The sequence below is a fragment of the Pseudomonas frederiksbergensis genome (assembly GCF_003732705.1).
Taxonomy (GTDB): Bacteria; Pseudomonadota; Gammaproteobacteria; order Pseudomonadales; family Pseudomonadaceae; genus Aquipseudomonas; species Aquipseudomonas frederiksbergensis_F.
On record NZ_MOBR01000006.1, the window covers coordinates 521,053 to 578,164 of the forward strand.

At 59.7% G+C, this 57,112-nt stretch carries 52 protein-coding genes and 1 tRNA gene (2 of these 53 running past the window's edge); 35 read left to right on the top strand and 18 right to left on the bottom strand.

Translation table 11 applies throughout. From position 1 onward, the window contains the following. Positions 1–370: the 3' portion of a protein YgfX gene (locus BK667_RS07390; protein ID WP_123597201.1), read on the top strand. It extends 83 nt beyond the left edge of the window; 370 of the gene's 453 nt are visible here — the last part of the coding sequence; its start codon lies off the left edge, out of view; it ends in the stop codon at positions 368–370. On the opposite strand, the gene nadB is transcribed toward BK667_RS07390, so the two are convergent. Continuing rightward, the gene (gene nadB / locus BK667_RS07395) at positions 339–1,955 is read right to left on the bottom strand and encodes an L-aspartate oxidase (protein ID WP_123507594.1); all 1,617 of its coding nucleotides are present in this window, start codon (positions 1,953–1,955) and stop codon (positions 339–341) included. The genes BK667_RS07390 and nadB overlap by 32 nt on opposite strands. 558 nt (positions 1,956–2,513) lie before the next feature. Between nadB and rpoE the strand changes: the two genes are divergently transcribed. The 4 genes from rpoE to BK667_RS07415 all read left to right on the top strand — a co-directional run bounded on the left by rpoE (position 2,514) and on the right by BK667_RS07415 (position 6,352). Continuing rightward, positions 2,514–3,095: an RNA polymerase sigma factor RpoE/AlgU gene (gene rpoE / locus BK667_RS07400; protein WP_007944079.1), complete on the top strand. Its 582-nt coding sequence runs from the start codon at positions 2,514–2,516 to the stop codon at positions 3,093–3,095. A gap of 30 nt (positions 3,096–3,125) precedes the next feature. Beyond that, positions 3,126–3,713, top strand: a complete 588-nt coding sequence (locus BK667_RS07405; protein ID WP_123507596.1) for a sigma-E factor negative regulatory protein — start codon at positions 3,126–3,128, stop codon at positions 3,711–3,713. A gap of 8 nt (positions 3,714–3,721) precedes the next feature. Then, the gene (locus BK667_RS07410; protein ID WP_123507598.1) at positions 3,722–4,681 is read left to right on the top strand and encodes a MucB/RseB family sigma factor regulatory protein; all 960 of its coding nucleotides are present in this window, start codon (positions 3,722–3,724) and stop codon (positions 4,679–4,681) included. A 246-nt stretch (positions 4,682–4,927) separates the two neighbouring features. Next, positions 4,928–6,352, top strand: a complete 1,425-nt coding sequence (locus tag BK667_RS07415; protein ID WP_123507600.1) for a DegQ family serine endoprotease — start codon at positions 4,928–4,930, stop codon at positions 6,350–6,352. A gap of 71 nt (positions 6,353–6,423) precedes the next feature. On the opposite strand, the gene BK667_RS07420 is transcribed toward BK667_RS07415, so the two are convergent. Next, positions 6,424–7,857, bottom strand: coding sequence for a M48 family metalloprotease (locus BK667_RS07420; protein ID WP_123507602.1), 1,434 nt, complete (start codon positions 7,855–7,857; stop codon positions 6,424–6,426). 98 nt (positions 7,858–7,955) lie between these two features. Here BK667_RS07420 and BK667_RS07425 point away from each other — a divergent pair, with 98 nt between their 5' ends. Beyond that, on the top strand, positions 7,956–8,195 hold the full coding sequence (locus tag BK667_RS07425; RefSeq protein WP_123507604.1) for a sulfurtransferase TusA family protein: 240 nt from the start codon (positions 7,956–7,958) through the stop codon (positions 8,193–8,195). 31 nt (positions 8,196–8,226) lie between these two features. Continuing rightward, positions 8,227–9,297 carry an AI-2E family transporter gene (locus tag BK667_RS07430; RefSeq protein ID WP_123507606.1) on the top strand — a complete coding sequence of 357 codons (1,071 nt, stop codon included), beginning with the start codon at positions 8,227–8,229 and terminating at the stop codon, positions 9,295–9,297. 115 nt (positions 9,298–9,412) lie between these two features. Here the strand turns inward: BK667_RS07430 and BK667_RS07435 are convergent, their stop codons facing one another. Together BK667_RS07435 and BK667_RS07440 are read right to left on the bottom strand one after the other, a co-directional pair. Beyond that, positions 9,413–9,886, bottom strand: coding sequence for a peroxiredoxin (locus tag BK667_RS07435; RefSeq protein ID WP_123597202.1), 474 nt, complete (start codon positions 9,884–9,886; stop codon positions 9,413–9,415). Between the two features lie 10 nt (positions 9,887–9,896). Further along, positions 9,897–10,457 (bottom strand): glycine cleavage system transcriptional repressor, encoded by a 561-nt coding sequence (locus BK667_RS07440; RefSeq protein ID WP_054046705.1) that lies wholly within the window; start codon positions 10,455–10,457, stop codon positions 9,897–9,899. Between the two features lie 328 nt (positions 10,458–10,785). On the opposite strand from BK667_RS07440, the gene dapA reads away from it, so the two are divergent. From dapA to BK667_RS07470, 5 genes are all read left to right on the top strand, one after another. Next, positions 10,786–11,664 carry a 4-hydroxy-tetrahydrodipicolinate synthase gene (dapA, locus tag BK667_RS07450; RefSeq protein WP_123507610.1) on the top strand — a complete coding sequence of 293 codons (879 nt, stop codon included), beginning with the start codon at positions 10,786–10,788 and terminating at the stop codon, positions 11,662–11,664. A 17-nt stretch (positions 11,665–11,681) separates the two neighbouring features. Further along, positions 11,682–12,797 (top strand): NlpB/DapX family lipoprotein, encoded by a 1,116-nt coding sequence (bamC, locus tag BK667_RS07455; RefSeq protein ID WP_123507612.1) that lies wholly within the window; start codon positions 11,682–11,684, stop codon positions 12,795–12,797. Positions 12,798–12,801: 4 nt separating this feature from the next. Then, a complete protein-coding gene (locus BK667_RS07460; protein ID WP_123597203.1) occupies positions 12,802–13,560 on the top strand; it encodes an MBL fold metallo-hydrolase in 759 nt (252 codons plus the stop codon). Positions 13,561–13,588: 28 nt separating this feature from the next. Next, positions 13,589–14,302, top strand: coding sequence for a phosphoribosylaminoimidazolesuccinocarboxamide synthase (purC, locus tag BK667_RS07465; RefSeq protein WP_123507616.1), 714 nt, complete (start codon positions 13,589–13,591; stop codon positions 14,300–14,302). Positions 14,303–14,385: 83 nt separating this feature from the next. Continuing rightward, positions 14,386–14,475, top strand: a tRNA-Ser gene (locus tag BK667_RS07470). Between the two features lie 80 nt (positions 14,476–14,555). On the opposite strand, the gene BK667_RS07475 is transcribed toward BK667_RS07470, so the two are convergent. The 3 genes from BK667_RS07475 to BK667_RS07485 all read right to left on the bottom strand — a co-directional run bounded on the left by BK667_RS07475 (position 14,556) and on the right by BK667_RS07485 (position 18,386). Continuing rightward, the gene (locus BK667_RS07475; RefSeq protein WP_123507618.1) at positions 14,556–15,116 is read right to left on the bottom strand and encodes a lipid-binding SYLF domain-containing protein; all 561 of its coding nucleotides are present in this window, start codon (positions 15,114–15,116) and stop codon (positions 14,556–14,558) included. Between the two features lie 278 nt (positions 15,117–15,394). Further along, the gene (gene mtlD / locus BK667_RS07480) at positions 15,395–17,533 is read right to left on the bottom strand and encodes a bifunctional mannitol-1-phosphate dehydrogenase/phosphatase (protein WP_123597204.1); all 2,139 of its coding nucleotides are present in this window, start codon (positions 17,531–17,533) and stop codon (positions 15,395–15,397) included. 661 nt (positions 17,534–18,194) lie between these two features. After that, positions 18,195–18,386 carry a YegP family protein gene (locus BK667_RS07485; protein ID WP_123507621.1) on the bottom strand — a complete coding sequence of 64 codons (192 nt, stop codon included), beginning with the start codon at positions 18,384–18,386 and terminating at the stop codon, positions 18,195–18,197. A gap of 278 nt (positions 18,387–18,664) precedes the next feature. On the opposite strand from BK667_RS07485, the gene BK667_RS07490 reads away from it, so the two are divergent. The 7 genes from BK667_RS07490 to BK667_RS07520 all read left to right on the top strand — a co-directional run bounded on the left by BK667_RS07490 (position 18,665) and on the right by BK667_RS07520 (position 25,487). Further along, positions 18,665–19,633, top strand: coding sequence for a glycosyltransferase family 2 protein (locus BK667_RS07490; protein ID WP_123597205.1), 969 nt, complete (start codon positions 18,665–18,667; stop codon positions 19,631–19,633). Positions 19,634–19,636: 3 nt separating this feature from the next. Further along, the gene (locus tag BK667_RS07495; RefSeq protein ID WP_123597206.1) at positions 19,637–20,347 is read left to right on the top strand and encodes a class I SAM-dependent methyltransferase; all 711 of its coding nucleotides are present in this window, start codon (positions 19,637–19,639) and stop codon (positions 20,345–20,347) included. Then, the gene (locus BK667_RS07500) at positions 20,344–20,730 is read left to right on the top strand and encodes a GtrA family protein (RefSeq protein ID WP_123507627.1); all 387 of its coding nucleotides are present in this window, start codon (positions 20,344–20,346) and stop codon (positions 20,728–20,730) included. The genes BK667_RS07495 and BK667_RS07500 overlap by 4 nt, the downstream gene beginning before the upstream one ends. Next, positions 20,727–22,823 (top strand): DUF6311 domain-containing protein, encoded by a 2,097-nt coding sequence (locus BK667_RS07505; RefSeq protein WP_123507629.1) that lies wholly within the window; start codon positions 20,727–20,729, stop codon positions 22,821–22,823. Before BK667_RS07500 ends, BK667_RS07505 begins: the two co-directional genes overlap by 4 nt. Before the next feature lie 85 nt (positions 22,824–22,908). Next, complete coding sequence (locus BK667_RS07510; RefSeq protein ID WP_123597207.1) at positions 22,909–23,847, top strand: LysR substrate-binding domain-containing protein; 939 nt, start codon at positions 22,909–22,911, stop codon at positions 23,845–23,847. A 15-nt stretch (positions 23,848–23,862) separates the two neighbouring features. Further along, on the top strand, positions 23,863–25,053 hold the full coding sequence (locus BK667_RS07515) for a low temperature requirement protein A (RefSeq protein WP_123507633.1): 1,191 nt from the start codon (positions 23,863–23,865) through the stop codon (positions 25,051–25,053). 68 nt (positions 25,054–25,121) lie between these two features. After that, positions 25,122–25,487, top strand: a complete 366-nt coding sequence (locus BK667_RS07520) for a 5-carboxymethyl-2-hydroxymuconate Delta-isomerase (protein ID WP_123507635.1) — start codon at positions 25,122–25,124, stop codon at positions 25,485–25,487. Positions 25,488–25,491: 4 nt separating this feature from the next. Here the strand turns inward: BK667_RS07520 and BK667_RS07525 are convergent, their stop codons facing one another. Further along, a complete protein-coding gene (locus BK667_RS07525) occupies positions 25,492–26,427 on the bottom strand; it encodes a LysR family transcriptional regulator (RefSeq protein WP_123507637.1) in 936 nt (311 codons plus the stop codon). A gap of 266 nt (positions 26,428–26,693) precedes the next feature. After that, on the bottom strand, positions 26,694–27,629 hold the full coding sequence (locus BK667_RS07530; RefSeq protein WP_123597208.1) for a LysR family transcriptional regulator: 936 nt from the start codon (positions 27,627–27,629) through the stop codon (positions 26,694–26,696). Positions 27,630–27,802: 173 nt separating this feature from the next. On the opposite strand from BK667_RS07530, the gene BK667_RS07535 reads away from it, so the two are divergent. The 6 genes from BK667_RS07535 to BK667_RS07560 are packed head-to-tail and all read left to right on the top strand — an operon-like array spanning position 27,803 to position 34,708. Then, on the top strand, positions 27,803–28,420 hold the full coding sequence (locus BK667_RS07535) for a thermostable hemolysin (protein WP_123507641.1): 618 nt from the start codon (positions 27,803–27,805) through the stop codon (positions 28,418–28,420). After that, positions 28,417–29,985 carry an AMP-binding protein gene (locus BK667_RS07540; protein ID WP_123597209.1) on the top strand — a complete coding sequence of 523 codons (1,569 nt, stop codon included), beginning with the start codon at positions 28,417–28,419 and terminating at the stop codon, positions 29,983–29,985. The genes BK667_RS07535 and BK667_RS07540 overlap by 4 nt, the downstream gene beginning before the upstream one ends. Continuing rightward, positions 29,960–30,841, top strand: coding sequence for a TauD/TfdA family dioxygenase (locus tag BK667_RS07545; protein ID WP_123597210.1), 882 nt, complete (start codon positions 29,960–29,962; stop codon positions 30,839–30,841). Before BK667_RS07540 ends, BK667_RS07545 begins: the two co-directional genes overlap by 26 nt. Before the next feature lie 9 nt (positions 30,842–30,850). Continuing rightward, positions 30,851–31,978: an aminotransferase class III-fold pyridoxal phosphate-dependent enzyme gene (locus BK667_RS07550; RefSeq protein WP_123597235.1), complete on the top strand. Its 1,128-nt coding sequence runs from the start codon at positions 30,851–30,853 to the stop codon at positions 31,976–31,978. Continuing rightward, positions 31,956–33,296, top strand: coding sequence for an aspartate aminotransferase family protein (locus tag BK667_RS07555; protein WP_123597211.1), 1,341 nt, complete (start codon positions 31,956–31,958; stop codon positions 33,294–33,296). The genes BK667_RS07550 and BK667_RS07555 overlap by 23 nt, the downstream gene beginning before the upstream one ends. Before the next feature lie 5 nt (positions 33,297–33,301). Then, positions 33,302–34,708: an amidase gene (locus BK667_RS07560; protein ID WP_123597236.1), complete on the top strand. Its 1,407-nt coding sequence runs from the start codon at positions 33,302–33,304 to the stop codon at positions 34,706–34,708. 914 nt (positions 34,709–35,622) lie between these two features. Here the strand turns inward: BK667_RS07560 and BK667_RS07580 are convergent. Next, complete coding sequence (locus tag BK667_RS07580) at positions 35,623–36,534, bottom strand: DMT family transporter (RefSeq protein ID WP_123507655.1); 912 nt, start codon at positions 36,532–36,534, stop codon at positions 35,623–35,625. Positions 36,535–36,678: 144 nt separating this feature from the next. Then, the gene (locus BK667_RS07585; protein ID WP_123597212.1) at positions 36,679–37,866 is read right to left on the bottom strand and encodes a cyanate transporter; all 1,188 of its coding nucleotides are present in this window, start codon (positions 37,864–37,866) and stop codon (positions 36,679–36,681) included. Positions 37,867–38,432: 566 nt separating this feature from the next. Between BK667_RS07585 and BK667_RS07590 the strand changes: the two genes are divergently transcribed. The 6 genes from BK667_RS07590 to BK667_RS07615 all read left to right on the top strand — a co-directional run bounded on the left by BK667_RS07590 (position 38,433) and on the right by BK667_RS07615 (position 44,968). After that, the gene (locus BK667_RS07590; RefSeq protein ID WP_123597213.1) at positions 38,433–39,815 is read left to right on the top strand and encodes a glutamine synthetase family protein; all 1,383 of its coding nucleotides are present in this window, start codon (positions 38,433–38,435) and stop codon (positions 39,813–39,815) included. Positions 39,816–39,983: 168 nt separating this feature from the next. After that, positions 39,984–41,633 (top strand): phosphoethanolamine transferase, encoded by a 1,650-nt coding sequence (locus tag BK667_RS07595; RefSeq protein ID WP_123597214.1) that lies wholly within the window; start codon positions 39,984–39,986, stop codon positions 41,631–41,633. A 73-nt stretch (positions 41,634–41,706) separates the two neighbouring features. After that, a complete protein-coding gene (locus BK667_RS07600; protein WP_123507665.1) occupies positions 41,707–42,369 on the top strand; it encodes a class I SAM-dependent methyltransferase in 663 nt (220 codons plus the stop codon). Between the two features lie 123 nt (positions 42,370–42,492). After that, on the top strand, positions 42,493–43,626 hold the full coding sequence (gene rnd, locus BK667_RS07605) for a ribonuclease D (protein ID WP_123597215.1): 1,134 nt from the start codon (positions 42,493–42,495) through the stop codon (positions 43,624–43,626). Continuing rightward, complete coding sequence (locus BK667_RS07610; protein ID WP_007898694.1) at positions 43,623–43,916, top strand: YcgL domain-containing protein; 294 nt, start codon at positions 43,623–43,625, stop codon at positions 43,914–43,916. Before rnd ends, BK667_RS07610 begins: the two co-directional genes overlap by 4 nt. Before the next feature lie 119 nt (positions 43,917–44,035). Further along, positions 44,036–44,968 (top strand): D-2-hydroxyacid dehydrogenase, encoded by a 933-nt coding sequence (locus BK667_RS07615; protein ID WP_123507669.1) that lies wholly within the window; start codon positions 44,036–44,038, stop codon positions 44,966–44,968. 132 nt (positions 44,969–45,100) lie between these two features. On the opposite strand, the gene BK667_RS07620 is transcribed toward BK667_RS07615, so the two are convergent. Then, the gene (locus tag BK667_RS07620) at positions 45,101–45,694 is read right to left on the bottom strand and encodes a nitroreductase family protein (protein WP_123597216.1); all 594 of its coding nucleotides are present in this window, start codon (positions 45,692–45,694) and stop codon (positions 45,101–45,103) included. Between the two features lie 281 nt (positions 45,695–45,975). Here BK667_RS07620 and BK667_RS07625 point away from each other — a divergent pair, with 281 nt between their 5' ends. Both BK667_RS07625 and BK667_RS07630 read left to right on the top strand, forming a co-directional pair. Then, positions 45,976–46,425: a YcgN family cysteine cluster protein gene (locus BK667_RS07625; RefSeq protein ID WP_123597217.1), complete on the top strand. Its 450-nt coding sequence runs from the start codon at positions 45,976–45,978 to the stop codon at positions 46,423–46,425. Between the two features lie 36 nt (positions 46,426–46,461). Continuing rightward, complete coding sequence (locus BK667_RS07630; protein WP_123597218.1) at positions 46,462–47,691, top strand: hypothetical protein; 1,230 nt, start codon at positions 46,462–46,464, stop codon at positions 47,689–47,691. A 121-nt stretch (positions 47,692–47,812) separates the two neighbouring features. On the opposite strand, the gene BK667_RS07635 is transcribed toward BK667_RS07630, so the two are convergent. From BK667_RS07635 to BK667_RS07660, 5 genes are all read right to left on the bottom strand, one after another. Next, positions 47,813–48,190, bottom strand: coding sequence for a YgaP family membrane protein (locus tag BK667_RS07635; protein ID WP_123597219.1), 378 nt, complete (start codon positions 48,188–48,190; stop codon positions 47,813–47,815). 79 nt (positions 48,191–48,269) lie between these two features. Continuing rightward, on the bottom strand, positions 48,270–48,740 hold the full coding sequence (locus BK667_RS07640) for an RNA methyltransferase (protein WP_123597237.1): 471 nt from the start codon (positions 48,738–48,740) through the stop codon (positions 48,270–48,272). Positions 48,741–49,348: 608 nt separating this feature from the next. Further along, positions 49,349–50,764, bottom strand: coding sequence for an efflux transporter outer membrane subunit (locus BK667_RS07650; RefSeq protein WP_123597221.1), 1,416 nt, complete (start codon positions 50,762–50,764; stop codon positions 49,349–49,351). Then, complete coding sequence (locus tag BK667_RS07655; RefSeq protein ID WP_123597222.1) at positions 50,748–51,911, bottom strand: efflux RND transporter periplasmic adaptor subunit; 1,164 nt, start codon at positions 51,909–51,911, stop codon at positions 50,748–50,750. Before BK667_RS07655 ends, BK667_RS07650 begins: the two co-directional genes overlap by 17 nt. Continuing rightward, entirely contained in the window at positions 51,904–55,122 is a 3,219-nt protein-coding gene (locus tag BK667_RS07660; RefSeq protein WP_123597223.1) for an efflux RND transporter permease subunit, read from the bottom strand. Before BK667_RS07660 ends, BK667_RS07655 begins: the two co-directional genes overlap by 8 nt. A gap of 227 nt (positions 55,123–55,349) precedes the next feature. Between BK667_RS07660 and BK667_RS07665 the strand changes: the two genes are divergently transcribed. After that, positions 55,350–55,754 carry a PA0061/PA0062 family lipoprotein gene (locus BK667_RS07665; protein ID WP_123597224.1) on the top strand — a complete coding sequence of 135 codons (405 nt, stop codon included), beginning with the start codon at positions 55,350–55,352 and terminating at the stop codon, positions 55,752–55,754. A gap of 136 nt (positions 55,755–55,890) precedes the next feature. After that, positions 55,891–56,301, top strand: coding sequence for a PA0061/PA0062 family lipoprotein (locus tag BK667_RS07675; RefSeq protein ID WP_123507689.1), 411 nt, complete (start codon positions 55,891–55,893; stop codon positions 56,299–56,301). A 196-nt stretch (positions 56,302–56,497) separates the two neighbouring features. Here BK667_RS07675 and BK667_RS07680 read toward each other — a convergent pair whose 3' ends face one another. Continuing rightward, positions 56,498–57,112 carry the 3' portion of a response regulator transcription factor gene (locus tag BK667_RS07680; RefSeq protein ID WP_123507691.1) on the bottom strand. The gene runs 69 nt beyond the window's last position, so 615 of the gene's 684 nt are visible here — the last part of the coding sequence; the start codon falls outside the window, past its right edge; the stop codon is at positions 56,498–56,500.

Sequence of the window (57,112 nt, forward strand, 5' to 3'; positions counted from 1 at the left end):
CGCGCTGGGTTCGTTGTTTCTTCTTTCTATACCGGTCTGGGCCAGTCTGCTCGGCGTTTTTCTGTGCGCAGCTCACGGATTTTGGACGCTGCCGCGACAGATTCTGCTGACACATCCCCAAGCGTTTTGCGGTTTTCGCCGCGACGCCGATGGCTGGCAGGTGTGGAATCAGGCGAGCGGCTGGCAGCCGGCACAACTGCGACCGGACAGCTTGGCGCTACCGTCGGTCGTGGTGCTGCGGTTTAGACTGAGGGGCGAGCGGCGAGTCAGGACGATCTGCGTGCCCCGGGATGCGCAGGCGGCGGATCTGCACCGACGCCTGCGGGTCCGGTTGAAGTTCAGTCGGCGTAGGTGGGCGGCACCAGAATAGTGTCCAGCGCCTCCGGCAGCAGGTTCGGGTAGTCGAGGGTGTAATGCAGGCCGCGACTTTCCTTGCGTTCCATCGCTGACCGGATCATCAGCTCCGCCACCTGAGCCAGGTTGCGCAACTCGATCAAATCCCGGCTGACTTTATAGTTGCTGTAGAACTCATCGATTTCGTCCAGCAACAGGCGCACCCGATGCTGCGCCCGTTGCAAACGCTTGTTGGTGCGCACGATGCCCACGTAGTCCCACATGAATCGCCGCAGTTCATCCCAGTTGTGCGCAATGATCACGTCTTCGTCGGAGTCGGTCACCTGGCTCGCATCCCAGACGGGCAGGGCGATGGGGATCGAAATCTGCGGCAACTGCTGGAGAATGTCCGCCGCTGCCGAACGTGCGTAGACGAAGCATTCCAGCAGCGAGTTGCTGGCCATGCGGTTGGCGCCGTGGAGGCCGGTGAAGCTGGTTTCGCCAATGGCGTACAGGCCCGGCACATCGGTGCGGCCCTGCTGATCGACCATCACGCCGCCGCAGGTGTAATGCGCCGCCGGCACCACCGGGATCGGTTGCTTGGTGATGTCGATGGAAAATTCGAGGCAGCGCTCATAAACAGTCGGGAAGTGGGTCTTGATGAACGCTTCCGGCTTGTGGCTGATGTCCAGGTAGACGCAATCGATCCCTAGACGCTTCATTTCATGGTCGATGGCCCGGGCGACGATGTCCCGTGGCGCCAGTTCGGCACGCGGGTCGAAACGCTGCATGAAGCGTTCGCCATTGGGCAGCTTCAGGTGTGCACCTTCGCCGCGCAGGGCTTCGGTGATCAGGAAACTCTTGGCCTGAGGGTGATACAGGCAGGTGGGGTGAAACTGGTTGAATTCCAGGTTCGCCACTCGGCAGCCAGAGCGCCAGGCCATGGCGATGCCATCACCGCAGGCGCCGTCGGGGTTGCTGGTATAGAGGTAGACCTTGGCGGCGCCGCCGGATGCGAGGATCACGAAGCGTGCGCCGTAGGTGTCGACTTCCCCGCTGGCGCGATTGAGCACATAGGCGCCGAGGCAGCGATCGCCTTCCAGGCCCAGGCGTTTTTCGGTGATCAGGTCAACGGCGACCCGTTGTTCCAGCAGTTCGATGTTCGGGCGTTTTTTCGCCTGATCGAGCAAGGTTCTGAAAATCGCTGCGCCCGTGGCATCGGCGGCATGGATGATGCGCCGATGGCTGTGGCCGCCTTCTCGGGTCAGGTGGAACTCGAAACCACCGTCTTCGGTGCCGGATTGCTCGTCCCGCGTGAAGGGGACGCCTTGGTCGATCAACCACTGGATGGCTTCTTTACTGTGCTCGACGGTAAAGCGCACGGCGTCTTCATGGCACAGGCCACCGCCGGCATTGAGGGTGTCATCGACGTGGGATTCAACGGTATCGGTGTCATCCAGCACGGCGGCGACACCGCCCTGGGCCCAGAACGTCGAGCCATTGGCGAGGTCGCCTTTGCTCAGTACGGCGATGCGCAGGTGACCGGGCAAGGTCAGCGCAAGGCTCAAACCGGCAGCGCCGCTGCCAATCACCAGGACATCATGTTGAAACTGTTGGCTCATTTCAGGATTCCGCTCAAAGCGACCCGGGTCGGGGTTGGCGCAAGACACCTGGATCGGCGAGTCAGGCAGCCACACAGCCCACTAGTATATAGAGGGGGGGAGCGGCACAATAGCCGGGCCTACATGGCATTGTGAAACTACTGTGACGGAAAAGACTGGACGCTTCGTCGGATGTTTTTTTCGCCGGTTCGGCGACAAGACGACTGTATCAACGATTTAACAGTCTTTTTCGCCCCACGGTTGCACAATGTCGGTTGCACCCGGCTATAAATATTTGGAACTTTTGCCAAAGGCCCAAGATCAATAGCTGGTTGCCTGAATCAAGGGACAGTGTCGGCTTCAGTGCGGGACCTGCGGTTTGGTCCTTGCCGGCGAATCCGATGACAAGATTATTCGCGCAGCCGGGTTATCCCGAGCTGCGCTTTTCGTGCGTGCCAAATCAGAGCCCGCAGGAAACTTGCTTGGAGGGGGAGAACTTTTGCGAAAAGCCCGAGTCTATGTTTGCAAGTCTGGTCGTTTAGTTATGCAAGCCTCCTTCGAGCTTATCGAGGAGTGTTCATGCTAACCCAGGAAGAGGATCAGCAGCTGGTCGAGCGCGTTCAACGCGGCGACAAGCGAGCTTTCGATCTGCTAGTGCTGAAATATCAGCACAAAATTCTCGGGTTGATCGTGCGTTTCGTGCACGACACCCATGAAGCCCAGGATGTCGCACAGGAAGCCTTTATCAAGGCGTACCGTGCACTTGGTAATTTCCGCGGAGACAGCGCGTTTTACACGTGGCTTTACCGCATCGCCATTAACACGGCGAAAAACTATCTGGTTTCACGCGGCCGTCGGCCGCCGGATAGTGATGTCAGTTCCGAAGACGCAGAGTTCTACGACGGCGATCATGGCCTCAAGGATCTCGAGTCGCCAGAACGCGCATTGCTGCGGGATGAGATCGAAGGCACCGTCCATCGAACCATCCAGCAACTTCCAGAAGATTTACGTACGGCCTTAACTTTACGTGAATTCGATGGTCTGAGTTACGAGGACATTGCAGCCGTCATGCAATGCCCGGTGGGTACCGTGCGCTCCCGGATTTTCCGGGCTCGGGAAGCCATCGATAAAGCCCTGCAGCCGTTGTTGCAGGAAAACTGAGACAGCGGCGACAGCCAAGAGAGGAACGCCATGAGTCGTGAAGCCCTGCAGGAATCGCTGTCCGCAGTGATGGATAACGAAGCGGATGAGCTGGAATTGCGTCGGGTACTGAATGCCTTTGACGATGTTGAAACCCGCGAAACCTGGGCTCGTTACCAGATCGCTCGGGCAGTCATGCATAAGGATCTGCTGCTTCCACGTCTGGACATCGCTGCGGCAGTCTCTGCTGCGCTGGAAGACGAAGCCGTCCCGGCCAAGGCATCTCGCGGTCCATGGCGCAGCCTGGGTCGTCTGGCTGTCGCTGCTTCGGTAACCGTTGCTGTATTGGCAGGTGTTCGTCTGTACAACCAGGACGAAATTGCTGGTGTCGAATTGGCTCAGCAATCCACGCAGTCCACCCTGGCGGTTCCACAAGTCAAGGGTCCGGCTGTATTGGCAGGCTATAGTGAGAGTTCGGAAGCCACTGGCCCTATGGCCAACGGCGTATTGCAAGGTCAGCCGGGCTGGCACGATCAGCGTCTGCCAAGCTACTTGCGCCAACATGCTCAACAGGCTGCACTGAAAGGCACTGAAAGCGCTCTGCCTTACGCTCGTGCAGCAAGCCTGGAAAACCGCTAAGGAGGATCATGCGCGCCATACCTTTACTTACGCTTCTGCTCGGTGGCTGGTTTGTTGTTCCAGCCCACGCCGATGAAGCCCAAGACTGGTTGACACGTCTGGGTCAGGCCGAGCAACAGCAAAGCTTTAACGGTACTTTTGTTTACGAGCGTAACGGTAGTTTTTCTACCCATAACATCTGGCACCGCGTCCAGGATGGCAAGGTCCGCGAGCGTTTACTCCAGCTCGACGGCTCGGCACAGGAAGTCGTGCGCATTGATGGACATACTCAATGCGTCAGCGGCACCCTGATCGCAGGGCTGGGGGACTCTCCCAACTCTGCTGCTCGTGCACTCGATCCACAAAAGCTCAAGAATTGGTACGACCTTGCCGTCATCGGCAAGTCGCGTGTGGCTGGGCGTGCGGCGGTGATTGTTTCACTGACGCCGCGCGATCAGCATCGTTACGGTTTCGAGTTACACCTGGACAAGGAAACTGGCTTGCCCCTCAAGTCATTGCTGTTGAATGACAAGGGTCAGTTACTGGAACGCTTCCAGTTCACGCAACTGGACACCGCCGAGGTTCCGTCGGACAGTGATTTGCAGGCCGGCCCGGATTGCAAGGCGCTCACGCCCAACGCGGATAAAGCCACTGCCCTCAAGACCGCAGATGAGTGGCATTCGGACTGGCTGCCGCCAGGTTTCGAACTCAGCAGCAGTTCTTCGCGCAAAGACCCTGAAACCAAAACTCAAGTCAGCAGCCTGATGTACGACGATGGCTTGGCCCGTTTCTCGGTGTTCCTTGAGCCATTGAACGGCGCAACAGTCACCGATACGCGTACTCAACTGGGTCCAACCGTCGCCGTTTCCCGGCGCTTGACCACCCCCCAGGGCGAGATGATGGTGACCGTGGTCGGTGAAATTCCGATTGGCACCGCCGAACGAATTGCGCTGTCCATGCGCAATAGTGCTGCTACGGCCAAACAGTGAGCTGAATGGTGATGCTCATGGATCGGCGATTTGATTGTGCGAGAGGTCAGCAATGCCTATCCCGCCATTGAGATGTCGAAATGTTTGGTGAGCATTTTCATTTGCAAATACCCCCGGATTTTTCTATAGGTCAGAGCCTCTCGGCTCTGGCCTTGTTTGTTGTTCCCGGAACAAAAATACCGGCGTATCGTTCCCGGTGTTCCTTGCTCCATATCGCTTAACCATGCTCGTCGTAACGGGAGCCGTATGTCGATACCACGCTTGAAGTCTTATCTTTCCATTTTTGCCACCGTGCTAGTGCTCGGTCAGGCGGTCCCTGCTCAAGCGGCCGAATTGCCTGACTTTACGCAACTGGTCGAACAGGCCTCGCCCGCAGTGGTGAACATCAGCACCACGCAAAAACTGCCGGATCGCAAAGTGTCGGGCCAGATGCCTGATCTTGAAGGCTTGCCGCCAGCGCTTCGCGAGTTCTTCGAGCGCGGCATGCCGCAGCCGCGTTCGCCCCGTGGCGATCGTCAGCGTGAAGCCCAGTCCCTGGGCTCGGGTTTCATCATCTCGCCTGACGGTTACATCCTGACCAACAATCACGTCATTGCCGATGCCGACGAAATTCTCGTCCGTCTGGCCGACCGCAGTGAGTTGAAAGCCAAGCTGATCGGCACTGACCCACGTTCCGACGTGGCGCTGTTGAAAATCGAAGGCAAGGACCTGCCCGTTCTGAAACTCGGCAAATCCCAGGACCTGAAGGCCGGCCAGTGGGTTGTCGCCATCGGTTCGCCGTTCGGTTTCGACCACACCGTGACCCAAGGTATCGTCAGCGCCATCGGTCGTAGCCTGCCGAATGAAAACTATGTTCCGTTCATTCAGACCGACGTGCCGATCAACCCGGGTAACTCCGGCGGCCCGCTGTTCAACCTGAACGGTGAAGTGGTCGGGATCAACTCGCAGATCTACACCCGTTCCGGTGGCTTCATGGGCGTGTCGTTCGCGATCCCTATCGATGTAGCGATGGACGTCTCCAATCAGCTGAAAAGCGGCGGCAAAGTCAGCCGTGGCTGGTTGGGTGTAGTGATCCAGGAAGTGAACAAGGATCTGGCCGAATCGTTCGGTCTGGAGAAGCCGGCCGGTGCGCTGGTGGCTCAGATCCAGGATGACGGCCCGGCGGCGAAGGGTGGCCTGCAGGTCGGTGACGTGATCCTGAGCATGAACGGTCAACCGATCGTCATGTCCGCTGATCTGCCGCATCTGGTCGGCGCGCTCAAGGCAGGCTCCAAGGCCAATCTTGAGGTGATCCGCGAGGGCAAGCGCAAGAATGTCGAGCTGACCGTCGGCGCTATCCCGGAAGAAGGCAAGGAACTGGACGCCGTGCCGAAAACCGGTGTCGAAGGCAGCAGCAACCGCTTAGGTGTTTCTGTCACCGAGCTGACCGATGAACAGAAGAAAACCTACGACCTCAAGGGTGGTGTGGTGATCAAGGAGGTTCAGGACGGTCCTGCTTCGTTGATTGGCCTGCAGCCAGGCGATGTGATTACGCACCTGAACAATCAGGCGATCGGCTCCACCAAGGAGTTCACCGAGATTGCCAAGGCGCTGCCGAAGAACCGCTCGGTGTCGATGCGGGTTCTGCGTCAGAATCGCGCCAGCTTCATCACCTTCAAACTGGCTGAATAAACCGGTTGTCGGCTGAATAAAAAACCGCCTCGAAAGAGGCGGTTTTTTTGTGCCCGGATTTTGTAAAAAAATCAGCCCATCATGTCCTTGATCATCCGCTCCTGCTCCATCAGCTCGCGTTGCCGTGCATCGATCCGCGACGACAATGGGAAGTTGCCGCCGGCCTTGCGCTTGGCGAAGTCCAGTTGCTGGATGGCCTGGCGGTAGTCGCCGACCAATGCGAAATATTCGGCGCGCGCCTGATGCAAGCCGATGATGTTGCCCGACAGGCCGCGAGTTTCCGCCACCATGTACCACACGTCCGGATCGTCCGGACGGGACTTGAGCAGGTTTTCCAGGGCTTTTTCCGCATCGGCGGTGCGGTTCTGTTTGAGCAGCAAATCGACACGAACCTGGTTCAGCGGGTAGTTGCCCGGAAACTGGGTGAGCAGCCGGTCGACCCGGGTCTGGGCGTCCGGCAGGCGATTGTTGGTGATGTCCAGATCAACCTGGGCCAGGTTGTAGATGATCTCGTTCGGCGCTGTAGCCAACAGTTGCTTGAGATTCTCTCGGGCTTCATTCAGCTGGCCACCTTTGATCTGGGCAATGGCCAGGCCATAACGGGCGACATCGCTTTTCGGGTTTTCATCGAGTTGCGCGCGAAAGCGTTTGGCGCCCAGGCCAGGGGTTTCTTCATAAATCAGCTGCACCCGTGCTCGAATCAGCTGATAACGCATGCTGTCTTCGATGCCGCCCTGTTTGGATTGTTCGGCACGGTTGCGGGTGTCGGCGATCCGCGATTCGGTCACCGGGTGAGTCAACAGGAATTCCGGTGGCTTTGCGTCGAAGCGGTACTGGCGCATCAAGCGTTCGAACATATTTGGCATTGAGCGCGGGTCGTAACCGGCCTTTTCCAGATTGATGATGCCGATCCGGTCAGCCTCCTGCTCGTTCTGACGCGAGAAGCGCCGTTGTTCCTGAATCGCGGCGGCCTGGGTGCCGGCAATGGTGGCGATCCCGGCATCGCCGGCACCGGCGGCGGCAATCACGATCCCGGCCAGCAGGGCGGCCATCATCGGCACTTGCATGCGTTGCGAAGCTTCAACACCACGAGCGAAGTGGCGTTGCGACAAGTGAGCCAATTCGTGAGCCAGTACCGACGCGTATTCGCCCTCGGTCTGGGCATTGAGGAACAAGCCGCCATTGACCCCGACGATCCCGCCTGGCGCGGCAAAGGCGTTCAGCTCCGGGCTGTTGATCAGGATGAACTCCAGGCGCCGGTCAGTCACTTGACTGGTTTCGACCAGTTTGTAAACGCTGGATTCGACGTAGTCCTTGAGCTGCGGATCATTGAGCTGCTGGACCTGACTGCGCAGCATCGCCAGCCACGCGCGGCCCAACTGGTGTTCCTGTTGCGGCGAGACGATGGCAGAACTGGCATCACCGAGTGACGGCAGGTCGTCGGCGAAGCCTGGTGAGGCGAGCAGGCAAGCGAGCGTCAGCAGGGTAGGGCGCAAAAAAGTCATGCACAAAGCCTTAGTCGACAAAGACCTTACTGTAGCCGGACAGTGGGCTTCGGACCAGATATTCTAGGCCGCTCAACCACCTGACCCGGAGTGATGCAATGACCGATGCTGTAGCCCATGACGTTGAACTGGACGCCAGTGGCCTGAATTGTCCGTTGCCATTGCTCAAGGCCAAGTTGGAGCTCAATCGGATGACCAGCGGCGCGGTGCTCAAGGTGATCGCCACGGACGCGGGCTCCCAGCGCGACTTCCGCACCTTTGCACGATTGGCCGGTCATACGCTGCTGCGTGAAGAAGACGAGGCGGGTGTTTACCGCTATTGGTTGAAAAAAGCCTGAAACCGGCTGCGTTCGTTACTAAGGATTATTGATGTTCAAAGTGTTACGCGACTGGATTCAGCGCTACTTCTCCGATGAAGAAGCCGTGGTGTTGGCGGTGCTGCTGTTCCTGGGGTTTACCGCGGTGCTCACCTTGGGCGGCATGCTCGCGCCCGTGCTGGCCGGGATGGTGTTGGCGTATCTGATGCAGGGACTGGTCGTCACCCTCGAGCGTCTACGCATGCCCGGTGGCGTGGCCGTGGGGCTGGTTTTTGCGTTGTTCATGGGGGTGTTGCTGGTGTTCATCGTGGTCGTGGTGCCGTTGCTCTGGCATCAGTTGATCACGTTGTTCAACGAGTTGCCCGGGATGCTCGCCAAGTGGCAGTCGCTGCTGTTGCTGCTGCCTGAGCGCTACCCGCATCTGGTGTCCGACGAGCAAGTGCTGCAAGCCATCGAGGTGGCCCGGGGCGAGATCGGCAAGTTTGGTCAGTGGGCACTGACGTTCTCGTTGTCGAGCCTGCCGCTGCTGGTCAACATCATGATCTACCTGGTGTTGGTGCCGATCCTGGTGTTCTTCTTCCTGAAAGACCGGGAAATGATCGGGCACTGGGTTCGCGGCTACCTGCCGCGGGAGCGGGCGCTGATCACCCGCGTCGCCCATGAAATGAACCGGCAGATCGCCAACTACATTCGGGGCAAGGTCATCGAGATTTTCATCTGCGGTGGCGTGACGTACATCGGTTTCGTCGTGCTGGGACTCAACTACGCGGCGCTGCTGGCGTTGCTGGTGGGCGTATCGGTGGTGGTGCCTTACGTCGGCGCCGTGGTGGTGACCGTGCCGGTGATGCTGATCGCTTTGTTCCAGTGGGGCTGGAGTGATCAGTTCATCTACCTGATGGCGGTCTACGGGATCATTCAGACCCTGGATGGCAACGTGCTGGTGCCGCTGCTGTTCTCGGAGGCGGTCAATCTGCACCCCGTGGCGATCATCTGCGCAGTGTTGTTGTTTGGCGGGTTGTGGGGCTTCTGGGGGGTGTTCTTTGCGATTCCCCTGGCGACGCTGTTCAAGGCTGTGCTGGATGCATGGCCGCGCAAGGAGCCGGTGGTGGCGCCGCTGCTTTAATTGTCAGCTTTGAGGGCCTCTTCGCGGGCAAGCCTCGCTCCTACAAGGACAGCGCAATAAATAACTGTAGGAGCGAGGCTTGCCCGCGAAGGCGCCGGAACAGGCGCCCACAATATCAGGCTTTATTGAGGGCCTGAGCCGCAGCCAAAACCGCATCCACATGCCCCGGCACCTTCACGCCGCGCCATTCCTGACGCAACACACCGTTTTTGTCGATCAGGAAAGTGCTGCGATCAACGCCCATGTATTCCTTGCCGTAGAGCTTTTTCAGTTTGATCACGTCGAACAGTTGGCAGAGCGCTTCTTCCTTGTCGCTGATCAGCTCGAAGGTGAATGCTTGCTTGGCCTTGAAGTTCTCGTGGGATTTCAGGCTGTCGCGGGACACGCCGAAGACTTCGGTGTTGGCGGCTTTAAAAGCCTCCAGCTGGTCGCGAAAGCCCTGGCCCTGGGTCGTGCAGCCGGGAGTGCTGTCCTTCGGATAGAAGTAAATCACCACCTGCTTGCCTTTGAGGCTGGCAAGGCTGACGGTTTGCCCGCTGGTGGCGGGTGCTTCGAAGTCGGTAACCGGTTGGTCGATAGCAACGGCCATGAAAGCTTCCTTACATTGGGTTTTGTGGGCGCCACGGTTCGATCAGGGCGTCCAGGTTCAGCGCGTCGGCGAAATCCAGGAACTGATCGCGCAGCCAACTGATTTGCACGCCGGCCGGCAATGTCACGGTAAACGTGGCATTGAGCATGGTGCCGCCGGTCTGTGGCGCCTGATAGGTGTCGCAGGTCAGGTTTTCCAGCTCGACGTTGTGGTCCATGAAGAACTGGCACAACTCGTTGATGATGTCCGAGCGATAGGCCGAGCTGACATAGGCGACGTACGGCAGGGCCTGTGGACGGTTCTCCAGGGCCGCGCTGCGCACCACGTTGACCGTGAAGGCGTGCTTCTTGGCGAGGATCGGCAGGCTGCCTTCCAGGCGGGCCAGGGCGTCCCAGCTGCCGGAGATCTCGAGGATCAGGGCACTGCACTCGCCATGACGGGTCAGGCGAGAAGTGACAACGGCGCAGCGGTTTTCATGGCTGGCGCGGCACAGGACGTTAGTCAGCTCCATGGGGTTGGCGCCGAGGGCACTGATGACAAGGAATTGTTCGCGAACTGTGGGGGTGGACATGCAGCATTCCTAAAGCGATGAGCGGTCGATACTTCTACGGGCTTTTTTTACCGGGGGCGACCCTGCGCAGACGAATTCAGAAAACCCGAGCCGAAGGTTGCAACGTGCTCCAGAGTGGCGGGAGCGAGGGGTGGCAACGCTGGATCGGGGCTTGTGATGCCGAAAATGGAGGCTGGAACCCGGCGTACGAGCTTATCAGTACCGATCAAAGTCTGAAGGGTAGCGAAAAGCAGCGCCAAGGGGAATGGCAGCAGCGCAGTACTTCGCTTGTACAAGCATCTTGGCGCCAGTACCATTACGGCTCTCTTTTTCCGGCAGGAGCGGTTGCATGATTGCGGGCAGTATGGTGGCACTGGTCACACCCATGGATGCACAAGGTCGTCTCGATTGGGACAGCCTGAGCAAACTGGTGGACTTTCACCTGCAAAACGGCACCCACGCCATCGTGGCGGTCGGTACTACAGGTGAATCGGCCACGCTAGACGTGAACGAGCACATCGAAGTGATTCGTTACGTGGTCAAGCAGGTTGCAGGGCGCATCCCGGTCATCGCCGGCACCGGTGCGAACTCGACGCGCGAGGCCATCGAGCTGACCACCAATGCCAAGAGCGCCGGCGCCGACGCCTGCCTGCTGGTCACGCCGTACTACAACAAACCGACTCAGGAAGGCTTGTACCAGCACTTCAAGGCCATCGCCGAAGCCGTCGATATCCCGCAGATCCTCTATAACGTGCCTGGCCGCACCGCGTGCGACATGCTGGCCGACACCGTGATCCGCCTCTCGACCGTGAAAAACATCATCGGCATCAAGGAAGCCACCGGCGACCTGGGCCGTGCCAAGGCGATCATCGAAGGTGTCAGCAAAGACTTCCTGGTGATCTCCGGTGATGACGCGACGGCTGTCGAGCTGATTCTGCTGGGTGGTAAAGGCAACATCTCGGTGACCGCCAACGTCGCCCCGCGTGATATGGCCGACCTGTGCAACGCCGCGCTGAAAGGCGATGCCGTGACCGCTCGTGCCATCCACGAAAAACTGATGCCGCTCAACAAGACCCTGTTTATCGAATCCAACCCTATCCCCGTGAAATGGGCACTGCATGAAATGGGCTTGATGCCGGACGGTATCCGTCTGCCGCTCACCTGGCTCAGCGCTGCCTGTCACGAACCGCTGCGGCAGGCCATGCGCCAGTCCGGCGTCCTGGTTTAATTGAGGAAGTACAACGCATGAAGCGAATGGCCGGACTTTCCGCACTTGCCTTGATTATCTCCAGCACCAGTGGCTGCGGATGGATCTGGGGCCCGGAAGGTTACTTCCGTGACCGTGGTAGCGATTACCTGGAAGCGCAACAGACTGCACCGATGCAATTGCCACCGAATGTCAACACCGCCAAACGTCTGGATCCGCTGTTGCCGATCCCGCGTAACGTGGCCGATGACACCGCCAAGGGCGAATACATCGTGCCTCGTCCGCAACCGCTGTCGGCGATTGCTGACGCCAGCGACTACACCCTGCAAAAAAGCGGTGACTCGAGCTGGGTCATGGGCCAGCACCCACCGGCCGAAGTCTGGCCAGTGGCGGTGCAGTTCTTCCAGGACAACGGCTTCCGCCTGGATGAACAACGTCCGCAAACCGGCGAATTCACCACCACGTGGCAGCATTCCGATGAACTGTCCGCAGCCATGGCCAAGCGCCTGAGCGCTGCCGGCATCAGCGCCGACAACGAAACCCGCGTGCGGGTCCGCATCGAGCCAGGCGTGCAGCGCAACACCAGTGAAATCTACGTGGTCAGCGCCCAGCGTCCTTCGGGCAGCACCGCCGACGTCGATTTCACCAACCGTTCGGTCAACACTGGCCTGGACGCGGCATTGGTGGACGATTTGCTCGCAAGCATGAGCCGCACGGCCGAGAAGGGTGGTTCGGTGTCGATGCTGGCTTCCCAGGACTCCGATAAGCCAAGTCGTGTCAGCCTGAGCGAAGACGGCAGCGGCAACCCGATCCTGAACGTCGGTCCGGACCTGGATCGTGCCTGGTCGAGCGTCGGTCGTGCGCTGGAACAGGGCGAATGGCGCGTTGAAGACATCAACCGCAGCCTGGGCCTGTACTACATCAACCTGTCGGAAAAAGCCGAGAAGAAAGACGAAAAGCCTGGCTTCTTCAGCAGCCTGTTCGGCAGTGCGCCGACCAAGGAAGAAGTTGAAGCCCGTGCCGAGCGTTATCAGGTTCGCCTGAGCAAGGTTGGCGAGAACGTCCAGGTCACCGTCGAGAAAAACATCAACACCGTCGCGCCTGCTGATGTGGCGCGTAAAGTGTTGAGCGTGATTCAGGACAACCTGGGCTGATCACATGCGTTTTGCCGTTCTCGGCAGCGGTAGCCAAGGGAACGGCACGCTGATAGCCAGCGCTGATACGTACGTGCTGGTGGATTGTGGTTTCTCCCTGCGGGAAACCGAAAAACGCCTGTTGCGCCTCGGGGTAAACCCGGCGCAACTGAGCGCGATACTCGTGACCCACGAACATGCCGACCACGTGCATGGCGTGGGTTTGCTGTCTCGGCGCTACAATCTGCCTGTCTACCTCAGTCGCGGCACCCTGCGCGGGATGCGCAAACCGATCGAACCCGCGGGCTTCCTGGCCGGCGGCGAGCAATTGCAAATCGGCGTCCTGAACATCGAAGTCATTGCCGTGGCCCACGATGCGCAGGAACCGACCCAGTACGTGTTCAACGACGGTGAGCGGCGCTTCGGCCTGTTGACCGACCTGGGCTCGTATTGCAGCAAGGTGCTGGACGGCTATCGGGACCTCGATGCATTGATGATCGAGTCCAACCATTGCCGTGACATGCTGGCTCGCGGTCACTACCCGTACTTCCTGAAGCAGCGGGTGGGCGGTGAACTGGGACATTTGAACAACCATCAGGCGGCATTCCTGGTGGCCGAGTTGGGCTGGCAAGGCCTGCAACACCTGGTCCTGGCCCATCTGAGCAGCAAGAACAACCTGCCGCAGCTGGCCCGGCAATGTTTTGTCGACACCCTCGGGTGCGACCCGGACTGGCTGCAACTGGCCGATCAAGATTCAGGGCTCGACTGGCGACACATCGCCTAGCCCACCTACTTAGCAAGCGGAGCCCATCATGGAAAAACGTGAAGAACTCTACCGCGGCAAAGCCAAATCGGTTTTCAAGACCGACGACGCTGACCGCTTGATCCTGCTGTTTCGCAACGACACCTCGGCGTTCGACGGCAAGCGTATCGAGCAGCTCGACCGCAAAGGCATGGTGAACAACAAGTTCAACGCCTTCATCATGCAGAAACTCGAAGCCGCCGGCGTGCCGACTCAATTCGACAAACTGCTGGGCGACAACGAATGCCTGGTGAAAAAACTCGACATGATCCCGGTCGAGTGCGTCGTGCGTAACTACGCCGCGGGCAGCCTGGTCAAGCGTCTGGGCGTTGAAGAGGGCTTGAAGCTCAACCCTTACACCTTCGAACTGTTCCTCAAGGACGACGCCAAGGGCGACCCGTTCATCAACGAATCCCACGTCGTGGCATTCGGTTGGGGCACCGCCGAGCAACTGGTTCGCATGAAAGAACTGTCGCTCAAGGTCAATGAAGTCCTGAGCAAACTGTTCGACGACGCCGGCCTGCTGCTGGTCGACTTCAAACTTGAATTCGGCGTGTTCTCCGACGGCTCCATCGTCTTGGGCGACGAATTCAGCCCGGACGGCTGCCGTCTGTGGGACAAGGCCACCGGCAAGAAAATGGACAAGGACCGCTTCCGCCAAGGTCTCGGTGACGTCATTGAAGCCTACGAAGAAGTCGCCAATCGTCTGGGTGTACCGCTTTAATCGACGCAAGCATCTGATAGCACGGAAAAATTTCGCTTAGGGGGTTCGCTTCCGGCGAAAGTGTTGTTATGATGCGCGCCGTTGGAGAGATGCCAGAGTGGCCGAATGGGACGGATTCGAAATCCGTTGTACCTTCACCGGTACCTAGGGTTCGAATCCCTATCTCTCCGCCATTATTGAACAAGACGAAGCCCCCGTAATCATTGCTGATTACGGGGGCTTTTTCGTTTCTGGGTTTTTGTTCAGGGCAAATTTAGCGCTTGATCAGCGAAATCTTCGTCCCCTCAATGCTGACCCCGGCCATTAACCCCTGTTGGTCGAAGATGTAGGCGTACGCATCGTCTTTCAGCGTCGAGCTGGACAGGTTTTTCGCAACGCCTTCATCAACTACCACAACAGTTGGCCCTACGCCGATTTCCCAGCCCTTGGTTTCGCGGACGTATTTCACCGCTTTATCGGTCATCAAAAAGACCACATAGCCATAAGACTGGGCGCCTGCTTGCAGCCCCCACGAGCCGGTGACGGAGTTGTAGTAACCCTCTACTTGCTTGCCCTTTAACAATTCGCCTTCGCCATAGCTACCACCGAACACAAGGCCTGCCTTGATGATTTTCGGGAAGACCAGAATAGCTTTGGCGTTGTGCGCGATGGTTTCGGCAAAGGGTGTGCCCTTGTAGAGCCTTTGTAATGCCTGCCGAGAGTCGGTATTCAGATCCTCGGCGGTGGCCGCGCCTGCAGTGTTGAGGAGGCTTGTCGATGCCAATGATGCTGTGGCGAGAAAGACTGAAAGGAAGAACCGCATTGACTGAGTCATATCCGTACTCCGATAAGGGAGCATTGGATGGGAGCAGCAGTCCGCGCCTGCATTAAACAGGAACCGAACCCACTGAACGTTATCCGGCGCACCCTGAAATGTGTGAATCCCAAGCTTCGCTCTTGAATGAAACAGGGCCTGAGGCCTTTGATCAGTCGCGATGCCGTCACTTGTTATGACCCCTGTGGAAGGGCCGGGTTCGTTACATAAAAAATGCCCCGTCGCTAAATGAGCGGCGGGGCATGCGAAATTGATTGCTAACGCGAGTCCTCTTCCAGCTACGCCTGGGCTGGCCAGCCCCAATGCCCTGAATCCGGCTTCACCAGCCGTTCAAAATGCCCACCAATCCCCTCAACCAATTCCGCATCCCTGACCGGATCCAACCCCGGATATGGTTTGCCGTTATAACTCCCGGTGTACGTCAGCATCGCCTCGACACTCCCGTTCTCTTCATAAAGCGTGCGCATCAACTGACTCTCCTGATCCTTGGCGTCCGTCGAGCGCAGGGCATAGTGCAGGGCCAGCGCGGTGCCGAATTCAAGGCCGGTTGAATCGATGCCGTGTTTGCGGGCCAGGTCGATGCTGCGCAGGATGCGTTCGTTGCGTTGCAGTTTGCGCAAAGGGTCGCGGCCGACTCGGGCGCAGGGGTCTTTGAAGGAGGTGTTGCAGCGTTCGAGGAAGGTTTTGGCGAAACCGGTGACGGCATCGCTCATTTGCGGGTTCTCGGCGACCAGGGCCGGGCCGACTTCTTGTCGGATCAAGCGTTCGGCCAGGGCACTGACGCGCGGATCACCCATGCCCTGGCCCAGCCACGAATAGCCCAACAGACTGGCGTACCAGGCAATGATCGCGTGGGGACCGTTCCACAGCAGGTTCTTGATGACCTGGGTCTGGGTGATGTCTTCCACGGTTTTCACCTGGCGCAGTCGCTCAAGCAGGTTGCTACCGCGCTCAACGTAGAGGGGCATGTCCGGTTCGCTGTTGAACAGGATCAGGTGCATCTGGCTCAGGGCGTTGCTGGACTGGGCGAAGGGGCGGAAGCGGCCGATCAGCCGTTCGTATTCCGGCGCTTTAACGCTGGTCGATGCGGAGTGAGCGGACGGTTCATCACTCAGGCTGTTCTGGAAGATCTTCGATTTGATCCGCAGCTGCCGGAGCAAGGCCTCGTTGGAGATTTTCGAGACGATGCGGCTGACGACTGTTTCGGCAAAGTGAGTCTTGTCGAGGATCTGCTGGCAAGTCTCAGGCGACACCAGCAGCAACAGCTGCGTTTCGACATGGCGGCGCACGAAGGCGGCGCCGCCGACCTTGTTCAGCACGATCAGGATGGTCAGCTCGCGTCTGCGGCGTTCGAAGCGACGGATCAAACCCTTGGCGATCACATCGGCCTGTTTGCGGATGGCCGGTTCGGGCAGGCTCAGGCCGACGATTTCCGCGACGTCGTACATATCGATCACCGCTTCGGCATCGTCCATGTCGATCATCCGCAGGTTTTCGATGGTCTGGTCGAAGGACGTCGCGCTGTAGCGCACGCTGAATCGGCCGAAGGCGTCGACCGTTTCACGCAGCATGCGCGAACGGGTGGCGCCGATGATTTCACAGGGCCGGGTGTAGCCGTCCCAGTGGGAGAAAATCTGCGTCAGGTAGCCGCCACCCATGGCGCCGAAGCCGTGGATGCCGACGCGAAACTGGTTAAGCGCCTGGGGGAAGGTTTCGGTCAGCTCAGGCGTACCGAGGTCGGGCATGCACTCGGTCAGATCCCCAAGAAACTCCTGCATGTTGGCGTAAGCCTTGAGCGCGCCGGCCTTGACCTCGGGTGCGGGCGGCTTGATGTCCTCGATCAGAATCGGCTGCCCCTCGGCACGGATCGCCGACAGCAGGCCGTTTTCCGAGTCTTCGACCATGAAACAGTGGCCCGGCTCGCAGTTGAGCGCGCTCGCTGCCCGCAGGAAGATTTCGGGATGGGGCTTGCCTTGGGTAACTTCGTCGCCGCACACGGTAATGTCGAAATACTTGAGCACGTTGGCATTGATCAGGTACTCCTCGGCAATCGCCCGACGGCTTGAGGTCGCGACGGCCATGGTCAGGCCGTACTTACGCAAGCGTTCCAGCACCTCCAGCAAACCTGCCTTGATCGGCACGCCCTCATTGCGCACATACGCCAACTCAAGCTCATCGGCGCGCTGGCGGATCTCGGCGTAGGGGAAGTCTTCACCGTTGTGCGCCTTTGCCAGGGCTTCGGCTTTCTTGGCGCTCAGGCCGAGCGAGCCGATCAGGGTTTCCTCGCTCAACGGCTTGCCGAAAATCTCGCTGGATGCCTGCTTGAGGGTTTTGAAGCGCAGGCGTTCGGTGTCAAACATGGTGCCATCCATGTCGAAGATGGCACTGAGAATTCTTTTTCCCTGGAAATAAATCATCGATTGATACTCCTTGTACCGTGTGGTGGCTCGACGTAAAGCCGCCTTAAAAGGGGCACTACGTCCGCAAAATGGCGTGGCCTGGAGCTGACGGGCGCGGTTCGAGGCGCATTGGCCGACCGGGCGGTGTCTCGCTCAGGAGGTGATGGGTTCCGATAGAAAAGCCAGACGAACACGAGCCCCGCGAAAAAACGGGAGATGGATGCGCCGGTTCAGTGGCTAATGATCAGAAGCAGGCAGGCGGAGGGACTGAGCAATGGCGCCGATGGGCGCACCAGTCCGACAAACGAGGTCGCAAGCGGTGTAAAGCGAGGAGTGCAACGAGACGGGAAACAAGCCCTGTGGCTGCGCCAGCGCAGCGTTTGACGTGAGGCCCACAGTGCGCAATCAGGGCTGCGGAAAGTGGGCCGACAAGGCGATCGATACGTGTGATTCCATGCATAAGGCGGTGGCATTTCCTTCGGTGTGGCGTTAGGTCTTTTTAGGTATACAGCATGGGGCGCGTCTGGATCAAGGTTGGGGGCGGGAGGTATGGCGTAGAAATGGGCGTGGATGATCGTTGGGCGCAGTGTGAGCAAGAGGGCGCAAAACATTGAAAAAGCCTCGTCGCTAAAACGCCACGAGGCCTTTCCTTTTAAGGGGATGGAAGTTCGCCTCGCCGTTAAATCTCCTTGACCGGCGTCTCCCCATGCACCCCCTTGATCAACTCGATCACATGCAAACAATCAGTTTTATTCACATACGACTCCCCGCTCGCAACCGTCTCATGGTTCCCCGCCCGCAACCGCCAGCGCCACTGCCCTTTTCCGGTGCTCGGGGTGCCTTTCGATTGCCTGTAAATCTCAAAATACATTCAGCTCGCTCCATGCGATTCGTTAATTGCGACAACCTGTGTGCCGCATGTCAGCAAGCCTAGCGGAGCAGGTTTTTTTGGCCATCGGGCATTTGTTTCCAATGATTTGAAGGCTTTTCCTACAGCTAATCGAGCCTTGGAAAAATGGCCAAAACCGCCGCAGTTTCGCCCTTGCATCACCTCTCTTGCTCCTGCTTAATACGGGGCAGCTCATGGCGCCGGGAAACACCTCGGCGACCAAAGATTGTTGAAAAATCACTATAAAAAAGAGCAATCAATTGACTCATCAGCACGGAACGCAACCGGCCGGGCATGTGGCGCTTTCGCTCGTCATCCCGGTATTCAACGAAGCGGCGACCATTGATTTGTTCATCGCGCGGATTACTGACGCCTTCAAGGAGGAGGCGCTGGTGGGGCTGGAGATGGTGTTCGTCAATGACGGCAGCACTGATGCGACGCTGGATTTACTTCTGGAACGCCAGAAGTCCGACCCGCGTGTGCGAATCGTCGACCTGAGCCGAAATTTCGGTAAGGAAGCGGCGTTGACCGCGGGCTTGCAGACCGCCACCGGCCAGGTGGTGGTGCCGATCGATGCCGATTTGCAGGATCCGCCGGAAGTCATTCTTCAGATGATTGCCCTGTGGCGCCAAGGCTATGAAGTGGTGTTGGGCCATCGTGTGAGTCGCAGGACCGACTCCTGGGCCAAGAAAACCTCAGCCAACTGGTTCTACCGCTTGCACAACAGAATCTCTGACCAACCGCTGCCCAAGGATGTCGGTGATTTCCGCCTGATGGATCGCTGTGTGGTCGAGGCGTTGGAGTCGCTGCCTGAATCCCGGCGCTTCATGAAAGGCCTGTTTGCCTGGGTCGGGTTTCGCACCACCCATGTCGATTATGAGCGCCCGGAGCGGGTGGCGGGTGAGACCAAGTTCAACGGCTGGCGGCTGTGGAATTTCGCGCTGGAAGGGATCACCAGTTTCAGTACTGACCCGCTCAAGGTCTGGACCTATCTGGGGCTGTTCGTATCCCTGGTGTCGTTCTCGTTTGCCATTTTCATTGTGTTGCGCACGTTGATAACCGGGGTCGACGTACCGGGCTACGCCTCGCTGATGGTTGCCGTGACCTTTCTGGGTGGCCTGCAACTGATCGGCATCGGGGTGCTCGGCGAATACCTGGGCCGTACCTACATCGAATCCAAACGCCGACCGGTTTATCTGGTGCGGCGTGTCTATAACCCCAAGGACTGAACCATGGATCTCAAGGAAACCGACATCCTCGGTTCAAGCATTGACCAGCATTGGTACTACTCGTCAAAAGCGGCGGCCACCACGCGTCTGCTGGGCGACACCCCGATCAAAAAGATTCTCGACGTCGGCGCCGGTTCCGGGTTTTTTACCCACCACCTGCTGACCCACACCGCCGCAAACGAAGCCTGGTGCGTGGACATCAGCTACGACGCGGACTCCGACGCCACCACCTCTGGAAAACCGGTGCATTACCGGCGCGGCATCGATTCGGTGGACGCTGATCTGGTGCTGCTGATGGACGTGCTGGAGCATGTGGATGATGACGTCGGGTTGCTCAAGGCTTATGTCGATAAAGTCCCGTCCGGCAGCCGTTTCCTGATGACGGTGCCGGCATTCCAGTTTCTCTGGAGTGGGCACGATGATTTTCTGGAACACAAACGCCGCTACACCCTGGCGCAATTTGAAACAGTCGCCCGGGATGCTGGTTTGACGGTGAAGCACGGCGCTTACTATTTTGGTGCGGTGTTCCCGATTGCGGCGACGCTGCGCCTGTTGCCCAAAGGCACACAACCATCGCCGCCGCGTTCGCAGCTCAAGCAGCATCATCCCGTGGTGAATTCGATCCTGAAGACCTTGTGCAGCATTGAGTTGCCGTTCATGGGCGCGAATCGCCTGGCCGGTCTGACGGTGTTCGTGCTGGCGCAAAAGCCGTGACGTCAGCCGAAAAATCGGCGGTGATCAAACGGGCCATGAGGTTTGCCGTGACCGGGGTGTTTGTCACCGCCCTTCACGCGGTTGTCGCCGTGTTGTTCATCAACTTCGTGGTGCCATTGCCTCCGCTGGCTAACGGCGTGGCATTCGCCGTGGCCACGGTGGTGTCGTACCTGATCAACACGACCTGGAGTTTTTCCGCCCGACTGCATGGCCGCACGTTGCTGCGCTTCATGATGGTTTCCGGTGCCGGTTTCCTGCTGGCGATGTTCGTGGCCTGGGCGGCGCAAATCGCCGGGCTCAACTACTTGCTGGGGATTGGTGCCGTGGCGTTGACCCTTCCGGCCTTCACCTTTGTATTGCACAACTTTTGGACCTATCGATGAAGGATTCTGGCAAGCATTGGGCGATTGCATTGTTGCCCCTGTTGATGGGCGTGGTGACGTTTTTCATCGTGATCGGGCCGCGCGCCCTGGATCCGCAAAACATTGCCTGGCTGGAAGTCGGCGATACGGCCACTCATTACCTGGGCTGGGTTTTTTTCCGACACTCGCCGTGGACTTTTCCACTTGGACTCAACCCGAACTACGGGTTGGAACTGGGCAACGCGATCATATTTTCTGACTCCAATCCGCTGCTGGCCCTGCTGTTCAAACCGTTCAACGCCTGGTTGCCCGAGACGTTCCAGTACTTCGGGATCTGGCTGTTGGCGTGTTTTGTTCTGCAAGCCTGGTTTGCCTGGAAATTAATGGGGCTGGTGACGCCCAATGTCGCCCTGAGATTACTGGGCACAGGCTTGTTTCTGTTTTCGCCGCCGATGTTTTTGCGCATGGGCGGGCATCTGTCCCTGTCCGGGCATTTTCTGATTCTGGCGGCGCTGTATCTGGCGCTGCATCCCGGCGTGCAGAAGCGCCGGTTGGCCTGGGGCGCGCTTTTGGGGGTGACGGCGCTGGTACACGCTTATTTGCTGGCAATGGTGGCGTTGATCTGGATTGCCGATCTGGCGGGCAGAACCCTCAAAGGCCAGTTGACCCGGCGCACGGCGCTGATCGAGCTGATTTTGCTGTTCTTGCTGGTGAGCCTGTGTTGCTGGCAGGCGGGTTATTTCAGTGTCGGTAAAGGCGCGATGGCGGCTGGTTTTGGTTTGTATCGGATGAATGTGTTGTCTCTGATTAATGCCAGTGGCTGGTCCATGGTCTTGCCCAACTTTCCTCAAGGCCCCGGTGATTACGAAGGTTTCAACTACCTCGGGGCCGGTGTGCTGTTGCTGGCGATCTTCGCTGCCGTCGTGCTGCTGCGAGGTAAAACCGGCTTTGGCAATGCGGTGAGGAGTCTGCCCATTCTGGTGCTGGCGCTGATCGCCCTGCTGCTGTTTGCGCTGACGAACGAAATCGGTCTCGGCCTGTTCACCGTTCGCATTCCGTTGCCGGAGAAAATCATCCAGTTGGCGAATATCTTCCGGGCGTCCGGGCGGATGTTCTGGCCAGTGTTCTACCTCATTGTGTTTGCCATCATTTACCTCGTGGTGCGTGGCAACCGGCCGCTGACGGCGGTGTGTCTGCTGACGGTGGCGTTGTGTGTCCAGGCCGTGGATACCCGCAACGGTTGGGGGGGGCTGCGGCTGAGCCGAATGATGGCGCCGGCCGCCGAGTGGTCGACACCGTTGCGTGACCCGTTCTGGGCCAGTGCCGCTTCCCGCTACGCGAACATTCGTTGGTTGCCGCCGCAGAATCAGCCGGAAACCTGGCAGCCGCTGGCTGACTACGCCGCGGTCCATGGGATGAACACCGACGCTGTTTACCTCGGCCGAATGGGCACGAAGGCCCTGGAGCGGGCCGAGGAAAAGACCCGGCGCATGCTGGAAACCGGGCACTACGACTCAGACTCACTTTACATCCTTGATGACAACTCCATGCTCGAAGCGGTCAAGACCGTCAACAGCGATACGGACCTGCTCGCCCGCATCGATGGTTTGGTGGTGCTGGCGCCGGGCTGGAAGCAGTGCACCCAATGCCTTGCGGTCGAAGATGAAGGGCGTTCGATGAATGGGGTGCCGATGATCAAGGTCGGGCAGCAACAGGCGTTCAACCATAAGACTCATCACCTGACCGAAGGGTGGGGCGCACCGGAAACCTGGGGCACCTGGTCTGAAGGTGCGGAGGCGGACATTCTGCTTCGGGTGCCGCCGAAGGCTCAGTCCATCGTGATCGACGCGCTGGCCTTCGTCTTGCCGATGCATGCCGGTCAGACAGTGGTCTTCAGTATCAACGGCGTACAAGCATTGTCGACGCGTCTGACAACGGTTCAAGGCAATCGCATCGAAATCCCGATCACTGCGGCCATTCACGCCGCTGTCGTCAGCGATACGATGATGCGGATTCATGTGCAGCTGCCCGATGCGATCAGTCCGAAACAATTGGGGCTCGGGGACGATCCGCGAGTCATGGGGCTGGGGATGAAGTCGCTGTCGGTGCAGTGATCCTGCGTACAGCGGCGATCTTGCCGATAGACGCCACCTCCCGGCCTTTCTAAACTGGCCCAAGTCTTGGGGCGGGGTGCAGTGGATGAATCGTAATGAACTACGTAAGGCCGACATCAACCTGATGGTGGTGTTCGAGACGTTGATGCTCGAACGTAATGTGACGCGGGTGGCTGAGAAACTGTTTCTTGGTCAGCCGACCATCAGTGCCGCGCTCAACCGCTTGCGCACGATGTTCAACGACCCGCTGTTCATTCGCGTTGGTCATCGCATGGAACCGACGGCCCGGGCCGAAGAAATCATCCAGCACCTGTCGCCGGCGCTGGACTCCCTGTCGGTGGCCTTGAGTCTGACCCACGATTTCGACCCGGCCAGCAGCACCATGACCTTTCGTATCGGGCTGTCGGACGATGTCGAGTTCGGCCTGTTGCCCCCGTTACTGCGAGCCTTGCGCCAGGAAGCGCCGAAGGTGGTGTTTGTGGTCCAGCATGTCGATTACTGGCGCATTCCCGACCTGTTGGCGTCCGGCGATATTACCGTCGGCATCAGCCAGACCCGTGGCCTGCCGGCCAACGCCAAGCGCAAATTGCTGCGGCACATCCTGCCCAGCGTTTTGCGCGCTGATGCGTCCGACGCACCGTTGACCCTCGATGAATATTGTTCACGCCCCCACGTACTGGTTTCCCACACCGCCAACGTCAGTGGTTACGCCGATGAGTGGCTGGCGGAAATTGGCCGCAAGCGCCATGTGGTGCTTTCCGTGCCGCAATACAGTTCGTTGCCGGCGCTGCTGGCGGGGACGGACCTGATCGCCAGCCTGCCGGACTACACCGCCAGCGCCATGGCGGCATCCGGCCATTTGTTCCAGGAGCCGTTTCCGTTCAAGACGCCGACCCTGGACCTGTCCATGGTCTGGCTTAGCCACGTCGACACCGACCCGGCCGAGCGCTGGTTGCGTTCTCGTCTCGAAGCGTTCATGAGTGAGCGCGGTCTGGCCGATATGCACAGCGCCGGTTCACTCTGACAGCGGAGCCCTACCATGAGCCCATCCCGTTCGTTGTTACGAGGGCGCGGTAGCCTCGACAGTGGCAAGGTCGGCATGGTCGAGCTGTTTTTCGATCTGGTGTTTGTGTTCGCCGTGACTCAGCTCTCCCATTCCCTGCTGGCGCACTTGTCCATCGGCGGTGCCGTGCAGGTCGCGCTGATGATGGTCGCGGTGTGGTGGGTGTGGATTTTCACCTCATGGATCACCAATTGGCTCGACCCGGAAAAACTGCCGATCCGCCTCGGGCTGTTTGGCCTGATGATCGCCGGGCTGCTGCTCTCTTCATCGATACCCAAGGCCTTCACCGATCATGGGCTGATGTTCGCTGGAGCCTTCGTGTTCATGCAGGTTGGCCGCACGTTGTTTGCGATCTGGGCGGTGCGCGGCGAACCGCTGAACATGACCCGCAATTTCCAGCGCATCCTCGCCTGGCTGGCGCTGTCCGGGGTGTTCTGGATCGCTGGCGCCTTTCTGGAGGGCGATCAGCGCCTGGCCTGTTGGGCGCTGGCGCTGTTGATCGAACTGATCTCGCCGTCCCTGTATTTCTGGGTGCCGGGCCTGGGGCGTTCGACGCTTGAGGACTGGAACGTCGAAGGCAATCACATGGCCGAGCGCTGTGGTTTGTTCGTGATCATTGCCTTGGGTGAGTCGCTGCTGGTGACGGGCGCGACGTTTGCCGAATTGGACTTGAGCCTGCCAGGCGTGACGGCGTTTGTGGTGGCGGTGCTCGGCAGCATCGCCATGTGGTGGGTGTATTTCGACAGCGGCGCCGAGCGTGCCCACCATCGCATTGCCCATTCCACCGACCCGGGCCGGCAGGCGCGGATTGCCTACACCTATCTGCATGCCTTGATCGTCGCCGGGGTTATCGTCAGTGCTGTGGCCGATGAACTGGTATTGATGCACCCGGAGCATGCCAGCGATGCGGGCATCCTCGCGATCATCGCCGGGCCGTGGTTGTTTCTGCTGGGGAACGCGCTGTTCAAGTGGGTCATGGCTGATCGGCGATTGCCGCCGTTGTCCCATTTGGTCGGGCTGGGGTTGCTGCTCGTACTGCTGCCATTGGCGCTGAGTCACCTGTTTTCGGCGTTGATACTCGGCGCGTTGACCACGGCTGTGGTGGTGTTGGTGGCCGTATGGGAAACCGTGGCGTTGCGTGAATCCCTGGCGGCAGCGGAACACTAAAGTGCGCCGGGATCCGGGCGGCGCTGTGATATATGTAAGCCCTTTCTGCAAACCTTCGGAGTACCGTCATGCCTCACCTGCACATGGAATACACCGCCAACCTGCCTGGGTTGAACGCCGATGTGGCGTTGATCCGGCTCAACAATACGCTGGTGGGTTCCGGTCAGTTTGCGGCGGAACACGATATCAAGAGCCGTGCCCTGAAGGTCGAAACCTTCAAGGTCGGCACCGGATTGGGTGAGCGGGCGTTTGTGCATGTGAAGTTGGCGTTGCTCAGTGGTCGCCCGCCGCAGGTCAAGAAGCAGCTGTCCGAAAGCCTGTTGGCCGTGGTGCAGGATTTGTGTGAATGGCCGACGGATGTTGAAGTCCAGTTGTGTGTGGAAATCCTCGATATCGATCGCGAGTCCTACACCAAGACGGCCATCGGCTTCTAAGTTTTCATGCTGCGTGCTGCTCGGCGCAGGCCTTGACCACTTGCTCGCGCAGCCAGGTGTTGGCGCTGTCCTGATCGGCGGTTTGGCTCCACTGCATGTCGAGGGTGAAACCCGGCAGGCCGTTTGGAGCTTCGCAATGATTGAACACCGCCTCGTTGGCCAGTAGACGCTGGATGCGCCGGGGCAGGGTCAGGATGAAATCAGTGCCGGTGATCATCTTCAGCGCCGCGCTGTAGCTGTTCGACCGTTTGACGATCTGACGCTTTTGCGCCTGCCGCGCCAGCCATCCATCGACCCTGTCAGTGGCGGCTGACCACGGTGTCGAGAACACATGCTGGCGTTCGGTGAAGGCTTGCAAACTCAAGCGCGGTTCCAAGGGTGTGGCGCGTTTGTCGAAGACGCAGACCAGGTCGTCCTCGAGCAGCATCCGTGATCTGAAGTCGGTCTGGCCTGGATGAACGTTCGGGCCAAAACAGATCAGCAGGTCGAGGCTGCCGTCGCGCAATTCGTCGGCCGGGATATCGGATTCGAATTTGTGCAGGTTGACTGCCACCGGCAGGTCGGCGAAGTCGAAGCGCTTCAACAGGCGCGGCAGAATCAAGTGCTCGAAGTACTCCGGTGCACAAATATTGAAGGTGACGGGCTCTGACGTCGGGTCGAACGCCTGGGCGCTGGCGTGGCAGAGGTTGATGCTTTCAAGAATCTTCAGCACATGGGCATACATGGTGCTGGCTTTATAGGTGGGGCGCATGCCGGTGCGGGTGTTGATAAACAACTCGTCTTCAAAACTGGTGCGCAGTTTTTTCAGGCAGTAACTCACGGTGGACTGACTGACGAAGAGTGCCTCCGACACACCGGTGACGCTGCTTTGCTCATACACGGCGGTAAACACCATGAGGTCCTGCATATCGAGCTTTCTAAGCAAGTTACTGTTTAGCATCCGTTCTGTCTCGCTGTGCTCCTTGCGCTGACGGTGCGCAAACGTGTGCGAACGATCCTAACGGAACGATGGTGCCAGGAGAAAGCCCTGTAGGACACTTCATTGTCAGATGTGGGACACATCGTGTAGGTAACACGACCTGCTGCTCGAAAGCGCTCGGCACCACGCCGCCGACAGGGCTGAGCCCCTCGCCAAATGCCGAAGTGATGCCCGACATTTGGCGGCGGAGGGTCTTTCGCTGTGAAGTTGTATGTTAATAGTTCTTATTACAGCAGGCCGTCTTGTGCACAGACGCTGACAATTTGTTCGCGAAACCAGTTATTCGCGCTGTCCTGACCCGGCTTTTCATTCCACAACATGTCCAGGGTAAAGTTAGGTAAACCCGTCGGCGGTTTGCAATGACTGAACTTGTCTTCGTTACTGATCAGCATCTGGATACGTCGAGGCAGTGTCAGTACGAAATCGGTCCCGGTAATCATGTTGAGTGCTGCTACATAACTATTTGCCCGCGCGACGATCTGGCGGCTGTAAGCCCATTTGCTGAGCCAGCCATCCACCATGTTGGTATCTGAGGTCCATGGGGTCGGGAAGATGTGCTGGCGTGCGACAAAGCTGTCCAGGCTGAACTCGCCCTCGGGTGGGGCGAAGTTTTTATCGACGACGCAGACCAAGTCATCTTCCAGGAGTATTTGTGATTTCAAGTTTTTGGAACTGCGATGAAAGTTCGGGCCAAAACAAATAACCAAATCAAAGCGGCCGTCGATAAGTTCTTCGATCGGAATGTCCCTGTGAAATTTCTGGATATTAACAATAACCGGAAAGCTACTACCGATAAAACGCTTCAATAAGTTTGGAAGTATCAGGAGCTCAAAATACTCCGGTGCACAGATATTAAACGTGATTTCTTTTTGCGTGGGGTCGAATGCGTGTAAACCGGAATGGCATATGTTTATGCTTTTCAGGATTTTCAACACATGGCCATACATGGTGGTGGCCTTGTTAGTAGGCCACATGCCATTACGGGTATTGATGAACAGTTCGTCGTCGAAGCTCGTGCGCAGCTTTTTCAAGCAGTAACTCACGGTGGACTGGCTGACGCAAAGGGTTTCGGAGACCTCGGTGACGCTGCTTTGCTCGTACACGGCAACGAACACCATCAAATCCTGCATATCGAGTTTTCTGAGCAAATTACTATTAAGCATAAAATCCGTCTCGGTGAAAATCCATGCGCGTCACTATCTTTTATTTTTGTGACAAGGTTATTTATTTATATATTAGCGGAAGCAATTGGTTTTTTAAATAGTCTGTCGGAGATTTCCTCAATATATTCTCGCTCACTTTAAAAGGAGTCCTGAATAGGGACAGGGAGGTCGAAGTGTTGGTTCGTGTCACTGAAAGTCAGACACCGTTATGGGTGCAAGCCACTGAAGTTGTGAAAGAAAAATTTCGCAGTTCTTATAAGGCGACGGTAGAGCCCAGTCCGCAGTATTTTGCGGTCACTCTGGACAATGAGGAACGTATTCTTTCTTGTGCCGGTATAACGTTTGCCGATCACCGCACACTGTTCTCCGAACAATACCTGTCGCAACCGATAGAAACGATACTGTCCGAGCGTTTTGAAAAGACGATCGATCGGTCAACTATTGTTGAAATCGGTAGTTTGATTTCCCATCACCTGACGGCCGGAATGATCATGGTCAACATGATCCCGTTATTGGCCTGGTGCATGGGTGGCCACTATCTTCTGTGCACCGTCACGCCCCGGGTCCGGGAAATGATGGAAAGTTGCCAGATCGATTTCGAACCGCTGCTAACGGCTGATCCAGAGCGGTTAGCCAATGATGGCGGCAAGAACTGGGGCAGCTACTACTCGAAAATGCCGGTCACCGGATTTATCCGCGTGGACCCGAAACGCTCACGATTTGCCGCCATGACCCTTGGCACGTTGTTCACCCAATTGCCGACGGATTTGCCGGAGAGGGCGCAATCATGAGCGGCCGCTTCATTGCGGACCTGCGGCAGGCGCTGCAGGTCAATCGCCAGAAAATCTGTGCTGTCGATTGTGCAGCGACCGGCCTGGAACACGCCGCGGTCATGACCTACGGCGAGCTGGAGTCCCGGGCGCTGAACCTGGCGGCGGAACTGCAACGGCGTTTCGACACCCCGGCCCATGGCGACCACGTCGTGCTGGGGATCGCGACCCGCAACAGCAGTGACTGGCTGGTGGCCGACCTGGCGTGCCTGTTTGCCGGGATTACCGCGTTGCCTTTGCCGCTGGCGTTCAGCCAGGCTCAGGCCGAACACCTCGCCGAGCGCTGTGACGGTTTTCTGGTGGATGCCGCCGGCGAGCGCACTCTGGCTGAGCGCTGGAGGCTCGATTTCCCCGAGAGTCGCTTAAGGCGCCTCGGCGATCCCGCCATTGAACAACCGTTGTTGCGTGAACCGGATGGCGTCAGCGAGTGGATCTGCAAAATCATCCACACCTCCGGCACGACCAGTAGGCCCAAGGGTGTGCGCCTGAGCACGGTGGCCGTGGGCGCGGTGTTGACGTCCCTGCGCGAGGGAATGCCGGCCGATGCCCATCGCCGTTACCTGTCGCTCGTACCGTTGAGCCTGCTGCTGGAGCAAGTGACCGCCGCGTACTTGCCGCTGCTGGCCGGTGGCACCGTGCATTTTCTGCCGGAAGGCGAGCCACTGCTCGGCGAACCGGGGACCTCACCGCAACGCTTGATTGAGTGGATCCTGCAAGTCGAACCGACCGCCCTGACGGTGCCGCCGGTGATGCTCAATCGCTTCTACGAGCAACTGGCTCAAGGCGATAAACAAAGCGAGCGCCTGTCCCGTTACCTGCATTCGGGGGTGCATATCACCTGCGGCGGCGCGGCGGTCAGTATCGATATCTTGAACGCCCTCGCCGAAGACGGCGTTTCGGTGTTCCAGGGCTACGGATTGTCCGAAAACGCTTCCGTTGTCAGCATGAATACCGCGCAGCACCAGCGTCTGGGCAGTGTCGGCAAACCGTTGCCGCATGTTCAGGTGCGCATCGGCGCCGATCAGACCATCGAGGTCAAAAGCAGCTCGTTGTTCAGCGGTTATTCGGGCAAGGACCCGAGCGCCTGTTCCATGTCCGACGACGGCTGGATGGACACCGGCGACTTGGGTGAACTGGATGCCGATGGCTATCTCTACGTCCGCGGTCGCAAGAAAAATGTGATTTGCCTGCCCAATGGCCGCAACGTCAGCCCCGAGCAAGTTGAGCTGGAATACCGCGAATATCCCGGCGTGCGCGATGCCGCGGTGTTTTTTGATGAGACCCATGGCCTGGTGGCGTTGCTCTGTGTCGAGTCGGCTCCGGATCGCGACGATTTGGCCAACTGGTCGACCCGGCGCTTTTCCGACATCGAGCGGCCGAGTCGCCTCTGGTTATTGACCAAGGACGATCCATTGCTCGAGCAGCTCTACACCGTCACCGGCCGCCCGAAACGCGCCGATATCGCCACTGTTTTTGCCGACTTGCAAGGGAATGCTGCTGATGAACACGCCTGCCTATCGCTGTGAAAATCCTGACATCTCGATCATCGAGCCACACCATTTCGCCCGCCTGGGCAAGTCCGAGCTGTACGAATTGCTGGGGCATTACGGTGTCGTGCTGCTGCGCAACTGCATCCACAATCCCGAGGATTTCAGCAGCTATGTGCGGCAAAACAGTTCGCGGCTGAGCCTCGATCCGGCACGGGTCATGGTCGGTGGCGCAGCGCAGTTGGTGGATGCGGGCCGTCAGGAAATCGGCCTGCATTGCGAGAATGGCAATTCGCCGTTCTGGCCGGACATCACCTGGTTCTACTGCCAGGAAGCGCCGCGCAAAGGTTCGCAAACCACCCTGTGCGATGGCGAAAAAGTGCTGGCGAAACTGTCGCCGGACTGCCGCACCTTCTTCGAGCAAAACCCGATTCGCTACAGCCGCACCGTGGCCGGCGACAAATGGCGTCGGCTGGTTTGCCACTACTCGCCAGCGCTCTCGGACCCGGCGGCAGTCAGCATCAACGATTTGATGCAGATCGTCGGCAGTGATCCGCAGACCGTGATCACCTTCAACCCTGACGACGACTCGATTCACTACGCCTTTGGCACGTCGGCGATTCTGGTCTCCGAATTCAGCCAGCGCCCGGCCTTCGCCAACAGCATCCTCGGCCCGTCCTTCAACTATGAAGTGCCGGTGATCGACACGGTGTCCGGGCTGCAAATTCCTCCTGAGTTCCTGGTGGAAATCGCCGCGGTGTCTGCGCAATACACCTACCCGGTGGGCTGGCGCGACCACGACATGGTGATGATCGACAACCGTCGAGTGATGCATGGCCGTGAAGCCATCGTTGACGAGCGTCGTCGCATTTTCAACGCCTTGAGCTACCGCTGAGACCTCTTTATGAAAACCTCTAATAAACAAATCATTTCGGGTCAGTACGAGACATACACCGATGGCGATGGTCGCCAGATCATCGACCTGGCCGGCGGTTTTGGCTTTCAGGTGCCGTCGGTGATCGCGGCGGTCAGCCAGCAGGCTGATCGCATGGGCCTGTCCAATCGCGTGTTGATGTCCGAGCCTTTGATCGCGTTCTGCAAGCGTTTGGCCGAGCTGCTGCCGGCGCCGCTGGTCAGCTCCTATATCTGCAGCTCCGGCGATGAGGCGTTCGAAGGTGCCTTGAAACTGTGCAAAGGCCTCAAGCCCAAGGGCAACACCATCGTCTATATCCAGGGCGGCGATTATGGCTCGCTGAGTTACGGACGTTGCCTCGGCGCGGCGCAAGACTACCTGGAAATCCAGCGTTTCCTCGGCTTTGAACTGGTGGCGGTCAGTGATACCCGTGACCTGGCGAAAGTGGACTGGAACGACTGCTTCGCGGTGTGCCACACCAGCACCGTGATCGATGAAGACGGGCGCCTGCGCCTGATCGATCAGACACTGCTCGACCCGTTATACGCGGCGGCGGCCAAGGTTTCGGCGCCGGTCATCGCGGTCGATGTGCAAAGTTGCCTCGGCAGCCTGGGCACGCTGTTCGGTTTCCAGCGCTACCACAACACCCCGGACATCGTGGTGCTGGGCGGCGCGTTGGGCGGCAGCGCGATTCCCATCGGCACCTACACCTGCAGCGAGCAGATGGCCTATCAAGTTTATGGGCGCAGCAGCCCGGCCAAGCATGGCAGCACCACCGCCGGCAACCCGATGGCGTGCATCGCCGCCATGGCGGCACTCGATTACGTGCAGGCCCACGGCTCGGTCAAACAGTGCTTCAACAACGGCCAGATCCTGGCGCAAGCGCTCGTCTCGTTCGGCGCGGTTGCCTGCGGTGCGTGGGTCAGCCTGCCGCTGCGCGGCGACGTCAACCCGAGCCGTTTGTGCGAAGAGCTTTATCAGCGTGGCGTCTATATCAGCCCACCCCGTGGCCGCGAATTGATTCTGCGTTGCCCGGTCACCGCGCGGGCCGAACACATCCAGCGTGCCGCCACTATCATCAAGGAGACTTTCAGCCATGTCCTTAACCATGCCGCATGAACAACTGCTGGATGATTGCCAGCGGCATTGGAGTGCTTCGGCGACCAAGCTCTACCGCATGGGCAAGACCAGCGTCGAGCAGGAAGCCGATGGGATCTATGTCACCGACCATACCGGCAAGCGTTTTATCGACTGCGCCTGTAGCTATGGGGTGTTTATCGTCGGCCATCGCAATCCGATGGTGCGCGAGGCGGTGCAGAACCAGTTGCATCAGATGGCGTGGGTTCCCGAAGGTCGGGTGCACCCGGTGCAAGATCAATTGACCGAGCGTCTGCGCGAGTTGGTGCCCGGTGAGTGGGGCGATGTGCAGTACATGGTCTCCGGTGCCGAAGCCATCGAACAGAGCATGCGTTATGTGCTCAAGGTGCAGAAGCACCGGCGCGGGATCGTGGTCATGAGCGATTCCTACCACGGCAAGACGCTGGCGGCGATGAGCATCCTCGGCCAGCAACAGCACCATCGCAGTTACGGCACCGCCGCTTCGGAAGTGACCTACGTGCCGTACGGTGATTTCGCCGCGTTGCACAAAGCGGTGGGCGAGGGGGTGTGCGCGGTGTATGTCGAGCCGATTCTCGGCGGCGCGCATTTGCAGGTGCCGCCGGTGGGTTACATGGCCAACATCCGCGCCCTGTGCGATGCCACCGACACCTTGCTGATCGCCGACGAAATCCAGACCGGTTTCGGTCGCTGCGGCAAATGGTTTGCCGTGCAGTACGACGACATCGTGCCGGACATCATGATCCTCTCCAAAGGCCTGACCGGCGGCTACACCTCGTTCGCCTGCGCGATGTACAGCCAGCGCCTGAGCACGCAATTTCCGCTGCGCGAAATCGAGCCGGACCAACGCACCAATGGCGGTCATCCGGTGGGTTGCGCGTCGGCGCTGGCCGCGATCGATTTCATCGAAAACAACAACCTGGTCGAGGCGTCGCGGATCAATGGCGGCTTGCTCCGCCATGGCCTGCAACGGCTGGCCCAGCGTTATCCGCAGATTGTCGAGGACGTGCCTGGCGTCGGCCTGATGACCGGTTTGCGTTTGCGCGGCTCGGTGTACGAAGCGCTGATGAGCATGGAGCTGGGCAAGCGTGGCGTGCATGCGGGGCATTCGATGAATGAAAAAGCCGAGCACCCGGTACTGCGTTTTTACCCGCCGCTGAACATCACCCCCGAGGCGTTGCGGCATGTGCTGACCATGACCGAAGAAGCCCTGGACGCCATCGCCCGTCGGCCGAAATTGGCGGTCAAGGCGTTTTCCTTGGTGGTGCGCAACATGTACCACATCCCCAACAAGCTGCTACGCAGCAAAGCGGAGCACTGATGAGCATGTTCAATCCGGACACCTTGACCCTGCGCGAAATGGCCGGCCTGCTGCGACGTGGCGTGCTGACCAGCGTCAGCCTGCTGGACTTCTACCTGCAACGCATTGCCGAACGTAACCCGCAGATCAATGCGCTGATTCAACTGGAGTCCGCCGACGAATTGCGTCGGCAGGCCCGTGAAGCCGATGAGATGGCGCGTATCGGCAACATTCGCGGCCCGTTGCACGGCATCCCGATGACCATCAAGGACGTCTGCCATGTGCGCGGCTTCCGCATGTCCCGTGGGCTGGAGGAGTTGCTCGGTGACGCCAGCCAAGAGGACGCCACCGTGGTGGCCCGGCTGCGTAAGGCCGGCGCGATCATCCTCGGCATCACCAACGTTCCCGAGCTGTGCATGGCCTTCGAAACCGACAACCTGTTGTATGGCCGCACACTCAACCCCCATGACCCGCAGCGTTCCGCCGGTGGCAGCAGTGGCGGTGAAGCGGCGGCGATTGCGGCGGGTTGTTCGCCGGCCGGGTTGGCCTCGGATGCGTGCGGCAGTGTGCGCATTCCGGCGCATTTCAACGGCGTTTGCGGCCTCAAGCTGACCCAGGGCCGCGTGCCGTTGACCGGGCAGTTTCCCAACGACCGTTCCGGGCTGTTCCACCTGACCTCGGCGTTTGGCGTGATGGGGCGTTATGTCGATGACCTGGCATTGCTCGGGCAACTGATCAGCGGCGCCGACGGCCACGATCCGGACACCGTCGACGTGCCGTTCAGCGATAGCAAACCCTTGGCCGAGCTGCGTGTTGCACTGTCCTGGGAGTCGGCGCGGACCGAAGTCAGCCCGGCAGTGAAGCACGTACTGCAACGGGTCGAGGCGTGCCTGAGCAGTGTGGTCGAGCAAGTAACCTCGACCGCGCCGCCGATGCTCGACGAGGCCAGCGATGTACTGTGGCGGGTGTTTATCACGGGCGCGGATGCCGGGCGGAGCTGGAAGAAACTGTTTGCGTCGATGAACAAACAGACCTACACGCCAGCGACTTCGGAGTTGATCCGCTTGAGTGAAGAGGTTGAGCTGAGCGTCGATGAAATGAAGCGCGACTGGATCATGATCGACACGTTTCGCTATCAACTGGCGAAGTTCTTCAATCAGCACGATCTGTTCATCTGCCCGGTGTTCCCGGACGTCGCGTTTGCCCATGGCGAGTCGCTGCTGGACCGTGATCGCTATGCCTTCGTATTCCCGTTCAGCCTGTCCGGCTCCCCGGCGGTGGTCATCCGCGCCGGGCACGACCCGGTCAGCGGCATGCCGATCGGCATCCAGATCATCGGCCCGCATTGGCAAGAAGAACGACTGCTGGCCGTGGCCAACTTCCTCGAGCGGGAAATGACACGCTGGAGCCCGGTGACCCCAATTACCCAGTGATCCCCCTGTGGGAGCAGGCTTGCTCGCGTAGCGGTCGAGTCAGTCACCTTAATATTGACTGACCCACCGCCTTCGCGAGCAAGCCCGCTCCCACATTTGGTCCAGGTTGAACTCGATATTTGCATCCAACCCCGATCCCCCTGTGGGAGCGAGCCTGCTCGCGAAAGCGGAGTGTCAGTCACATTGATTTCGACTGACACGGCCCCTTCGCGAGCAAGCCCGCTCCCACATTTGATCCAGGTTGAACTCGATATTTGCATCCAACCCCGATCCCCTGTGGGAGCAGGCTTGCTCGCGAAAGCAATCTGTCATCCAGCATTGATGCCAACTGACACACCGCCATCGCGAGCAAGCTCGCTCCCACATTTGATCCTGGCTGAACTCGATATTTGCATCCAACACCAATCCCCTGTGGGAGCGAGCTTGCTCGCGAAAGCGTCGTGTCAGTCACATTGATGCCAACTGACACACCGCCATCGCGAGCAAGCTCGCTCCCACATTTGATCCTGGCTGAACTCGATATTTGCATCCAACTCCGATCCCCTGTGGGAGCGAGCTTGCTCGCGAAAGCGGAGTGTCAGTCACATTGATTTCGACTGACATACCGCCTTCGCGAGCAAGCCCGCTCCCACATTTGGTCCAGGTTGAACTCGATATTTGCAGCCAACTCCGATCCCCTGTGGGAGCGAGCTTGCTCGCGAAAGCAATCTGTCATCCAGCATTGATGCCAACTGACACACCGCCATCGCGAGCAAGCTCGCTCCCACATTTGGTCCAGGGTGAACTCGATATTTGCATCCAACACCAATCCCCTGTGGGAGCGAGCTTGCTCGCGAAAGCGGTGTGTCATTCATCAATGATGTTGGCTGATACGGCGCCTTCGTGAGCAAACCCACTCCCACTCTAATCGGATTTCAGGCTGTAACCGCTTTCACATTCCGGCTGCTGATCACCAGCGCCAACATCCCGACCCCCACTAACACCGCCCCGCACACTTCAATCAACGCCGGTTGTTGCCGCAGCCAGAACCAATGGAACAGGGTGACGAACAACGTATTGAGGTAGACATAGGAAATCACCGTCGAAGGCGATATCACCCCGATAGCCCGATGCAGCAGCCAGAAAGTCGCGAGGGTGCCAAACAGTGCCAGGTACACCAGCCACAACATATCGCTCACCGCCAGTTGTGCGCCGCTGCGCCAGCCGCCGCTGAACAGGCAGAACACCAGCAGAAACAATGCACCGAACAACATGTTCCAGAAGGTCATCGCCACCGGGTCACGGCCCTTCAAGGTCTTGGCCTTGAAGCGCTGGCTCAGGGGCGAATACAGCGCCATCGCCAGGCAACCGACGCCGAACACCACAACCGGGTACAGCGCCGGCAATTCGCCCGGGGCCGAGCCTTTGAGGATCAGCAGCACCGCGCCGACCGCCGCAATCAGCATCGGCAACAAACGGGTCTTCAGGCTCGGGCTCGGCAGCAGGAACACTTCGAAGAACAGCGTCATCAGCGGCACCAGGGTGTACAGCGTCGCGGTGTTGACCGCCGTGGTGTAACGCAGCGCTTCGAACAGCGAACCAAAATACGTCGCCAGCAATAGCCCAAGCACCGCATGGGCGAGCAAGCCTTTGACCGAGATTGGCGAGTGGTTCTTCAACAACAGCAGCGGCAGGAACATCAAGGCTGAAAACAACAGGCGCAGCCCGGTCAACAGGATCGGATCAATCGCCTGGCTGACCTCCGCCGCCGCAAAAAAAGACGCGGCGATCAGCATCGCCCAGATCAACATGCCCCAATGAGCTGCTGCAAAACCGACTTGTTTCATGAGTGCTCCCCAGCGTTTGACTGCAAGACGCCATGATCGATAGGCCGGCCTGCGGGCACGGGCGAGTGGTTAAATACGTGAACCGGTCCTTTCAAGGAAATGGCCGAACAGCCAGGAGGCAGGCCTTGAAAGAACCGTCGAAGATTATTGAATATGCTGCGCGTAACGTTTCGGATTGAAGCGCAGCACCATCACGATCATCACCGCCATCACCGCGGTGAGTGACCACCAGGCCCATTCGAAGCTACCCAGTTGGTCGCGAATCATCCCGGCAATCAGCGGCGAGAGCCCGGCGATCAGGTAGCCGATGCCTTGTACGAAAGCGGTCAGGCCACCCGCACGGCGCGGATTATCCAGGTGATCGAGGGACACGATCAGACTCATCGGGAACAGACCGCCAATCCCCAGGCCCAGCAGGCATGGCCACAACAGGCTGAAGCGTTCGGGGCTGAGGATCAGGCCGCAGAAGCCCGCCATGATCAGCATCAACAGCACCGCCAGCACCAGACGCTTGTCCTGGCTGCGGTTGGCAATCGCCGGGGTGACCAAACCGGAAATCACTTCCATGGCCGTCAGAAACCCGAGCAGCAAACCGGCGTTCTGCTCGCTCCAGCCTTTCTCCACGTAATACGGCGCGAGCCAGGCCAGCACGCAGGTGTAGGAGGCGGTGCCCAAACCGAAGAAAATCGCCAGCAACCAGGCCCGGGAATTACCGGCGAAGGATTCCTGGCGACCCTTCGGCGCGGCGGGCAATTGCGGGATGGCCGAGCGTTGGGCAAACCAGAAACCCAGGGCCAGCAATGCCAGCAGTGCCCAGATTGCCAGGCCCATGCGCCAACTGCCGGTTTGCGCCAACACGAACGGCGAGAACGAAGCCGCGATGGCCGCGCCGCCCATGATCGAGGTGACATACAAACCCATGAACAGCGAGACGTTATCGCTGAAACGCGACTTGATCAGCGCCGGCATCACCGCCTGGATGAGGGCGATCCCCACCCCGGCCAATACCGCGCTGAGGATCAGCTCAAGGGTGGTGTCCAGGTACAACCGCGACACCGTGGCCACGCCGATGATCACCAAAGACAAGACAATGGTGCGGTGTTCGCCGAAGCGTTGCGCGACGCGCATGCCCAGGAACATCGCCAGCCCCATGGCCATGACGGGCAGCATGGTCAGCAGCGAAGCGGTACTGAAACTCAGCGGGATATCCCCGCGAATCGCTGATAGCAAAGGGCCGACCGCGGCCATGGACGGGCGCAGGTTCAGTGCGACGAGAATGATGCTGGCGATTAACCAGAGGGCAGGGCGGGTCGTTGCGCGTACGTTTTCCATAAGCAAGCCTTCAAGAACAAGGTCTTGATTAGGCGCGAGGGGGTGAGCAGCGGCAAATTAGAAAGTCTGGGGGGGTATCGAGAAATTAAATAAACCGCCGTCATTTTGTAGGAGCAAGGCTTGCCCGCGATGGCGTCTTGTCAGCCTGCATCATTGTTGAATGACACACCGCCATCGCGGGCAAGCCTTGCTCCTACAGACTTTTCTGGTGCCTGGAATGTTTAGCCAACCCACAACCAAAGTTCTCCAATTGCCGATTTAACGGAGCATCCACCCATGTGACGCTGCTGCTCACCTGTTTTCTGCGGTTTCTTCTATGGACGGTTGGCCAGTCGCACTCCATCACCCGGCATCCAGCCTCGGTCGTCGATTCCTGCCTGCCACTGCGCCAAACCTCTCTGCACTTCCTTCCGAACTGGCCTTCTGGGCGCTGTGGCATTGTCGTCACGCGCGCCCGCCGGATTCCTGCGTTTCCCGTTGATTGTTCCTACAGGTCCCACGCCATGCGTCGGGATCAAACCGGCGACGCCTGCGCGTTTGCCTGACACGGAAAAACGAGAATTCCCATGAGTTGTGCCACGACCTCCTTCGCCACACAGCAAGAAGCCCTGACTTTTCTGGAACAGAACCCGGATATCGAGATGTTCGAATTGTTCATCCTCGACAACAACGGCGTGCCTCGGGGCAAGTTGCTGCATCGCGATGAACTGCTGGCGGTGTATCAAAGCGGTCGGCCGCTGCCGAGCACCATTCTCGGCCTGACCATCAACGGCGACGACGTGGAAAACTCCGGGCTGGTGTGGGAGGTCGGCGATATCGATTGCCGTGCCTACCCGGTCAGCGGCAGTTTGCAGCGCATGCCGTGGCGCTTGATTCCGACCGCGGCGGTGCAAGTCAGCATGCACCCCACCGAAGGCCTGCCGGCGACCATTGCCGACCCGCGCCACTTGCTGGCGAAGGTCATCGAGGGCTTGCAGGCCGACGGCTATTACCCGGTGATGGCGTCAGAACTGGAGTTCTATTTGCTGGATCAACAGCGCGACAGCAACGGTCGGCCCCAACCGGCCCGGGACGTCGATGGCGGACGGCCGCGCGCCACGCAGGTCTACGGCTTGCGTGAACTGGAGCAGATCGAACCGTTCCTCGCCGACCTCTACAGCGCCTGCAAACTCCAGGGCATTCCGGCGCGCACGGCGATTTCCGAATACGCCCCGGGCCAAGTGGAAATCACTCTCGAACACCGCAGCGATGCATTGCAGGCGATGGACGAAGCGGTGCGTTACAAACGACTGGTCAAAGGCGTGGCGCACAAGCACGGGATGGCGGCGTGTTTCATGGCCAAACCCTTCGATGACCTGGCGGGCACCGGGATGCACATGCACGTCAGCCTGGCGGACAAGGATGGCAACAACCTGTTTGCCAGCGAAGCGCCCGACGGGACGCCGCTGCTCCGGCACGCAGTGGGCGGGATGCTCAGCACCTTGCTCGATTCGCTGCTGTTGTTCTGCCCGAACGCCAACTCCTATCGCCGCTTCCAGACCAACAGCTACGCGCCGCTGGCCGCGACCTGGGGCGTGGACAACCGCACCGTGAGTTTGCGGGTTCCCGGTGGGCCGGCATTCTCCCGGCATATCGAACACCGCATCTGTGGGGCCGACGCCAATCCGTATCTGGCAGCGGCAGCGATTCTGGCCGGCATTCACCGTGGCATCCGTGAACAACTCGATCCCGGTGCGCCGGTGGAGGGCAACGGTTACGCCCAGGCCACCGAATTGCTGCCTACCGACTGGCTGACCACGTTGCAGGCGCTGGAAGATTCGAGTTGGGCGCGGGATGCGTTTGGCGGTGAGTTCCTGGGGGTGTACCTGGCGGTGAAGCGTGCTGAATATCGGCAGTTCATGGGCGAGGTTGGTGAGCAGGATTGGCGCTGGTACCTGAACCAGGCCTGACGGTTTCGCAAATAATTTAAAAGTTTTGCAGTTATATCGGGAGCCAACTATTCGTTGGCTTCTTTTTCACGAAAAATTGATGGTTGACTGACTAGAGTTTGTGCTGCCGCGGAAAATGAAATTTTCACATCTGCCGGCGGCACTTCTTTTCGGGAACAATCCATCCGCATGTTGAAATTCAAAGCCGTGCGCCCCGAGTGGGTGACACTGATCGCCAGCGCCTTTTTATTGGCCGGGTTCAATCTGGTTCTCTGGCAGCACCTTTTCGAAATCACCGCCACCAACGCCCAGGGCATCGCCATGCGCGTAGCGTTCGGCGTGATGGTGCTCGGTGCCTTCAATATTGTCCTGACCCTGCTGGCGTTGCGCCCCATCCTCAAGCCGCTGCTGACGTTGATCTTCATGGTCAGTGCCGGCGTGGCTTACTTCATGAGTCAATATGGCGTACTGATTGACGCCGGCATGTTCCGTAACTTTGCCGAAACCAATGCCACGGAAGTGCGCGACTTACTGTCGATAAAGTTGTTGGCTTATATTGTTTTATTGGGCGTTTTGCCATCGTGGTTGTTGTGGAAAACACCAATCAGTTATCGCGCCTGGCATCGTGATTTATTAAGTAAAGCCTTGGTCAGTGTCGCGTCTGTTGCCGTGATCGGTGGTGTGGCACTGGTGAACTATCAGGGCTTGTCGTCGCTGTTTCGCAATCACCATGAATTGCACTTGATGGTGGTGCCAAGCAACTACATCGGCGCCTCGGTCGGTTATCTGCGTGAGCAAGTGGTGTCCGCGCGACAGCCCTTCGTCAAGATCGGTGAAGACGCCCGCAAAGACCCGAGCTGGCAGAACCATGGGCGCAAATCCCTGACGGTGCTGGTGGTCGGTGAAAGTGCCCGGGCCGAGAACTTCGGGGTCCTCGGTTATGGTCGCGACACCACGCCCAAACTCAGTAAAGAGGCTGGCCTGATCGCCTTCACCGACGTGCACTCCTGCGGCACGGAAACGGCGGTGTCGGTGCCGTGCATGTTCTCCAACATGGGCCGCAAGGATTACAGCGCGAGCAAGGCCAAGAACGAAGAAGGCCTGCTGGATGTGCTCAAGCGTGCCGGCCTGGACGTAATCTGGCGCGATAACCAGTCGGGCTGCAAAGGCACCTGCGATCGGGTCACCATCGATGATGTCAGCAACCTGAAGGACCCGGTGTTGTGCTCCAGCAGCGAATGCCGCGATGAAATTCTCCTGCAAGGTTTGCAGCACTTTATCGACACACTGGATAAAGACACTGTGCTGGTATTGCACCAGATGGGCAGCCACGGCCCCGAATACTTCAAGCGTTACCCCAAAGAGTACGAACACTTCACCCCGGTTTGCGAAAGTAATGCGCTGAACAATTGCAGTCGCGAAAGCATCGTCAATGGCTACGACAACACCCTGGTGTATACCGACCATGTGCTGTCGACCCTGATCGATCTGTTGCGCAGCAACCAGGACAAAGTTGATACCGCGATGCTCTACCTGTCCGATCACGGGGAATCCCTGGGCGAGTACAACCTGTTCCTCCATGGCACGCCTTACATGATGGCGCCGGAACAACAGAAACACGTGGCCATGCTGGCGTGGTTCTCCGACAGCTATCAAAAGTCGTTTGCGGTGGACACCCATTGCCTGCAAATGAGCCGCGAAAGGCCCTTGAGTCAGGACAATCTGTTCCATTCGATGATTGGTTTGCTGGAGGTCGACAGCAAGGTCTATAACCCCGACCTGGATATGTTCGCCGGCTGCCGCGCCCCGATCATCGATGGCGTGCTGGCAAAAAAGTGAGTGCTTCGACTTATTTTTCACGGGCCGGTCGCTAACCTGCGACCGGTAGATATTCCAACAAGAGCCCCTGAACATGTCCGCGTTGCCCCCATCCGCCATCGAGCTTGAGTTCGCCCGGCGCTACGATCAGGAACACGCCCGCGTCTGCCTGCAGCCGCAACCCCGTGGCCTGGCCGGACGCCTGGCGTTCTGGCGCGCCGAGCAATTGGTGCGCAACGCCCTCAAGGTCGCCGGCGAGCCGGGGTTGCTGCTGGACGTGGCCTGTGGCGCCGGGCGTTTCTGGCCGGTACTGGCCGAGCACGGCAACCGGGTGATCCTGGCCTCGGATCCGTCCCAGGACATGCTTGATCACGCCCGCACCCATCACCCACAGCAGTTGCTCAAGCGGATCAAGACGTTTCAGAGCTCGGCGTTCACCCTCGATTTGTCGGCGAACGCGGTGGATTGCATGATTTGCATGCAACTGTTTCAACATATCGCGAGCCCCGACCACCGGTTGGCCATGCTGGGGGAATTCCATCGGGTCAGTCGGGACACGGTGATTGTCGCGGTTCGCCTGCAAAGCCGCTTCAGGCGCAAGCCATCCGCTGCCGAGGGCGCCGAGCCCCAGCCGCTGCCAGGCAAACTGTTGTTGGAAGCCGAGTTCAGACAGGCGGGTTTCAGCCTGCTCAGTCACCAGGACTTCTTTCCCGGTTGCGCGCGGATGCGGGTCTACGTGCTGCGTAAGACTGGTTAACCTCCCTTTGTCAGACATTTCTTGCCTTCTGGCAGGTCTTTTCGCTAAAGCTCTTGTTCAGTGGATGCGCGGAAATCGCCGAGGGCGATATATACTGCGCGCCATTCTTCAAGGGAGAGCCGTGTGGCCATCGATATTCACTGGATTCGCGACAACGATAGCCTCGGTCAGTTTTGCGCCGAGTGGCAGCAGCTGCCATTCGTTGCCCTCGACACCGAATTCATGCGGGTCGACACCTTTTATCCGATCGCAGGCCTGCTGCAGATTGGCGATGGCGTACGCGCTTACCTGATTGATCCGCTGACCATCGACAACTGGCAGCCATTGGCCGCGTTGCTGGAAAACCCGGCCGTGGTCAAAGTCGTGCACGCGTGCAGCGAAGACCTCGAAGTCCTGTTGCGCCTGACTGGCAGCCTGCCGGCGCCGCTATTCGACACGCAACTGGCTGCGGCTTACCTGAACCTCGGTTTTTCCATGGGTTACTCGCGGCTGGTCCAGGAAGTGCTCGGCATCGACCTGCCCAAGGGCGAGACCCGTTCCGACTGGCTGCAACGTCCGCTCTCCGACACCCAGATCAGCTACGCCGCCGAAGATGCCCTGCACTTGGCGGAAGTCTACGTACGCCTGCAACCGAAACTGTCTGAAGACAAATACAGCTGGGTGCTGGAGGACGGCGCCGAACTGGTGGCCAACCTGCGCCGCGAGGTTGATCCGTACGAGGTCTACCGCGAAGCCAAACTCGCCTGGAAACTGTCCCGAGCCCAACTCGCGGTGTTGCGTGAACTGTGCGCCTGGCGTGAGCACGAAGCCCGTGCGCGGGATCTGCCGCGTAACCGCATCGTCCGTGAGCATTCCTTGTGGCCGTTGGCACGCACGCAACCGGACAACCTCGGTGCGCTGGCGAAAATCGAAGACATGCACCCGCGTACCGTACGTCAGGACGGCGAATTTCTGCTGGATCTGATCAAGCGTTCTGCCAGTGTGTCGCCTGATCAATGGCCGCCTGCGGTGCCGGAGCCATTGCCGGTGGACGCCGCCGTGTTGGTCAAGCAACTGCGGGCTATCGGCCAGGCCGAAGCCGAGCGCCTGAACATCGCGCCAGAATTGATGCTGCGCAAGAAAACCCTGGAAGCGCTGCTCAAGAGCGGCTACCCCAACGGTCCTTACCAATTGCCTGATTCGCTGCGTGGCTGGCGCCGCGAATTGATGGGCCAGGCGCTGCTCGACAGCCTGGCCACCGCCGGAGAACAGCCTTGAAACGTATTTGCTCCATTTACCGCAGCCTGAAGAAAAACGAGATGTACCTCTATGTGCTCAAAAGCGATGCACTGGAGCGCGTCCCGGAATCGCTGATGGCGGCGTTCGGCAAGCCCCATCACGCCTTCGACCTGGTGCTGACCCCTGAGCGCAAGTTGTCCCGCGAGGACATCACCGTGGTCCTGGAAAACCTTGAGAAGCAGGGTTACCACTTGCAGATGCCGCCAGCCGAGGACGAGTACATCGAACACTTGCCCGAAGAATTGCTGCGCCGCAACGACCCGATGTGATCGGCAGACAGGTTCTGTTCAGAACCTGTGTGAAAGACTGGAATGATTTTTATGATGGCCGCGGCGATGGAGTGATACTCCATCCGCGGTCGTCTGCACTGTTTTGAAAGGTTTGAACCATGCGCGTTCTGATTGCTGAACACGACCACCCTGTGTACGCCCAACTGCTGCGTCAGGCAGCACCCGAGCTGGACGTGCTGACCAGCGGTGATTCCGCCGAACTGGCGCGCCAGGCCGCTGATTGCCCGATCTGGCTCGGCCAGCCGGATTTGCTGGCGAACCTGCTGCGTCAGGGGCACCAGCCACAATGGCTGCAATCGACCTGGGCCGGCATCACGCCGCTGCTGGCCGATGGCTTGCCACGTCACTATCGCCTGACCCGGGCGGTGGGGATTTTCGGCCAGGTCATGGCTGAATACGTGTTGACCTATATGCTTGGCCACGAACGTGAGGTGCTGGCGCGGTTGGTCAGCCAGGTCGAGCGCAAGTGGGACAGTCGTCAGGGCCAGAGTCTGGCGGGGCGCAAAGTGTTGATCGTCGGCACCGGCGACATCGGCCAGACCGTGGCGAAGTTCCTCGTGCCGTTTGGCGTGGAGCTGTACGGCATCGCCAGCGAAGCCCGGGAGCAGGCACCGTTTGTGGAAGTGGCCGCACTGACCGACCTGCCGCGACTGGTCGGCGAAGTGGATTACGTGATCAATCTGCTGCCCAACACGCCTAACACCCATGACCTGTACGACGCGGCGCTGTTCAAGCAATTCAAACCGACGGGCGTGTTCATCAACGTCGGGCGCGGTGTGGCGGTGGTCGATGCGGACCTGGTGGAAGCCTTGAAAGAAGGGCATCTGGCGGGCGCGGTGATCGACGTTTGCCGTCAGGAACCGTTGCCACAACGCCATCCATTCTGGACCGCCTGGGGCCTACTCCTGACCGGCCACAGCTCGGCCCCCACCTCGCCAACAATGATGGTGAACCTGTTTGTCGAAAACCTGCGGGCATACGAGGCGGGCGAAGCGCTGCGCGGGGAAGTGGATTTCAATCGCGGGTATTGAACCCACGATGATCGTTCCCACGCTCTGCGTGGGAATGCCGCCAGGGACGCTCCGCGTTCCGCTTATGGAAGTGACGCAGAGCGTCACGGGATGCATTCCCACGCAGAGCGTGGGAACGATCGGGGTCGGGGGTTAGAGGGTGAAGCTGCCTTCAGCCGCGAGTTCGCTCAACGGCCGACGCGGGCTTGGTTCTTCCCGGGCTTGCAGGTATTCGGCCAGTGTCGCTTTGTCCCCCAGCTTGCCCACGGCAACCGCCGCGTGCAGCGCGTAGCCTTCGGGAATGTTCAGCTCTTTACGGGTCAGTTCCTGGTCGAAACCGGCCATGCCGTGGGTGTGCCAGCCGCTGATGCTCGCTTGCAGCGCCAGGTGGCCCCAGGCCGAACCGGTGTCGAAGGTGTGCCACAACGCCGGGGTTTCTTCGGTGGCGCCGGGCACCGCGAAGGTGGTTTTCGAGATCACGATCACCAGCGCCGAGGCGTGTTGCGCCCAGCCGCGGTTGAATTCATTCAGCAGGCCCAGGAAACGCTCCCAGTTCGGCGTATCGCGGCGCGCGTAGAGAAACCGCCAAGGCTGCGAGTTGTAGGCCGAAGGCGCCCAGCGCGCGGCTTCAAAGAAACTCAGCAGGGTTTCTTCCGGGATGGCTTCGCCGGTGAAGGCCCGTGGCGACCAGCGATCGGTGAACTGTGGGTGAATGGCATATTCGGCAACGCGTGGATTGGCACTCATGTAGAGGTTCCTTGCTACGTTTGGGTCAGGGAGTCGAAATAAAAACCAGCGGCCACAGTTGAGCTGAGCGATGAGGTTTTCTTGAGCCGTGGCAGTTCACCGGAATGCAACGCGGTTGCGCGTTAATGGCCTTCAGGTTTGGCTCGTTGCGACTGGCAAAGCTACTCGGCGGCGCAAAAACTGACAAGTGAAGTTCTACCGACAGTCGCCAGCGCTTGGCCCGCAAGGCCTTGGGCACTAGACTGGCGGCCTTTTCACCACCTGATGCAGATGCTTGAACCATGGCCGCCAACGTCGAACCGTTCTGGATACGCAAAACCCTCGATCAACTCGATCCCCAGGAATGGGAATCGCTGTGCGACGGCTGTGGCCTGTGCTGCCTGCAAAAGCTCGAAGACGAAGAAGACAACAGCGTCTACTACACGCGCATCGCCTGCAAACTGCTGGACCTGACAACCTGCCAGTGCACGGACTACCCGAACCGCCGCGAGTTTGTGCCGGACTGCATCCAGCTCACCCCGGGCAAGGCCGAAGAGTTCCAGTGGCTGCCGCCGACCTGCGGCTATCGGCTGGTCAGCGAGGGCAAGGACCTGCCACTGTGGCACCACCTGGTGTGCGGCGATCGCGATGCGGTGCACCACGAACGTATTTCCCAGTCCGGACGCATGCTCGCCGAAGGCAGCGTGCCGGAAGACGATTGGGAAGATCACCTGATTTTCCGCGCGGGTTAAAGGTCCGTCGGGCTAACGTGTTACGAAGGAGTGTCTATGGCTGTGGGATTGCGGCTGGCGTTGGCCGTCGGGGCATTGGCCCTGAGTTCGTGCGTGTGGGCGGCGAAGAAGGTCGATCTGGATTACCACGTGCGCCTGTTGCCGCAAAGCGATCAGGCCGAAGTGCGCCTGACCCTGGCCAAAGGCTCGGCGGTGCGCAGCCTGGATTTTGACCTGGGCGACGGCAGCCACTACAGCGATTTCAAGGCTGACGGCCAATGGCAGCTCACGCCGGGTCAAACCACCCGGGGCGTCTGGCACCCGGCCGCCGACAAGGCCAGCCTGACCTACCGCGTGCGCATCAGCCACGGGCGCAAGAACGGCAGCTTCGACACACGCATGACGCCGAATTGGGCATTGATGCGCGGCGACGACCTGGTGCCGGCCGCCAAGCTCGATCAGCAGGATGGCATCGAACTGGTGTCACGCCTTGAATTCGAATTGCCCAACGGCTGGAAAAGCGTCGAAACCGCCTGGCCGCGGATCGGCAAGAACACATTCCGCATCAACAACGTCTCTCGACTGTTCGACCGGCCGACCGGCTGGATGCTCGCCGGCCACCTCGGCAGCCGCCGCACCCGGTTGGGCGAAACCGAAGTTACCGTCGCCTCGCCGCTGGGGCAGGGCATGCGCCGCATGGACGTGCTGACGCTGCTGACCTTTGTCTGGCCGCAAGCCCAGGCGGTGTTCCCCCGTCACCCGAGCAAGTTGCTGATCGTCGGCGCCAATGACCCGATGTGGCGTGGCGGCCTGGCAGCGCGGGAATCGATCTACCTCAACAGCCGTTTGCCGCTGGTCAGCGAAAGCGGCACCAGCGTGCTGGTGCGGGAATTGGTCCAGGTATTCGGGCGGGTCAACGACAAACAGCACAGCGACTGGATCAGCGAAGGCCTGGCCGAGTATTACGCCATCGAACTGGTGCGCCGTGCCGGTGGCATGAGTGATGAGCGTTATGAGAGTTTGCAGAAGAAGTTGGCCAAGGACAGCCAGAAGGTGACGACGTTGCGGGGGGCGCAGGTCAACCCGGCGCAGATTGCCAAAGCGGTGTTGTTGCTACAGGAGCTGGATCAGGAGATTCGAATCAAGACCCGCAACAAGCGGTCGCTGGATGATGTGCAGCGCGGTGCGATGCATTTGGAGAGCGTCGACACCAAGGAATTTGTGCAGCTCAGTGAAAGCGTGATCGGCGAGTCTTCCAAAGTCCTCGATTCCGAACTCCTGAACTGATCGTTCCCACGCTCCGCGTGGGAATGCAGCCCGGGACGCTCCGCGTCCCTTTCCAGCCTGGAACGCGGAGCGTCCCTGGAGGCGTTCCCACGCAGAGCGTGGGAACGATCGGGGTGGAGTTTTAAACCCCGGCTTTCGGTGATTTCAACGAATCATTACCGGTCAAGGTCGCCGTTTTGGTCGCCGCCTCGGCATTGGCCTTCAACTGATTCAACTCCTCACCCGCCCGCTGAATCTTCGCCCGCACGTTGTTCATGTCCTGGCGACTCTTCTCCAGCAGGCTTTTCACCGAGCTGTGCCCGGTAATGCCACGAGCCAGCGCCACGCCGCCAATCGCCACTTGAATCAAGCCAAACACACCGCCACGACGCAGGCCCTTGCCGACCATCACCACGCCGCCAGCCAGGGAACCGATGCGTTCCCAGCCCTCGACGTTCTGTTCATGGCGAGTCTGGAACGGGGTGGATTCGATGCGTTCTACACGTTTGAGTTCGCTCATGATCTGTCTCCATGCGTTCAGGAATGATAGTTAGCTGACTGCCAGGGGCGGCCGCTTGTTCCATCCAATGTGCGGTGATTCAGCGGAATTTCGAGCCCGAGCGGGTGTTCAACCCCTTGGCCATGCGGTCGTACAGCACGACGTTGACGGTGGCCGCCAGGTTCATGCAACCGGTGGTCGGGATGTAGACCACGTCTTCGCACCAGTCGCGAATCTCTTTATCCAGCGAGCCGTCTTCCGGGCCGAAGATGTAGAGGGCGCGATCCGGGTGGGTGTACTCCGGCAGCGAACGGGCGCCTTCCACCAGTTCCACGGCGACTGGCACACAGCCCAGGGGCAGGATCTTTTTCAAGTCGTCGATGCCGATCAGCGGGATGTCGTAGTGCACGCGCTTGGTGTCGGTGACGAAATCGGCGGCGCGATCATAGCGCTTACCGGTATAGAACACCGACGCCACGCCATAACAGCCAGCGGCGCGCATCACCGAACCGACGTTCTCCGGTGACTTGGGGTTATACAAACCAATGCAGCTGTACCGTTTATCTGCCACGAGCGGGGTGCCTTCGGGAAAAAGAGGGCGATTATACGGGGATTGCCGCAGGGTGGTCAGTTTGTAGATTGATGGTGGCAGTGCGGCCGTCATCGCGAGCAAGCTCGCTCCCACAGGGGATTTGGGTCGAGCACAAATATGGCGCCTGGCGCACAACCCATGTGGGAGCGAGCCTGCTCGCGAAAGCGGTGGTTCATCCAACAGGGATGTCGACTGACACAGCCCCTTCGCGAGCAGGCTCGCTCCCACAGGAAATTTGGGGCGAGCACAAATATGGCGCCCGGCGCACAACCCATGTGGGAGCGAGCTTGCTCGCGAAAGCGGTGGTTCATCCAACAGGGATGTCGACTGACACGGCCCCTTCGCGAGCAAGCCCGCTCCCACAGGGGATTTGGGGCGAGCACAAATATGGCGCCCGGCGCACAACCCATGTGGGAGCGAGCCTGCTCGCGAAAGCGGTGGGTCATCCAACAGGGATGTCGACTGACACAGCCTCTTCGCGAGCAGGCTCGCTCCCACAGGAGATTTGGGGCGAGCACAAATATGGCGCCCGGCGCAGAAACCATGTGGGAGCGAGCTTGCTCGCGATAGGGCCCGTCCAGCCAACATCAATCTGCGCCGCTGTTCCAACCCCCACCCAACGCCACCACCAACCCGACACTCGCCTGCAACTGCCGTGTCCGCAACGTCTGCAACCGCCGCTGCGCCTGCAACGCCGAGGTCTGCGCGGTCACCACGTCCAGATAATTCACCGCCCCCGCTTCATAGCTGTTCATCGCCAATGTCTGCGTGCGTTGCGCGGCATCGACCGCCGCTTGCTCATCCTCCGCCTCCCGTTGCAGATCGCGCAGTTGCCCGAGGTTGTCCTCGACCTCGCGCACCGCGCGCAGCACCTGGCTGCGGTAATGCGCGGCGGCTTCTTCGAATTCGGCCTTGGCCTGACGTTCGTTGGCATCGAGGCGACCGCCATCGAAAATCGGCAAATTGACCAACGGCCCCAGCGCCCAATAGCGATTGCCGGCGGCCAATAGATTTCCACTCCCAGCGGTTTGCCCGCCGAGCAGGCCGGTCAAGCTGAAGTCCGGGTACCAAGCCGCGCGAGCGACGCCGATATTGGCGTTGGCGGCAAACACTCGGCGTTCGGCGGCGGCGATGTCCGGGCGGCGTTGCAGCAGGGTGCTTGGGAGTGCGTCGGGGACAGAAGGCACATTCAATCGCTGATCGTTCGCAGTGAGCTGGAAAACACTCGCCGGCTCACCCACCAATTCTCCAATCGCATGCTCGGCCAGATCCCGTTGCGCTCGCACATCGTCCATTTGCGCCCGGGCCTCGGCCAGTTGGCTTTGCGCGCGGGTCAGGTCGAGTTCCGAGGCGATGGCGCCTTCGTAGCGGTCACGGGTCAGTTGCAACGCCTGGGTGTAATCGTCGAGGGAGCGGGTGAGAATTCCGTTCTGCGCATCCAGTCCCTTGAGCTGGATGTACAACGTGGCCAGTTGCTGTTGCAGGCTCAACCGAGCGGCGGCCAAGTCGTCTGCCGAAGCCGCCACCTGGGCATCACCCGCCGCCACTTGATTACGAATCCGCCCCCACAAATCAAGGTCGAAACTCAGTGCGAACCCGGCCGTGTCGCTGTTGTACACCGACGGCTGATTGCTGCCGCGCAGCGGTTTGCCGTCCGACTGACGCTGGCGCAACGGCTGGGCGCTGGCGCTGATCTGCGGGAACAACCCGGCATGCAACTGCCCGGCATACGCCTGCGCAGCATCAAAATGTGCAAGGGCCGCCGCCAGGTCCGGGTTGGCCTTGAGCAATTGCTGTTGCAGGTCGTTCAGGCGCGGATCTTCATACAACTGCCACCAGTGCGACGAAACCTGCCGGTCCGGTTCAGCCAAATGCCACGGCCCATCACTGGCCTGCTCGCGATACTGCGCCGGCAAGTCGATGACCGGCGCCTTGTACGCCGGCGCCATCGAACACCCCTGCAACGCCAGCGCCATGATCAGCAGCTCAAGCCTTGGGCGCATGCACACCTCCAGCGTCGGCCAGTTGCACGACATCGCCTTCACGCAGCGCATCCGGCGGGTTATCCACCACCCGATCCGCCGGTTTCAAGCCCTGATCGATCACCAGCCGCTCCCCCAGATCCAGACCGATATGAATGTCACGCAAGTGCACGTGATTATCCGGATCCAGCACCGCCACTTGCGTGCCCTGAGCGCGGAAGATCAACGAACTGGCCGGAATGCTCACACCATGGGTATCCGCCGGAATCTGCAAGGTCGCCTCGGCGTAGTCGCCGGGCAACAGCGCGCCGTCCGGGTTATCCGCGACAAACTGCGCGAGCAAGGTGCCGGAGCGCCGGTCAACCGCCGTGGAATCGCCGATCAACCGCGCGCTGAAGTGCTCGCCGGGATGCTCCGGCACGATCAATTCGGCCTGCATGCCAGGGCGGATCACGCTGGCGTAATTCTGCGGCACCGGCACGTAGAGGCGCAGTTGATGGGTGTCGGCGATGTCGAACAACTGCGGATCGCTGTCACTGTCAGCCTTGATCAACTGACCGATGTCGGTGTTGCGCGCGGTGATGGTCCCGGCGAACGGCGCGCGGATGGTTTTGTATTCCTCCAGCGCCGACAGCCGCGCGTAATCGGCCGCCGCAGCATCAGCGTTGGCCTTGGCGGCGGCCGCATTGGAGCGTTTTTCATCGGCTTCCTGGCGCGACACCGAGTGCGTTGCCAGCAGGTTTTGCCAACGGCTTGCGGTGGTTTCGGCCAGACGCGCATTGGCCTGTTCCTGGATCAGCCGGGCACGGGTTTGCGCCACTTGTTGATCGAGGTCCGGGCTGTCGATCTCGGCCAGAATCTGCCCGGCCTTCACATGGGCGCCGATGTCGGTTTTCCAGTCCTTGAGGTAACCGCTGACCCGGGCATGGATCGGCGCTTTGCTCCACGCCTCCAGATGCGCCGGCAAGCGCAGGCTGTCGCCGTGCACGTTCTGTTGCGGCTGGAACACGCTGACCAATGGCATGGCGGCGGTTTCGGTCCAGGCCGCCACGGCTTTCTCGTGGCGGGTGCGGGCGGCCAGACCGTTGGCCACCAGCAACGCGGCCAGGGTCAGGCCACCGACCCCCACCCACATCAGGCGTTTGCGCGACGGTTTTTGATCAGACATGAGAGCTTTCTCCAACAACAGCGCGAGATGATTGACGTCCGTGAACCAGGCTGAACACCACCGGGACGAACAGCAAAGTGGCGGTGGTGGCGAGGATCAGCCCGCCGATCACAGCGCGGCCCAACGGCGCGTTCTGTTCTTCGGACAGGGCCAGCGGCAACATGCCGATGATCATCGCCAGGGCGGTCATGCACACCGGGCGGAACCGGGTGTAACCACCTTCGAGCGCAGCCTTGAGTGCATCGCCGTGTTCGGCCAGGCGTTCACGACAGAAGCTCACCACCAAAATCGAGTTGGCCGTGGCCACGCCCATGCACAGGATCGCCCCGGTCAGCGCCGGCACCGACAGCGAGGTGCCACTGAGAAACAGCATCCACACAATCCCGGCAAGGGCGGCGGGCAGGGCGGTGATGATCACGAACGGATCGACCCACGACTGGAAGTTGACCACGATCAGCAGGTAGATCAGCACCACCGCGCCGAGCAGGCCGAAGCTCAAACCGCTGAAGGCTTCGTGCAACGCATCGATCTGCCCATGCAGGCTGATCACCGCGCCTTTGGGCCGCATCGAGGCGGTGTCATCCAGGACTTTCTGAATGTCCTTGGCCACGCCGCCGAGGTCACGGCCCTGCACGTTGGCGTACAAATCCAGGGTCGGCATGATGTTGTAGTGGCTGACCACCGCCGGGCTCTGCACCCGGGAAATACTCGCCAAACCGCCGAGGATCTGCGATTGCCCGTCACTGCCGGTCACCGGCAAGGCTTCTAGCGACGGCAGGCTGTCGAGGCGATATTGCGGGGTGGCGGCGACCACCCCGTAAGACACGCCGTTGGCCGGGTTGAGCCAGAAGGTCGGCGCGGTCTGCGAGCTGCCGGCCAGGGACGCGACCATGCTGTTGGTCACGTCGCGTTCAGTGATGCCCAGGCCATTGGCCCGCAGACGATCGACGTTGACCTGCAACGACGGATAACCGGTGGACTGCTGGATGCGCAAGTCAGCGACCGCGGCCACATGTTGCAGGCGTCGTTCCAGCTCCACGGCGTAGGCGCGGTTAGCCTCGTCGTTGGGGCCGGAGATTTTCACGTCCAGCGGTGCCGGGGCGCCGAAGTTGAGGATCTGGCTGCTGATGTCCGCTGGCAGGAACGCAAAGTGACTGCCGGGAAAACTTTCGGGCAAGGCTTCGCGCAGGCGTTTCACATAATCGGCGGTGGGACTGTGGTCGGTTTTGAGGCTGACCTGGATGTCACCGTCCTGCGGGCCGATGGTGCCGCTGTTGCTGTAGGCCATGTCGATGCCGCTCAGCGGGATGCCGATGTTGTCGACGATGGTGTCCAGTTGCTCGGCGGGGATGATCTCGCGGATCCGCGCTTCGATACGGTCGAACGCCGCCGCGCTTTCCTCGATCCGCGTGCCCAGCGGCAAGCGCACATGCAGCGATAACGCGCCAGCATCGGTGGCCGGGAAGAAGTCCTCGCCCAGGCTCGGCAACAGCGCAAACGATGCCAGCACACAGGCGAGGAACCCCAGCAGGAAACGCTTGCGGTATTCCAGCGCCAGTTCCAGCAATCCGAAATAAGTGTCCCGCAGGTTGGAGAAATGCCGCTCGAAACCCTGCTGGAAATTCAGCACCCGTTGCAGCAATGGATGGTGGGTTTTGCGGTGCTGCTCACCTTCGTGATGGTTGATGAATTCATCTTCCGGGTGATGCCCCGGACCTTGTTCTGGCCTATGCGGTTTGAGCAAAAACATCGCCAGCGTCGGCACCAAGGTCCGCGACAAAATAAAGGAACTGGCCATGGCAAAAATCACCGCCAGCGCCATTGGCCGAAACAAATAACCGGCGATGCCCTGCAACAGAAACATCGGCACGAACACGATGCAAATGCACAGCAGCGAGACGAAGGCCGGGCCGACAATCTGCTTCGCGCCGTCGAGGATCGCGGTCTTCACCGCTTTGCCTTGTTCCAGGTGCCAGTTGATGTTCTCGATGGTCACCGTGGCATCGTCCACCAGAATCCCCACCGCCAACGCCAGCCCGCCGAGGGTCATGACGTTGAGGGTCTGGCCGCTGGCGGCGAGCAGGGCGATGGCCGACAACACCGCCAGGGGAATCGACGCCGCGATGATCAGGGTTGAACGCCAACTGCCGAGGAACAGCAGGATCATTGCACTGGTCAGCAGCGCGGCGATGATGCCTTCCTTGGCCACGCTGCCCACCGACTGTTTGACGAACACCGACGCATCGCCCAGCAGCGAAGTCTTCAGTGACGACGGCACGGTTTCGTTGATGCGCGGCAGCATTTGGCGGATGCCATCGATGATCGACAGCGTGGAAATATTGCCGTTCTTCAGCGCCGGCATCAGCACCGCGCGGCGACCGTCGACTCGCACGATGTTGGTCTGCGGCGGCGAGCCATCGCGCACGTGAGCGACCTGGCCGATGGTGATCAGCGCGCCGTCGACGGTTTTGATCGGCAGGTCATTGAGTTCGTCGATGGCTTTCGGGCTGTTGTTCAGCAGCACTGTGTATTCGTTGGGGCCGAGCTTGGCGGTGCCCACCGGGATGATCTGGTTCTGCGCGGCCAACGCATTGCCGACGTCCTGGGCCGAGAGGCCTTTGGCAGCCAGGGCTTGCGGGTCGAGATCGAGGGTGATCTGCCGTTGCTTGCCGCCCATCGGCGTGGGGATTGCCAGCCCTGGTACCGACGTCAGCGGCAGGCGGATGTTGTTCTGCACCAGGTCGCGGATCTTCGCTTCCGACAGCGTGGGGCTGGAAAACGCCATCTGCAAAATCGGCACGGTTGAGGCGCTGTAGTTGAGGATCAGCGGCGGGGTGATGCCCGGTGGCATCTGTTTGAGCACAGTCTGCGACACCGCCGTGACCTGGGCGTTGGCGGTGCGGATATCGACGCCCGGCTGGAAGAAAATCTTGACGATGCCCATGCCCGGCAGGGATTGCGACTCGATGTGCTCGATGTCGTTGACCGTGGTGCTCAGGGAGCGTTCATAGGTGTAGATCACCCGCCCGGCCATGTCCTGGGGCGCCAGGCCGTTGTACTGCCAGACCACTGCGATTACTGGAATGCCGATGTCGGGAAACACATCGGTGGGCGTACGCAGGGCCGCCATGGGCCCGATGATGCAGATGAAAATTGCCAGCACGATAAACGTGTAGGGCTTGAGCAGTGCGGTCTTTACCAGCCCGAGCATGCCGTAAACCTCCGAGGTCTTGAAATGCAATTGCCGGGCAGTCTTGCGTGTGCAACTTAAAGATTTGCCTTCACGGGGATGAAGAAATTTTTAACGTTTTCCTGAAAAACCTTTCATGGGTCTTCATTTGTCCAAAGCGCTCTAGCCCGCCACTCTTAACCTCAAGTCGAGCGCCCACCGCCACGCCTGGCGGCGGCCTCGGCGTCCATTTTTCGAGGTGTTTTCCCATGACATTCAAACCCCTTTTACTGCTTCCGGGCCTGGGCCTGATGTGTCTGTTGTCGGCGTGTGCGGGACCGATGCCCAAGGCTGACCCGAGCGAAGCCTTTATAGGTCTGGAACAACCGGGAAGCGCCGATTTGCTGGCGCAGCGGATCGATGGCCAACAGGTCAGTGACGGACGCTACTTCGAGGTCAAGCCGGGCGCGCATCGTCTGGACATGACACTGGTCAGCGGCGCGGACGGCAACTCGCTGGACCTCAATTGCACGGGGCGCCTGAACTACAGCGAGTTCAAGGCCGGCGAGCACTACCAGATCAATGCGTCGAGCGAGGGGCTGAAAGCGGGTGTCAGCCTGACGGATTCCCACGGTAACCAAGTGGCGCAGAGCAGGGGCTTCCTGTGCTCCTGAGCCTGCACAAAACCTGTGGGAGCGAGCTTGCTCGCGATGAGGCCCCCACATTCAACATCTCTATTGACTGACCCGCCGCTATCGCGAGCAAGCTCGCTCCCACAGGGGACGGCGGTGTATGAAGGAATTCATTCCAATGACATTTAAACAACTGCTGTTGATTCCCGGCCTGAGCGTGGTTTGTCTGCTGTCCGCCTGCGCTGGCCCGATGCCAAAACCCGATCCGGGCATGGCCTGGATCGGGCTTCAGGAAGAGTCGCCCAATGACATGCTGGCGGAGCGGGTGGACGGTCAGCGCATTGATGACGGTCGCTTCTTTGAAGTGACGCCCGGTGCCCATGATCTGGCGGTGACGTTGTTCGAGATTCCGAGCGGTGATTCGAACCAGGAGGATTGCGAGGGCAAGGTGCATTTCACGCAGTTTAAGGCGGGTGAGCATTATCGATTGGTGGAATCGAGTCTGGGGCAGGAGGTGAGTGCGCGGCTTGAGGATTCCCGCGGCAAGCAATTGGCGCAGACTGGCGATTTTCAGTGCATGCCCGGTTGAACACCGACCCGTAGGAGCAAAGCTTGCTCGCGATGGCGTCCTCGAAACCGCTATCGCGAGCAAGCTTTGCTCCTACGGGCGATGGTGTTGTCGAAACGGCTATCGCGAGCAAGCTTTGCTCCTACGGGCGATGGTGTTGTCGAAACGGCTATCGCGAGCAAGCTTTGCTCCTACAAGGGCATGGCGATTGAACGGTTTATAGCGGCTCGGCAATCACATACCCCGACCCCCGCATCGTGCGAATCAACGGCGGTAAACCCGGTGGGTCGATCTTCTTGCGCAACCGACCGATGTGCACGTCGATCAGGTTGGTACCCGGGTCGAAGTGATATCCCCAGACCTCTTCGAAAATCATCATCCGCGACAGAATCTGCCCCGGATTGCGCATCATGAATTCCAGCAGTTTGTACTCGGTGGGCAGCAGGCTCAGCGGCTGGTTGGCACGATTGGCCTCGTGGCTGATCAGGTCGAGTTCCAGGTCGGCGATGCGCAAGGTCGTTTCGAAGGTTTTGACCGGGCTCTTGCGTCGCAGCAACACTTCGACCCTGGCCGCCATCTCGTCGGTGGCGAACGGCTTGGCCAGGTAATCATCGCCGCCGGCACGCAAGCCGCGCACCCGTTCATCGACGTCGGAGAGGGCGCTGATCATCAGTATCGGCGTGGCCACGCCGATGGCCCGCAGCGTTGTGACAATCGCCAGGCCATCCAGCTCGGGAAGCATGCGGTCGAGGGTGATCAGGTCGTAATTGCCACTGACCGCGCTCACCAGCCCTTCGCGTCCATTGCTCACCCAATCCACTTCAAAGCCATG

Bases quoted from the DNA above. Each gene is read 5' to 3' on its own strand.
- BK667_RS07425 (WP_123507604.1), top strand. From the start codon at position 7,956: ATGACCGATGCTGTAGCCCATGACGTTGAACTGGACGCCAGTGGCCTG.
- BK667_RS07525 (WP_123507637.1), bottom strand. From the start codon at position 26,427: ATGCTAAACAGTAACTTGCTTAGAAAGCTCGATATGCAGGACCTCATG.
- BK667_RS07520 (WP_123507635.1), top strand. From the start codon at position 25,122: ATGCCTCACCTGCACATGGAATACACCGCCAACCTGCCTGGGTTGAAC.
- BK667_RS07430 (WP_123507606.1), top strand. From the start codon at position 8,227: ATGTTCAAAGTGTTACGCGACTGGATTCAGCGCTACTTCTCCGATGAA.
- BK667_RS07460 (WP_123597203.1), top strand. From the start codon at position 12,802: ATGCGTTTTGCCGTTCTCGGCAGCGGTAGCCAAGGGAACGGCACGCTG.
- BK667_RS07580 (WP_123507655.1), bottom strand. From the start codon at position 36,534: ATGAAACAAGTCGGTTTTGCAGCAGCTCATTGGGGCATGTTGATCTGG.
- BK667_RS07530 (WP_123597208.1), bottom strand. From the start codon at position 27,629: ATGCTTAATAGTAATTTGCTCAGAAAACTCGATATGCAGGATTTGATG.
- BK667_RS07540 (WP_123597209.1), top strand. From the start codon at position 28,417: ATGAGCGGCCGCTTCATTGCGGACCTGCGGCAGGCGCTGCAGGTCAAT.
- BK667_RS07635 (WP_123597219.1), bottom strand. From the start codon at position 48,190: ATGAGCGAACTCAAACGTGTAGAACGCATCGAATCCACCCCGTTCCAG.
- BK667_RS07615 (WP_123507669.1), top strand. From the start codon at position 44,036: ATGCGCGTTCTGATTGCTGAACACGACCACCCTGTGTACGCCCAACTG.
- BK667_RS07440 (WP_054046705.1), bottom strand. From the start codon at position 10,457: ATGTCCACCCCCACAGTTCGCGAACAATTCCTTGTCATCAGTGCCCTC.
- BK667_RS07555 (WP_123597211.1), top strand. From the start codon at position 31,956: ATGTCCTTAACCATGCCGCATGAACAACTGCTGGATGATTGCCAGCGG.
- BK667_RS07650 (WP_123597221.1), bottom strand. From the start codon at position 50,764: ATGCGCCCAAGGCTTGAGCTGCTGATCATGGCGCTGGCGTTGCAGGGG.
- BK667_RS07495 (WP_123597206.1), top strand. From the start codon at position 19,637: ATGGATCTCAAGGAAACCGACATCCTCGGTTCAAGCATTGACCAGCAT.
- BK667_RS07590 (WP_123597213.1), top strand. From the start codon at position 38,433: ATGAGTTGTGCCACGACCTCCTTCGCCACACAGCAAGAAGCCCTGACT.
- BK667_RS07655 (WP_123597222.1), bottom strand. From the start codon at position 51,911: ATGTCTGATCAAAAACCGTCGCGCAAACGCCTGATGTGGGTGGGGGTC.
- BK667_RS07625 (WP_123597217.1), top strand. From the start codon at position 45,976: ATGGCCGCCAACGTCGAACCGTTCTGGATACGCAAAACCCTCGATCAA.
- BK667_RS07550 (WP_123597235.1), top strand. From the start codon at position 30,851: ATGAAAACCTCTAATAAACAAATCATTTCGGGTCAGTACGAGACATAC.
- BK667_RS07560 (WP_123597236.1), top strand. From the start codon at position 33,302: ATGTTCAATCCGGACACCTTGACCCTGCGCGAAATGGCCGGCCTGCTG.
- BK667_RS07585 (WP_123597212.1), bottom strand. From the start codon at position 37,866: ATGGAAAACGTACGCGCAACGACCCGCCCTGCCCTCTGGTTAATCGCC.
- BK667_RS07410 (WP_123507598.1), top strand. From the start codon at position 3,722: ATGCGCGCCATACCTTTACTTACGCTTCTGCTCGGTGGCTGGTTTGTT.
- BK667_RS07675 (WP_123507689.1), top strand. From the start codon at position 55,891: ATGACATTTAAACAACTGCTGTTGATTCCCGGCCTGAGCGTGGTTTGT.
- BK667_RS07595 (WP_123597214.1), top strand. From the start codon at position 39,984: ATGTTGAAATTCAAAGCCGTGCGCCCCGAGTGGGTGACACTGATCGCC.
- BK667_RS07505 (WP_123507629.1), top strand. From the start codon at position 20,727: ATGAAGGATTCTGGCAAGCATTGGGCGATTGCATTGTTGCCCCTGTTG.
- BK667_RS07420 (WP_123507602.1), bottom strand. From the start codon at position 7,857: ATGACTTTTTTGCGCCCTACCCTGCTGACGCTCGCTTGCCTGCTCGCC.
- bamC (WP_123507612.1), top strand. From the start codon at position 11,682: ATGAAGCGAATGGCCGGACTTTCCGCACTTGCCTTGATTATCTCCAGC.
- BK667_RS07515 (WP_123507633.1), top strand. From the start codon at position 23,863: ATGAGCCCATCCCGTTCGTTGTTACGAGGGCGCGGTAGCCTCGACAGT.
- BK667_RS07475 (WP_123507618.1), bottom strand. From the start codon at position 15,116: ATGACTCAGTCAATGCGGTTCTTCCTTTCAGTCTTTCTCGCCACAGCA.
- BK667_RS07545 (WP_123597210.1), top strand. From the start codon at position 29,960: ATGAACACGCCTGCCTATCGCTGTGAAAATCCTGACATCTCGATCATC.
- BK667_RS07510 (WP_123597207.1), top strand. From the start codon at position 22,909: ATGAATCGTAATGAACTACGTAAGGCCGACATCAACCTGATGGTGGTG.
- BK667_RS07660 (WP_123597223.1), bottom strand. From the start codon at position 55,122: ATGCTCGGGCTGGTAAAGACCGCACTGCTCAAGCCCTACACGTTTATC.
- BK667_RS07405 (WP_123507596.1), top strand. From the start codon at position 3,126: ATGAGTCGTGAAGCCCTGCAGGAATCGCTGTCCGCAGTGATGGATAAC.
- BK667_RS07435 (WP_123597202.1), bottom strand. From the start codon at position 9,886: ATGGCCGTTGCTATCGACCAACCGGTTACCGACTTCGAAGCACCCGCC.
- dapA (WP_123507610.1), top strand. From the start codon at position 10,786: ATGATTGCGGGCAGTATGGTGGCACTGGTCACACCCATGGATGCACAA.
- BK667_RS07620 (WP_123597216.1), bottom strand. From the start codon at position 45,694: ATGAGTGCCAATCCACGCGTTGCCGAATATGCCATTCACCCACAGTTC.
- BK667_RS07665 (WP_123597224.1), top strand. From the start codon at position 55,350: ATGACATTCAAACCCCTTTTACTGCTTCCGGGCCTGGGCCTGATGTGT.
- rpoE (WP_007944079.1), top strand. From the start codon at position 2,514: ATGCTAACCCAGGAAGAGGATCAGCAGCTGGTCGAGCGCGTTCAACGC.
- mtlD (WP_123597204.1), bottom strand. From the start codon at position 17,533: ATGATTTATTTCCAGGGAAAAAGAATTCTCAGTGCCATCTTCGACATG.
- purC (WP_123507616.1), top strand. From the start codon at position 13,589: ATGGAAAAACGTGAAGAACTCTACCGCGGCAAAGCCAAATCGGTTTTC.
- BK667_RS07485 (WP_123507621.1), bottom strand. From the start codon at position 18,386: ATGTATTTTGAGATTTACAGGCAATCGAAAGGCACCCCGAGCACCGGA.
- BK667_RS07415 (WP_123507600.1), top strand. From the start codon at position 4,928: ATGTCGATACCACGCTTGAAGTCTTATCTTTCCATTTTTGCCACCGTG.
- BK667_RS07600 (WP_123507665.1), top strand. From the start codon at position 41,707: ATGTCCGCGTTGCCCCCATCCGCCATCGAGCTTGAGTTCGCCCGGCGC.
- nadB (WP_123507594.1), bottom strand. From the start codon at position 1,955: ATGAGCCAACAGTTTCAACATGATGTCCTGGTGATTGGCAGCGGCGCT.
- BK667_RS07630 (WP_123597218.1), top strand. From the start codon at position 46,462: ATGGCTGTGGGATTGCGGCTGGCGTTGGCCGTCGGGGCATTGGCCCTG.